Source organism: Cellulomonas septica (assembly GCF_012396155.1).
Classification (GTDB): domain Bacteria; phylum Actinomycetota; class Actinomycetes; order Actinomycetales; family Cellulomonadaceae; genus Cellulomonas; species Cellulomonas septica.
This window is the reverse complement of sequence record NZ_JAAXOY010000002.1, coordinates 1-57,671: the sequence shown is the minus strand read 5'-3', so window position 1 is coordinate 57,671 and position 57,671 is coordinate 1. Positions and strand designations below refer to the sequence as shown.

The window sequence follows — 57,671 nt, the reverse complement described above, 5'->3', positions numbered from 1 at the left end:
CTGGGCGTGCCTCGAGCACCGTCTCGCCTACCGTCACCACGGCGCCCGACCCGTCAGGGTCGCGGCGACCCTCCGTCGGGCGGTGGCCCTCACCCGCGCGCTCGACGGGTCGATGGACCGGGTCCGCGACCACTGCAGGACGGGCGGTGACCAGGCCCGCACGCGGCTGGCCGCGTGACGGGAGCCCGGCCCGTCACGGTGGGCACGCCGCGCACCCCCGACACGCGCGCGACCCGCGCGTCACCGCCCTAGCATCGGCCCCATGGTGGTGACACCCATCACCCGGGTCGGCATCGTCGAGGACGAGGCGCTGATGCGCTCCATGCTCGAGCAGACGCTCTCGGCGCACGAGTCGATCCGGGTCGTGCACGCGGTGCCGGGCGTGTCCGAGGCCAGGCTCGTGTTCACACCCGGGTCGTGCGACGTCGCACTGCTGGACGTCAACCTCCCCGACGGCAACGGGGTCGCGCTCGGCGTCACGCTGCAGCGCGCGGACCCGCGCCTCGCGATCATGCTGCTCTCCAGCGAGGACGTCATGGGCCTGTTCACGACGGTCCAGGAGCAGGCGAGCCGTCCCTGGAGCTACCTGTCCAAGCGGTCGAGCTTCGCGCGCGACGTCCTCGTGCGCGCCGTGGTCGCGACCGCGCACGGGCAGGTGGTGCTCGACCCGTACCTCGTCCAGCGCTCGACCCCGCGCCCCGGGACGGCGGTCTCCGAGCTGACGCCCGCGCAGTTCGGGGTGCTCCGGCTCGTCGCGGAGGGGCTGTCGAACAGCGCCGCCGGCGAGCGGCTCGGCATCAACGAGCGCTCCGTCGAGAGCCACCTCAAGACCGTCTACCAGCGGCTCGGCATCGACGGCGCGGGCCACAACCGTCGCGTGGCCGCCGTCCTCGCGTTCCTCGAGCAGACGGGGCGGTCGTGGCGGGCGTGACGGACGCACCCGCCCCCGGTCCCGAGCGGGCGGACCGCGAGCAGCGCCAGGTGACGATCGTGGTCGGCGCCACCAACTTCACGCTGTACGCCCTCATGGCGCTCGGCGCGTGGGCGGCGTGGGGCGGCCTCCGCGAGGCGGTCGAGCACGAGCGCAGCGCGGTCGGTGTGGTCGCCGACGGCGTCGGCATCCTGCTCATCAACCTGGCGTTCGGCGTCATGGTCCTCGCCGGGTCCCTCGCGCTCGGAGTGCTGCGGCGCGGCTGGGTGGGCCGTGTGCTCGTGTCGGCCGCCGTCGCCGCCGTCGCGTCGGTCCCCCGCATGGCGGCGCTCGTGGCCGTCGGCAGCACCCCGGTCGACACCACGTACGTCGTCGGCATCGGGCTCCTGGGGTTCTGCTCCGGTGTCGTGGGCATCGTCGCCGCGCTCTTCGCGGCCACGCTCGTCGGGCGCGCCCGGACGGAGGCGCGCCGACGGGAGCGGGAGGCGAGCCGGGCGCAGCAGGCCGTGGACGCGCTGCAGGACGAGGAGATCCGCGTGCGGCGGCTGGTGTTCGACCAGCTGCACGGGACCCTGCAGTACCACCTGGTCGCCGTGACGGCCGGGCTCGACCGGCTCGCCGAGCAGCTCGACGCGGAGGGGGCGAGCGCCCGGGCCGCCGACGTCCGCGGCTGGGCAGAGGCGCTCGAGGAGATCCGTGAGCAGGACGTGCGGTCGCTCAGCCACGCGGTGTTCCCGTCGGGCGCGGACCTCGGCACCGAGGAGGCGATCCAGCTCCTCCTCCAGCGCCTGCCGCCGCAGGTGCGGACGTCGATCGAGCTCGGTCCCGCGTACCGGCGGCTGGCCGCACGTGGAGCGCCACCCATGCCGATGGCGGAGCGGCTCGTCGTGATCTACACCGTCGAGGAAGCCGTCACGAACGCGCTCAAGCACGGCCACGCCCGCACCGTCCGGGTCCGCGCGGACGCCGAGCCCACCGACGACCCTCAGCGCTGGGTGTTCACGACCGTCGTGGACGACGACGGGACGGGGCCCGCGCAGCCCGACCCGCCGCTGCACGGCCTGCACCGCCACCGCGAGCGCCTGGAGCACCGCGGCGGCTCCCTGGCGCTCGGTCCCGGTCCTGACGGCGGGGGCCGGCTGACCTTCCACCGCCCGTTCACGCTCACCCCGGACCGGTGAGGTCGTCGCCGGCCGGGGTCGCACCGGCCGGCGCACGTGCGCGGGACGTCCGAGCACCACCCTCACGCGGGGTACCCCGGCCGGACGTGCGGGTTTCCACGCAGACGTCGCACGCCGCGCCGTGGCACGCAGGCAGGGTCGATGGCGGGCCCGCGAAGGTCGGGCCGTCCCGCCCGATCCTCGGAGTGCCCCATGACCTCGACCGCCACCGCGCCGGGACAGGCGTCACCGACCGACGCCGCACGACGACCCTCGAGGGCCGCGTCCCTCTCGCTCCCCGCGCTGACCGCGATGGTCGTCGGGTCGATGGTCGGCGCCGGCGTCTTCCAGCTCCCGTCACGCTTCGCCTCCCAGACGGGCGTCTACGGCGCCGCCATCGCGTGGACGATCGCGGGCCTCGGGATGCTGTCGCTCGCGTTCGTGTTCCAGAAGCTCGCGATCCGCAAGCCGACGCTCGACAACGGGGTCTACGTCTACGCCCGGGAGGGGTTCGGCGACTACCCCGGGTTCCTGTCCGCGTTCGGGTTCTGGGCGTCCGCCTGTGCGGGCAACGCCTTCTACTGGGTCCTCATCATGACGACGCTGTCCCAGCTGTTCCCGGGGCTGGCGCCGTACCTGGGTGAGGGCGACACGTGGCCCGCGTTCGCCCTGTCCACCGCGGCGATCTGGGGCTTCTTCCTCCTCGTCCGTCGCGGCGTCGAGCAGGCGACCGGCATCAACGCCGTCGTCACCGTCGCCAAGCTGGTGCCGCTCGCGCTGTTCCTCGTGCTCGCCGTCGTCTACTTCGACATGGACGTGTTCGTCGGGAACCTGACCGGCGGCTACGACCTGCCGGGCGGCCCGTCCCTGTTCGCGCAGGTCCAGGGCACCATGCTCGTCACGGTGTTCGTCTTCCTCGGCATCGAGGGGGCGAGCGTCTACTCGCGGTACGCCCGTCGCCGCCGCGACGTCGGCCGGGCCACCGTCCTCGGGTTCACCTCGGTGCTCGCGCTGTTCGCGAGCATCTCGATCCTCGCGTACGGGATCCTGCCCCGCGCCGAGATCGCGGCGCTCGCGCAGCCCTCCATCGGCGGCGTCCTCGAGGCGGCCGTCGGGCCGTGGGGTGGCACGTTCATCCGGATCGGGCTCATCGTCTCCGTGCTCGGCGCGTACCTGGCGTGGCAGCTGCTCGCGGCGGACGTCCTCTTCGCCGCCGCGAAGGACCGGGACATGCCGCGGCACCTGGCGCGCACCAACGGCCGCGGCGTCCCGCAGAACGCCGTGCTGTGGACCTCGGCCCTGGTCACGGCGATCCTCTTCGCGGTCCAGTTCGTCGACGACGCGCTCGACTTCAGCCTGGACCTCACCGCCGCGCTCGCGCTCGCACCCTTCGCCCTGGCCAGCGCGTACGCGCTGAAGATCGCGGTGCGCCGCGACGGGTACGACGACGTCGCCCCCCGGACGCGGGTCGTCGAGATCGTCGTCGCAGCCGTCTCGACCGTCTACACCCTGTTCCTCGTCTGGGCCGCCGGCTACGTGTTCGTGCTCCTCGCGTGCCTGCTGCTCGCCCCCGGCACGCTCCTGTACCTGCGCGCCCGCCGCGAGCGCGGCGAGCCCGCGCTCACGCGCTCCGGCCGAGCGACGTTCCTGGTCGTGGTCGCCCTCGCGCTCGTCGGCGCCGGGCTGCTCGCGACCGGCGCCGTGCAGGTCTGACCCGTCCGTCCCCCTCACCCCGTCCCACCACCAAAGGAGATCCCCCCATGACCACCACGTCCGCCCCGGCCGCGGCCGACACCCGCGTCCCCACCCCCGCACCGTCGGCGTCCTACGGCGTCCACTCCGAGGTCGGCCGCCTGCGCAAGGTCCTCGTCTGTCGGCCGGGGCTCGCGCACCGCCGCCTGACCCCGACGAACTCCGACGCCCTGCTCTTCGACGACGTGCTCTGGGTCGACCGGGCCATCGAGGACCACGCCGCGTTCACCGCGGAGCTCACGGCACGCGGCGTCGACGTCGTCGAGCTGCACGACGTCCTCGCGGGGACGATGGCGGTGCCGGGCGCCCGTGACTGGCTGCTGGACCGCAAGATCAGGCCCGAGACCGTCGGTGCGGGGCTGGTCGACGCCACCCGCGCGTACCTCGACGACCTCGCGCCCGAGCGGCTCGCGGAGCACCTCCTCGGCGGTCTCGCGACGTCCGACGTGCCGGACCTGCCCGCCGGGTACCGGACCCTCGCGGAGTACTCGCCGGACCTGCGCGAGTACCTGCTCAAGCCCGTGCCGAACGCGCTGTTCACCCGGGACACCACGAGCTGGTTGTACGGCGGTGTCACCCTCAACCCGCTGTACTGGCCCGCCCGGCACGACGAGACGCTCCTCATGAAGTCCGTCTACGCGTTCCACCCGGACTTCGTCGGCTCGACCGTCTGGTGGGGCGACCCGGAGTCCGACCACGGCGACGCCACGTTCGAGGGCGGCGACATCATGCCCGTGGGCAACGGCACCGTGCTCATGGGCATGAGCGAGCGGACGTCCCGCCAGGCGGTCACCCAGGTGGCGCAGGCGCTCTTCGCCGCGGGGGCGGCTACGTCGGTGGTCGTGGCCGGGATGCCTCGGCTCCGGGCGGCCATGCACCTGGACACGGTCATGACGTTCGTCGACGTCGACACCGTGCTGGTGCACCCGCCGATCGTCGACGCCATCCACGCGTTCGTCCTGCGGCCCGGCGACGGCGCGGCGGGCCTCCACATCACCGACATGGGCGCGACCCCGTTCCTCGACGTGGTCGCCGCCGCGATGGGGCTGCCGTACCTGTGCGAGATCCAGACCGGCGGGGACCGCTACGAGTCGGAGCGCCAGCAGTGGGACGCCGGGAACAACGCCGTGGCCCTCGAGCCGGGGGTCGTCTTCACCTACGACCGCAACACGGCGACCAACGCCCTGCTGCGCTCCGCGGGCGTCGAGGTGATCGAGATCGCCGGCGGCGAGCTGGGCCGTGGACGCGGCGGTGGCCACTGCATGACCTCGCCGATCATCCGCGACGCCGTGCTCTGACGGTCGTCCTCCTCGGAGCGTCGCCACCGCGTGCGGTCGTGAGGTCGTCGTCTCCCGGTTAGCGTCGCTCCATGTCGGACGACCCTCCCCTCGCGCCGCCGAGGACCTCGTGGTTCGCCGCGCTCCGCGCCCGACCCGTGCTCTGGGCGCTGCTGCCGGGGATCGTCCTCGTCGTCGCCGGGCTCTGGGTGTTCCTCGCGGTGCTCGACGGCGTCCAGGAGAAGGACGACCTGTGGGACCTCGACCAGCCCGTCCTGGAGTGGCTGGTCGTCCACCGCAGCGCCGGGTGGACGTCCGTCCTGGCCGCCATCACGTTCGTCACCGGCCCGACGATCCTGCCGATCATCGTGCTGGTCGCCTGCGTGGTGTGGGGCCTGGTGCGCCGCGAGTGGTGGCGGCCCCTGCTCCTCGCCGGGGCGATGATCGCCTCGACGATCATCAGCCTCGCGGTCAAGGGCCTGGTCGGACGCGAACGACCGCCCGCGGAGACCATGTTCGTGCCCGGTGCGGAGACGACGGCGTCGTTCCCGTCCGGGCACACCATCGGGACGGCGACGTTCCTCCTGGTCGCCGGCTACCTCGTGTGCAGCCGCAACCCGACGGTCCCGCGGCTCGTGGCCTGGAGCCTGCTGACCGTCCTCGGCACCTCGGTGGTGGCGCTCAGCCGCCTCTACCTCGGGTACCACTTCCTCACGGACGTCGTCGCCGCCGTCGCGCTCGCGATCGCCGTGCTCGGTGGTGTCCTGATCGTGGACCGGTTGCACACGCTCCACCGGCAACCCGAGGCGCTCCCCGTCCCGTGAGGCGAGGCGGCACGCGCCCGTCTCCGATGGACACCAGACTTCGATGAAGGCGCCGCCGTCGGCGTCCCGCGCAGCACGAACCGAGGAGCCGCCCCATGTCCGTCGCCGACCCGCCGCGCGACCTGCGTGAGTACATCGAGTACCTGCGCGACAGCGGCTACACCGTCCGGGACGGCCACACGCCGGACCCCGACCTCATCGACCCGCAGGGCAACCCCGTCTACACGTGGCGCGAGGGCTACCCGTATCCGGAGCTCATGGACCGCGACGACTACGAGCTCGAGAAGTACCGCCTGCAGGTCGAGCTGCTGAAGTTCCAGTACTGGCTCGAGGACAACGACAAGCGCGCGATCATCCTGTTCGAGGGCCGCGACGCCGCCGGGAAGGGCGGCACCATCAAGCGCTTCACCGAGCACCTCAACCCGCGCACGTCGCGCGTCGTCGCGCTCGGCAAGCCGAGTGACCGCGAGCGCGGCCAGTGGTACTTCCAGCGCTACACGCAGCACCTGCCGACCGCCGGCGAGATCGTCATGTTCGACCGGTCCTGGTACAACCGCGCGGGCGTCGAACGCGTGATGGGCTTCTGCACCGAGGACGAGTACCAGACGTTCATGGGTCAGGCGCCGTGGTTCGAGAAGGCGCTCGTCGACTCCGGCACCCACGTCACGAAGCTGTGGTTCTCGGTGTCGCGGACCGAGCAGCGGACCCGGTTCGCGATCCGCCAGCTCGACCCGGTCCGGCGCTGGAAGCTCTCCCCCATGGACCTGGCGTCGCTGGACCGGTGGGACGACTACACGGCAGCCAAGGAGGAGATGTTCCGCCGCACGGACAAGCGGCACGCGCGGTGGACGATCATCCGCTCGAACGACAAGAAGCGGGCGCGGATCAACGCGATGCGGTTCTTCCTCAACCAGTTCGACTACGACGGGAAGGACGCCGAGGTCGTCGGACGGCCTGACCCGCTGCTCGTGATCCGACGCAAGGACGAGCCGACGGGCGAGTGACGCCGCCGTCGGGCGACGTCCGACGACCCGCCGGCGACCGTGACGGCTGGAGGCCGCTGACGAACGTGACGGCGGCCGCGGAGATCTGCTGCCGGGCGTCGTCGTGGGAGATCGACTCCGCGCACGACCTCGGAGAACCGGGCCGACCGCCTGGACGGCTCGATGTCAGGCCCGCGGCGCACCTGACGACTCACGGACCACGAGGACGGGGGCGGGTGGTTCCTGGATACCGGTCGGGTCCTCGTCCAGCACCTGCAGCAGCCTGCGCAGCGCGGCGCGCCCGGCGGCGGCGAAGTCGAGCCGCACGGTCGTGAGCGCGGGCAGGTAGTACGGGGCCTCGGGTGCGTCGTCGAAGCTCACGACGGACACGTCGTCGGGGACCCGCCGCCCGGCCTCCTCCAGTGCGCGGTAGACGCCCAGGCACATCGAGTCGGAGGAGACGAGGATCGCGGTGACCTCGGGGTCCGCGGCGAGCCGCTGCGCGGCGCGGTACCCGGACTCGGCGCTCCAGTCGGCGGTCGTCGCCGGTGGCGGCACGGTGCGGCCGGCGACGGTCAGCTCACGCCGCCACCCCGCCTCGCGGGACTCGGTCGCCATCCAGCCGTCAGGGCCGCGGACGAGCCAGACCGTGCGGTGGCCGAGGTCCAGGAGATGGCGGGTGGCGAGGTGCCCGGCGAGCACCTCGTCGAGCGTCACCGAACGGTTCTGGCCCGCGGTCGACCCCTGCTCGAAAGACACCACGGGCATCGGCAGGTCGAGGCCCTCGAGGGCGGTCGCCGCCTCGACCATCGGGGCCAGCATGACGACGCCGTCGACCGCGTCGCGCTCGAGGTGTGCGAGCGCGTTCCGGATGCTCTGCGCGCTCACGTCGTCGAGCGTCACGAGGTTGGTCGAGTAGCCGTAGGTGCGCGCCTCCTCCGAGATGCCGAACAGCGCGAGGGAGGGCGACGTCACCGACATCGCGTACGTGATGACGCCGATGTGCCGCGACTTGTTGGTCACCAGCGCGCGGGCCGCCGCGTTGGGGCGGTAGCGCAGCTGCGCCATGGCCTCCTCGACGCGCGTACGCACGTGCGGGGTGACGTGCGTGTACCCGTTGACGACGCGGGAGACGGTCGGGACGGACACTCCGGCCAGCCGCGCGACGTCGGCCATGCGCGCCGGCCGCGCCTCGTCAACCACGGGACGACTCTAGCCGGGCGCACCGACCTTCCCCGGCGTCGACGCGGCGCCGCCGGGGAAGGTCGGAGGTGGTCATCGGCGCCCGTACCGGAGCACCGCGGGATGGCGCTCGTACGGCCAGGTGGCCTCGGGGATCATGTACTGCGTCGTGGTGTAGGAGCCGTCCGTCGTGCTCTTGAGGTCCGGAGGGCCGTCGAAGCCGATGACGCCCCAGCCGATCCGCCCGACGTTGCCGCCGTAGACGGGGTCGCCGTAGAAGCCCTGGCGCGTGTTGAGGACGAGCAGCGGGAAGAACTCGAGGAAGTCCTCGTTGACCGGCTGGTTGCCCGCAGGTGCGCCTCCCGTGCCGGTCGCCTCGGCGCTGAGCCGGAACGGACCCGGCTTCGGCTCCCCCGACAACCGCTCGAGGACGGCGTCCTGCTGGTCCTCGCCCAAGTCGACGAACTCGGCCCCGCCGATCTCCTTGGCCAGCCGGTCGAGCTCGAGGACCCCCTCCCGGTACAGCTCGCCGCGGCGGCGGATCCGTGCGGCCCACGACTCCTCGTCCTTGCCGGTCATCTGCAGGAAGCCCGAGCCGTCGGCGGAGGCGAACACGAACGTCGTGCCGCACAGCATCCGGTCGATGAACCGCACGACGTTCGCCTCACGGGCGCCCGGGTGCCGGTCGGTCGGGATGATCCGCGCGGTGGCGGCCTCGACCGTGTCCCACTCGTGCTCGGTGAAGAACAGCGGCGCGTCGTCCGCCGCAGCGCTGATGGGCAGCGTCGCCCATTCGGCCTGTCCCATGGTGTGTCTCCGTTCCGGGGTGTCGTTCAGGACCAGCCGCGGCGGTCCTCGGTGAGCAGGTGGTCGGCGCAGCGCCAGGTGTTGGCCATGATCGTCAGCGCGGGGTTGATGCCGGTCGCGGTCGGGAAGAAGCTCGCGTCGAAGATGTAGAGGTTCGGCACGTCGTGCGTGCGGCACCACTTGTCGACCACCGAGGTCGCCGGGTCGTTCCCCATCCGGGCGGTGCCGAGCTCGTGCGACGTGTTCCCTTTGATGCGCTCCATGTTCACCGGGATGACGCGGCTCGCACCGGCGGCCTCGAGGATCTCCCCGTTCTTGGCCACCTGCCAGCGCTCCTGGGCGAAGTCGTTGGCGTGCGGGGTGTGCGTGATGCGCGCGGCCGGCATCCCCCACGCGTCCTTGACGTCGGGGTCGAGGTCGACGCGGTTGGACTCGACCGGCAGGTCGTGCAGCAGCACGCCGATCTTCATCGAGTGGTTGAAGAAGTCGCGGTCCGCGTCCTTGGCCGCCGCCCCCCACGTCGGCCGGCCCGGGAAGGTCCAGTTGACGGGGTGACCGAGCATCGACGGGAAGATGAGCGACCCGAGGATGTGCCCGCGGCTCTCGTCGGTCTCGTAGAAGTCGAACGAGCAGCCGTTCATGTAGTGCCCGGACCACCCGAACAACGGGTCGTGCAGCTCCTGGTCGAAGAGCCCGACCGCGAACGAGTACTGGTGGAAGGTCGCGTTGCGGCCGACCTGCCCGCTGGAGTTCGCGAGCCCGTCGGGGAACCGGTTCGACGTCGACATGAGCAGCAGCCGCGGGGTCTCGATGCCGCCGGCGCTCAGGATGACGGCCTTGGCCTCCTGGACGTACTCGGTGCCGTCCTCGTCCTCGTACAGGACGCCGGTCGCCCGGCCGTCCTTGCCGATGAGGATCTCCCGCACGAGGCAGTCGGACCGCAGGTCGTACCTCCCGGTCGCGATCGCGTCCGGGATGAACGAGATGAGGGTCGACGACTTGCCGGTGCCCGGGTCCGGGTACTGCTGCCAGAAGCCGTTCTCGCTGTACGGCTGCCGGCCCCGGTACGGCTCGGTGACCATGCCCTGCGGCATGGGGAACGAGCTGTGGCCCAGGCGGTCCATCCCGGTCGCGAACTTGCGGCCGATCTGGCTGAGCGGCGCGGGCTTGGTCGGGTAGCCGCGGCTGCGCCAGGCCTCCCACTTGTTCGCACCGGCCAGCCCGGAGGTGCCGAACTCCCACTCGACCTTCGTGTAGTACGGCTCGAGGTCGGCGTAGGTGATCGGCCAGTCGACGAGGCTCGCCCCCTCGACGTCGCCATGCAGCGACCGCAGCTTGAAGTCGCTCTCCGCCATGCGGGGCACCATCCCGCCCCAGTGCGTGGTGCCACCGCCCACGACCTGCGGCGTCGCCGAGAAGTTCTTGATGACCGCCTTCTCGTTCTCGTTCGCGCGGACGGTGCGCGGCTTGAGCGTCGGGTCCTGCCAGATGTAGTTGCGGTTGAGGATCTTGAGCTCGTCGCCGGACGCGTGCTCGGGCTTGAGCCACGGGCCGCGCTCGAGGCCCACGACCTTCAGGCCGGCCTCGGTGAGCACCTTCGCGGCGGTCGCGCCGCCGGCGCCCGCACCGATGATGACGACGTCGACGGGCTCGGGGTTGGTCTTGCGGATCACAGTCAGACCTCCAGGGGAAGTGCGGGGGCGAAGCCCGCGCGGCCCTCGCGGACGAGAGGCTCCAACGCCTCCCACAGCGAGTCGGGCACGGGGTGCTCGAGCAGGCGACGGGTCTGCTCGAGGCGGTCGGGGCTGGACATCCCGACGACGGTCGACGCGACCCGGGAGTCGCGCGTCGAGAACTGCAGGGCGGCGGCGGCGAGCGGCACCTCGTGCTCGGCGCACAGGGCCTGCATGCGTCGCACCCGGTCGAGCACGTCGGGGCCGGCCGGCGCGTAGCAGTAGGTGGGGACGGCGTCGGGTCCGCGCACGAGCATCCCGCCGCCGAAGGGCGCGGCGTTGACGAAGCCGACCCCGCGCCGTGCAGCCTCCTCGATCAGCGGCTCCGCCGACGAGTCGACGAGCGTGTACCGGTTGTGGCTGAGGACCACCTCGAACTCCCCGGTCCGCACGTACGCGAGCTCGAGGTCGATGGGGCCGCCGGCGACGCCGAGGTGGCGGATGACGCCCTGGTCCCTCAGCTCGCAGAGCGCCTCGACCGGGCCGCCCGGCGCCGTCGCCTCGTCGAACGTGATCTTCTCCGGGTCGTGCAGGTAGACCAGCGGCAGCACGTCGAGGCCGAGGCGTTCGCGGCTCTCCTCCACCGAGCGGCGCACGCGGTCGCCGGAGAAGTCGGTCGTCCCCGGGACGGGGTCCACCTTCGTCGCGACGAGCGCGTCCGCCGGCAGCCCGCCCCGGGCCGCGACGGCCGCTCCGATGCGGCGCTCGCTCGCGCCGCCGCCGTACTCGTTCGACGTGTCGATGAACCGGAACGGGCTGTCGAGCGCGGCGAGCACGGTCGCGACCGCGGTCTGCTCGTCCACCTCGTAGCCGTACTGCGCCGGGAAGCTGCCCAGTGCGCTCGTGCCCACGCACACGGACGGCACGCGCAGTCCCGTGGTGCCCAGCTCGCGGATGTCCATGGTCTTCACCTCTGTGTCGGGGTCGTGCTCAGGTCGGGTGGTGCTCAGGTCAGGGGGTGCTCGCGCGGTCGCGCGGGCGGGGGTCCGCAGCTCTCCCGGACGAGGAGCTCGGGGACGACGGGGGCGTCGGCGGGGAGCCCGGCGGCGGTGCCGCCGGCGACGAGGGCCAGCACCTTCGTCACCGCGAGCCGCCCGAGGGCGGGGAAGTCGACCCGGACGGTCGTCAGCGCCGGGTGGAAGTAGGCGGACTGGGGGTGGTCGTCGAACCCGACCACCGCGACGTCGGCCGGCACCCGCACACCGTGGTCGTGCAGGCCACGCACGAGGCCGAGCGCGGTCTGGTCGTTGGCGACGAACACGGCCGTGACGTCGGCGCGCGTCGCGACGGTGCCCGCGGCCGCGAACCCGGACGCGGCGTCCCACCGGGTGGGGATCGGGTCCGCGGCCGGCGCACCCGCCGTGTCCAGCGCCTCACGCCACCCGCGGGCCCGCGCCTCCGTCGCGAGCCAGCCGACGGGTCCGGACAGGTGCAGCACGCTCGTGTGCCCGAGACGCAGCAGGTGCTCGGTCGCCATGCGCGCACCGAGCGCCTCGTCGGCGGCGAACGTCGTGGGTCCGGGGGTGCCGCCGGGCTCGAAGACGACGACCGGGACGTCGGAGGGCAGGCCGCGGGTGGCGCGTGCGGCCGCCTCGACCGGCGCGAGCAGGACGATGCCGTCGACGCGGTCGTCGGCGAGGTACGCCAGGGCCGCGCGCAGCGAGGCGGCGTCGAGCGTGCCGACGGCGACCAGGTTCGTCGTGTAGCCGGCCTCGCGCGCCGAGGCCACGATGCCGGTGAGCGCCTCCGAGGGGCCGTGCTGTGCGAGGCCGTAGCAGACGACCCCGATGCTCATGCTGCGCTGGGTCGCGAGCGACCGTGCCGCGCGGTTGCGCCGGTACCGGAGCTGGTGCATCGCCGTCCGGACGCGCTCGCGCACCTGCGGCGCGACGTTCGGGTGGTCGTTGACGACGCGCGACACGGTCTGCACGGAGACACCGGCCAGTCGCGCGACGTCCGTCATGCGTGCCGGCCGCGTGGCGCCGCCACCCGCGGCCATCAGCGCACCGCCACGTCGACGACGTCGTGGTCGCGACCGAGGACCAGCCGGGCGTGGTCCCCGCGGCCGAGGACGGCGTCGTTGAGCAGAGAACGGTCGGACACGGGGATCACCTCGCTCGAGGTCGGAGGGTGGGGAGGCGCCGTGGGCCCGGAGAGTGCCCGGGCCCACGGCTGCGCTGTGCGTCAGCGCTGGGTCGACACGCGGTCGTAGCCGGACGGCGGCGTCAGGACGCCGCGCTCGATCAGCGTCTCGATGTTGCGCGCGCGCGTCGCGTCCTCGCGCGCGAGCCACGCCTCGGCCGGCGGGGCGTCGAGGTACTGGTTCTTCGGGTAGATGGGCAGGTCGTAGATCGCCCGGTACTGCTCGGTGCGCAGGTCCTTGAACTGGTTGTAGAGACCGTTCGCGACGCGAGCCTTGCGCAGCGCCTCGATGTCGAGGGTGGTGGTGACGAACGAGTCGCCCGTGGTCCACCCGCGCTGCTGCGTGAGGATCTGCCCACGCGGGCCGACGATCATCGACTGCCCGCCGAAGAGGTCCTGCACCCCGCCGTCCTCGCGGTACTCGGGGCCCAGGTTCGGGGCCACGACGTACGCGGAGTTGAACATCGCGTGGGCGCGGTTCTGCAGCTCCCACATGCCGTTCTGCACCGCGGGCTCGATGAGCGTCGGGCGGATGATGATCTCCGCACCGTTCATCGCGAGGCCGCGGGCGATCTCCGGGTAGACGCCCTCGTGGCAGATCGCGATCCCGATGTTCCCGATCTCCGTCTTCGCGACCGGGAAGATCGCGTCCATCACGTTGCCGTTCGCCTTCTTCGCGACGAACTCGTCCCACACGTCGTGCGGGTTCATGTTCCCGAGCATCCCGCCCTCGTAGGCGTCGCTCGTGGCCTTGTAGCGCTTGTACACGATCTCGCCGGACGGGTCGATGATGAACGCGACGTTGAAGTAGCGGTCGGGGAAGTCCGGGTCGGACACCATGTAGAGCTCGGCGGCGATGTAGGTGTCGAGCTGCTGCGCCTTCTTGGCGAGCTCGTCCGTCTCCGGACCGGGGATGGTGACCGCGAACTCCTTCTCCTTCGCGCGGTTGCCCGGGGTGTTCGCGATCATGCCCTGGATGGCCATCTCCGGGATGACGACCAGGCGGACCCGCGCCCCCTCCCAGTTGCCGACCATGACGGCGGTGTCGATGAACTCGTTGATGCGGCGGACGTTCTTCACTCCGTCCCCCGCCTCCTTGACCGCGAACGTGCGCGGGGAGACGGCGACGACGGCGTAGGGCTCGATCATGAGGTGACTCCTTGGTGTGGTGCGGTGTGCGGTGTGCGAAGACGCGGCGTCAGGGAGACGCGGCATCAGAAGGTGCGGGCCGGGTCGTAGAGCTCGGACGCGTTCTGGGGTGTGGCCAGGAAGGTGTCGATCCAGTGGTTGCCGCCGGGGCAGACCTCGTCCTGGGTCTTGCCCTGGGCGGCCTCGATCGCCTTCTCGACGGCGACCTGGCCCTGCTGGTACGGCTCGTTGGAGGCGTCGGCCTGCACGGGCCCGTCGGGGTCGTCGATCATCGACTTGAGCACGGCCATCTGGCCGTCGTAGGTGCCGATGACGACCTGGTCGAGGATCCCGGCGTCCTTGAGCCCCTGCTCGATGCCCGGGAGCATGACGTCGCTGAGGCTGAACACGATGTCGAGGTCGGGGTTCGCGGTGGCGATGTCCCGCATGGGCGGCAGCGCCCGGTCGGGCAGCCACTCGCCGTAGCGCATCGGCAGGTACTCGATCTCGGGTGCGCCCTCGACGCTGGCGTAGCCGTCGACGACGCCCCCGCCCCGCTGCTCGGTGATCGTCTCGCCGGAGTACCCGCCGATGACGACGGCCTTGACGGTCTCCTGGTCGGCGAACCGGGTCTTCGCGACCTCGGCGATCGCGGAGCCCATCCGTGCGGCGACCTCGGGCTGGTTCTCGGCGACGTAGCAGAACTGCTGCTGCGCGAGCTCGTCGGAGAGGTTGCCGTTGACGACCACGAGGGGGACGCGGGCCTGCGTGGTCGCGGCGACCGCCGGGGCGACGCCGGTGGGGTCCTGCGGGTTGAGGATGACGACGTCGGCACCCTTGGTGAGCAGCGTCTGGACGTCGGAGTTCTGCTTGACGGTGTCGCCGCCGGCGTCCGTGACGATCACCGTCGCACCCATCTCGGCGGCCTTGTCCTTCGCCCCCTGGAGCAGGGTCGCCCACCAGTCGCTGCCGGCGAGCCGGCGCTGGGAGAAGCCGATCGTGATGGTGTCGCCGTCGGCGGCGGCGCCTGCGGGTCCGGCGGCCGTGCTGCCGCCGGGGCCCGTGCAGGCGGTGCCGACGAGGAGGGCGCCGAGGCTCATGGCGGCGAGTCGCACCGTTGCGTGCTGCTGCATGGTCCGTCCTTTTCGGGGTCGCCCGAGCAGCGCTCGGGGCGTGGAGGGTCGTGCTTCTGCTGCCCGCGCGGAGCGGGCGTCGTGGGGAGCGCGAGACGCTGGAGGCGGCTCGAGGGGAGCGGCGGGCGTCAGGCCTTCGGGGGCGTCGGCACCGTGGGCGAGTCCTCACCCGAACCGGCGGTGCCGTCGGTGACCGGCGCGACGCGGCGACGGCGGATCCGGCCGAGGCCGTGACGGATCCGCTGGATCCCGGCACCGGAGGTGAGGAAGACCGCGAGGAGGATGACGAGACCGCGGATGACCAGCTGCGGCTCCGACTGGATGCCGACCAGGTTCATGATGTTGCCGATCATCCCGATGATCAGGGCACCCAGGACGGTGCTGATGGGGTCGCCGGTGCCGCCGAAGAGCGACGTCCCGCCGACGACCGCCGCGGCGATCGAGTCCAGCTCGTAGCCCTGGCCGACGAGCGAGCTGCCCTGCTGCAGGCGTCCGGCCAGCATGAGCCCGGCGAGCCCGGCGAGCAGACCCGAGGTCACGTACGCCATCACCGTGTCGCGCTCGACGGGCAGCCCCGACAGGCGCGCGGCTTCCGGGTTGCCACCCAGCGCGTACAGCCGGCGGCCCAGCGGGCTGAACTTCATCACGAACGCCGCGACGAGCGTGACCACCACGGCGATGACGACCGCGTTCGGCACGCGTCCCGTGTAGCCGCCGAAGAGCTGGAGGAACTGCTGGTTGCTGATGACGATCAGGGTGCCCACCTGGACGATGAACGCGACACCGCGGGCGATCGACATCATGGCGAGCGTCGTGACGAACGGGGTGATGCGGGCGTAGACGACCAGCAGGCCGTTGATCAGGCCGGCGGCGGCGCAGCTGAGCAGCGCCAGCAGGATCGTCGGCACGACGCCTGCGCCCTGCCGCAGCAGCACGGCCGCGATGACCGTGGACAGCGCCGCGATCGACCCGACCGACAGGTCGATGCCCCGCGTGACGACGACGATGAACTGCGCGACCCCGAGGACGGCGACCACCGAGGCGGCGACCACGATGTTCTCGAGGTTGCGGGCGGTGAAGAAGTACGGCGAGGTCAGGGCGCCCACGGCCGCGACGGCCACGAACACGAGCACCAGGTAGAGCTGCGGGCCCGGCTTGAACCGCCGTCGGGCGGGCGCCGGCCGCTCGCGCTGGGTGGTCCCGGACTGGGGGCTGAGCGTTGTCGACATCGTTGTCTCCGGATCGGTGTGCGGCGCTCAGCGCAGGTGCGCGAGGAAGCCGTCGTGGTCGGACTGGATCTGCGAGTGGTCGAGCTCGGCCACGACGCGACCGCTCGACAGGACGAGGACGCGGTCGCACAGCGCGGCCTCGGACACCTCGGACGTGACGACGACCGCGCCACCACCGCGGCGCAGGTGCCCGCGGATCAGTCGGTAGATCTCCTCCTTGGCGGCGACGTCGACGCCGCGCGTCGGCTCCGCGAGGAGGAGGACCTTGCTCTGCCGCGTGAGCCAGCGCGCGAGCAGCACCTTCTGCTGGTTGCCGCCGCTCATCGTCCGCACGGTCTGGTGGACCGAGCTGCACTTGATGCGCAGCTCGTCGACGTAGTGCTGCGCGTGCTGGGCCTCGGCCCTCCCCCGCAGCACGCTCAGCCGGCTGAACTTCCGGATCGACGCGAGCGTGATGTTCTTCATCGCGCTCATGTCGAGCACCAGACCCTGGGTCTTGCGGTCCTCGGGGATGAGCCCCAGGCCGAGCGCGATGGCGCGCCGCGGGCTGCCCGGCGGCACGAGCCGTCCCCCCACCCTCGTGGAGCCGCCGGTCACGGGACGCGTGCCGAAGATGCACTCCGCGAGCTCGTTCTGCCCCGCCCCGAGCAACCCGGTGATCCCCACGACCTCGCCTGACCTCACGCGGAAGGAGACCGGCAGGAGCCGCGAGCCGTCGGTCAGCCCGTCCACCTCGAGCAGGACCTCGTCCTGCGCGAGGCCGCCGATCCTGCCCTCGGCACCGTCCGCGGCCGCGGCGGCGAGCGAGTGCTCGTAGCGCTCCCCCACCATCGCCCGGACGATGTCGTGGTGCGGCGGCACGTGGTCGAAGCGCGCGACGCTCTGCCCGTCCCGCAGCACCCGGACCGAGTCGCACACCGCGGTGACCTCGTCGAGGCGGTGCGAGACGAAGATCAGCCCCACGCCCTGGCTCGCGAGGTCGCGCATGACGTCGAGCAACGCGTCGACGTCGTTCGGCGGCAGCGTGGTCGTCGGCTCGTCGAGCAGGAGCACCGCCGGCTCGCTCTTGAGGGCCTTCGCGATCTCGACGAGCTGCTGCTCCGCCATCGTCAGGGTCGCCACCGTCGCGTGGACGTCGATGTCGGCACCCAGCCGGTCCAGCAGCCGCCGCGCCTTCTCCTCGAGCCCCTTGCGCGTGACCACGAGCCCCGAACGGAAGTCGTCGAGGAAGATGTTGTCGAGCACCGTCATCTGCGGCACCAGGCTCATCTCCTGGTAGATCGTGCAGATCCCGGCCTCCCGCGCGGCGTGCGGGCTGGGCAGCCGCTGCTCGGCGCCGCGGACGACGACGCGGCCGCCGTCCGGCTGCTCCGCACCGGAGAGGATCTTCACGAGCGTCGACTTGCCCGCTCCGTTCGCGCCGCAGAGCGCGACGATCTCGCCCTTGGCGACCTGCAGGTCCACCCCGCGCAGCGCCTGGACACCCGGGTAGCTCTTGACGAGCCCGGTGACATCGAGGGCGATCGCGCCACTGTGCGCCATGTCGGTTCTCCCACCCCGGGCGTCGCTGCCCGTCGGTCGTTGATAGCGCTATCAACGTAAGCGATCGTGAGCTCTCAAACAAGCGGCTTCGGCGCCCGTCCGCCGACAGCGGTGCGTATCCGCAGATCAGCCAGAGTAAATTCGTCGGCAAAGAGCGCCGCACACGTGGCCGCCGACCGCCCGTGGCAGCACCGGCCGGTCGTGACGATCGTGCGTCCGTTCGGCTTGGAAGCGCTATCAGGGCGGTGCCATCGACCGCACGGCGTGGGCGGCGGAGTCATCGCGCACCGCACTCGACGCCCGTATGGGCATGTCTGCCGATACCGCGCGGCTCCCGCGCGTGGGTGCAATGACGGTCTGGGCCGCACCCGCCCGCGCGGGCGCGTCATGACGAGGAGGCATCATGAAGGCAGTCGTCTACGAGGGTCCCCGGCAGGTCAGCGTCAAGGACGTGCCCGACGCGCGGATCGAACGTCCGACCGACGTCCTGGTGCGGATCACCTCGGCGAACATCTGCGGCTCCGACCTGCACATGTACGAGGGCAGGACGGACTTCGAACCGGGCCGCTGGTTCGGGCACGAGAACATGGGACAGGTGGTCGAGGTCGGCGACGGCGTCGACAAGGTCCAGGTGGGCGACTGGGTCGTGCTGCCGTTCAACATCGCGTGCGGGCACTGCAAGAACTGCGAGCAGCAGCTGACGAACTACTGCCTCAAGGCGCAGCCCGAGCCGCAGATGGCCGGGGCGGCGTACGGCTTCGCGGACATGGGACCGTACGGCGGCGGGCAGGCGGAACTGCTGCGGGTGCCGTGGGGCGACTTCAACTGTCTGCGGCTCGGCGAGGACGCCGAGGAACGCCAGACCGACTACGTGATGCTCGCCGACATCTTCCCCACCGGGTACCACGCGACCGAGCTCGCGGGCGTCAAGCCCGGCGACCAGACGGTCATCTACGGCGCCGGCCCTGTCGGCCTGATGGCGGCGCTCTCGGCGACGATCCGCGGCGCGGGCAAGGTCATGGTCGTCGACCGGCAGCCGGACCGGCTGCGGCTGGCCGAGTCCATCGGGGCGATCGCGATCGACGACTCCAAGGTCGACCCGGTGCATGCCGTCCTCGACGAGACGATGGGGCTGGGCGCCGACAACGGGTGCGAGTGCGTGGGGTACCAGGCGCACGAGCCCGACGGTGACGAGGTCGCCAGCCTCACGATGAACCGGCTGGTCGCGTCCGTGCGGTTCACGGGCCGGATCGGGAACGTCGGCGTCTTCGTGCCGCAGGACCCGGGCGCCGCGGACGACCTCGCGAAGCAGGGCAAGCTCGCGCTCGACTACGGGCTCCTCTGGTTCAAGGGCCAGCACATCGGGACCGGCCAGGCACCCGTCAAGAAGTACAACCGCCAGCTGCGGGACCTCATCGCCGGCGGCAAGGCCGAGCCGTCGTTCATCGTGAGCCACGAGCTGCCGCTCGACCAGGCGCCGGAGGCGTACGAGCACTTCGACAAGCGGGACGACGGCTGGACCAAGGTCGTGCTGCACCCCGGCGAGGCGGCCTGACATGGCCGGCGCGCTGGACGGACGTCGGGTCGCCATCCTGGCGGCCGACGGGGTGGAGCGGGTCGAGCTCGAGCAGCCACGGCAGGCGCTCGACGACGCCGGCGCGGAGACGGTCGTCGTCTCGCTCGCGGCCGGGGAGATCCAGGCCCGCGAGAACGACCTGAAGGACGCGGGCACCTTCCCGGTCGACGAGCTCGTCGGACAGGTGTCGGTCGACGACTTCGACGCGCTACTCCTGCCCGGAGGGACGGTGAACCCGGACAAGCTGCGGATGGAACCCGCGGCCGTGCGGTTCGTCCGGGACTTCGTCACGTCGGGCTAGCCCGTCGCGTCGATCTGCCACGGACCGTGGAACCTCGTCGAGGCGGACGTCGCGCGCGGCCGCCGCCTGACGTCGTGGCCGAGCGTGCGCACCGACCTGCGCAACGCCGGTGCCGAGGTGGTCGACGAGGAGGTCGTCACGGACGGCAACCTCACGACCAGCCGGTCGCCCGACGACCTGCCGGCCTTCTGCGAGCGCATCGTGCAGGAGTTCGCCCGCGCCGCCCAGCCGGCCGGTGCCGGAGGGGCGTCATGAGCTCCGTCGTCGGCAGCATCGCGTCCCTCGCGGCACGCGGCGTCGGCGGGGTGGTGCGGCTCGTGCGGTCGGCCTTCGACCGGTCGACCCGCCGCCCGTCCGGTACGGGCGGCGGGTCGGGCTGGCTGGTGGTCACCGTCTACCGCGACGCGTCCGACGTCGACGTCGAGGTCCTTCCGGCCCCGCTGGCCGAGCTCGACGGGACGGTCGAGGTGCGCGTCCGTCCGGCCGCGGGCGGCAAGGGCACGGAGCTGGCGGCGCGTCAGCGCGGTCGGCAGTCGTCGACCAGCGGCCTCAGCCGGCTCGCCGGGAGCGACCCGCAAGCCGACCTTCGCTCGGCCCTGCGCAGGACGAAGCAGCTCATCGAGGTCGGGGAGGTGCTGACGGTGGATCCGGTACCGCACGGCAAGCGGAAGGCGACGCCCGGAGGCGCGCTGCTCGAGGCCTGGACGAAGGTCGCGCCGAAGGCAGGTGTGCGATGAAGGCCGTGACGTGGCGCGGGGTCAACGAGATCGGCGTCGAGGACGTCCCCGAGCCGAGGATCCTCAACGACCACGACCTCATCCTCGAGGTCGGGCTCAGCGCGACCTGCGGCTCGGACCTGCACCTCGTCGGCGGCTACATCCCGGCGATGCGGTCGGGCGACGTGCTCGGGCACGAGTTCATGGGCACGGTCGCCGAGGTCGGCCCCGCGGTGACCAAGCACCGGGTGGGCGACCGGGTCGTCGTCGTCTCCTTCACGAGCTGCGGGCAGTGCTGGTACTGCCGGCAGGGGCTGTGGTCGCTGTGCGACAACGGCAACCCCAACCCGGGGATCACCGAGGCGCTGTGGGGCCAGTCCATCGGCGGGTGCTACGGGTACTCGCACGCGATGGGCGGCTGGGCCGGCAGCCACGCGCCCTACATCCGCGTGCCGTACGCCGACCAGGGCGCCTTCGCGATCCCGGACGGCATCTCCGACGAGCGGGCGCTGTTCGCCTCCGACGCCGCGCCGACGGGCTGGACCGGTGCGCACCAGGCGGGCGTCCAGCCGGGCGACGTCGTGGCCGTGTGGGGTGCGGGCGGCGTCGGCCAGATGGCGGCGCGCGCCTCCATGCTCATGGGCGCGGAGCAGGTCGTCGTCATCGACCGCTTCGAGAACCGGCTCGGGCAGGCCCGCACGCACGTCGGCGCGGAGACGCTGAACTACGAGAAGGTCGAGGTCCCGGCCGCGCTCCGCGAGATGACCGGCGGGCGCGGGCCGGACGTCTGCATCGAGGCGGTCGGGATGGAGGCCCACACGCCGGGCCCGCAGTACGTCTACGACCAGATCAAGCAGCAGATGCGGCTGCAGACCGACCGTCCGGCCGCGGTACGGGAGGCGGTCTACGCGTGCCGCAAGGGCGGGACGGTGTTCACGCTCGGCGTCTTCGCCGGGCTGGTAGACAAGTTCCCCCTCGGCGCCGTGATGAACAAGGCGCTGACGCTCAAGGGCGCGCAGCAGCACGGTCACCGGTACATCCCCGAGATCCTCGAGCGCATGAGCCGCGACGAGGTCAGGACCGAGCACCTCGCGACGCACGTGATGTCGCTCGACGACGGACCCAAGGGGTACCGGATGTTCAAGGAGAAGGAGGACGGGTGCGTCCGCGCCGTGTTCCGGCCGGGCGCGTGAGGAGTCGAGCGACCGGCCGCCGTCCGTCCCGACGCGGAGCTCGACCTCTCCCCCGCGCCCGGCACCGGACGTCCGCCCGCGGGGGTCGCCGATGAGCACCGCGCACGCGAGCGCCGCAGCCGACGCGGGACGACCGTCGCCGACGATCCTGTCCTGGCGCCGGGTCCTGGTCTGCCTCGGCGCGGGGATCGTCGCGACCGCGACGACCGCGGTCCTCGGCGTCCCGGGCATCGCGGTGCTGACCGGCTGGGCCGTCGCGTCCGGCGCCCTGCTCGTCTGGGTGTGGCGGATCAGCTGGCCGCGCGACGCGCAGGGGACGAAGCGTCTCGCGGAGGAGGAAGGCCGGACCCGGGTCACGGACGCGGCCGTGCTGGGCGCGGCCGTCGTCAGTCTGGGAGCCGTGGTGGAGGGCCTCGCCCGCGCCGATTCCCAGGACCCTGCCGGGGTCGCGACCGTGCTGCTGTGCGTCCTTGTCGTGGTCCTCTCGTGGGCCCTCGTGAACACGGTCTTCGCGCTGAAGTACGCGCGCGAGTACTACGCGGGTGGAGACGGTGGGATCGACTTCGGCCGGGATGCGCCGCCCGCCTACAGCGACTTCGCGTACCTCGCGTTCTCCGTCGGGATGACGTTCGCGGTGGCGGACAACCAGCTCCTGACCACGCGGATCCGCAAGGTCGGCCTCGGTCACGCGCTGCTGTCCTACCTCTTCGGGACCGTCGTCATCGCCGTCGCGGTCAACCTCGTCACGAATCTCGGGCAGAGCGGCGGGTAGGCGTCGCGCGCGACACGTCGGGTGCGCGGCCGTCCAGCACGACGGCCGTCGTCACGTCAGGGCCCGACCCGATGCCCTCGTTGTCCGGCGTGAGCGCGGCGGCCACGTCCTCCTCGTCGTCGTAGGCGCGACGCACGCCTGCGGCGAGCAGCCGCACCTGCCGGTCGAGCGCGGCCTGACGCTCCGGCGGGGCGACGCGCTTGAGGTCCTGCAGCGCCGCGCACAGGCGTCTGGTCACCTGCGGGGACGAGACACCGGCGAGCCGGATCTCGTCGAACGCGAGCCGCACGTAGCCGTCCCAGGACAGCGTCCGCTCGACGAGCCGGACCACCCCGTCCGCGTCGCGGTGCACGCCGGACGGCAGCGGGCGCGCGGCGACCTGGCGCAGCAGGTCGTGCAGCCGGTGCAGCGCCTGCAGGGTCGTCGTCGGATCGCTGAACGGCTGCGCGATCGAGCGTTCGGCGACGTCCACCAGCTTCCGCAGCCCGTAGGACGCGTCCTCCGAGTGCACGCGTTCGGGACCGACCACGACCATCCGGGCGACGTCCAGGGCGCGGAGGCGACGCCCGGGAGGCTCGACGCTCGTCGCCGACCCCGGCTCGTCGTGCACGCGGAACAGCGGAGCCCCGCCCGGGACGAAGTCGCCGACCACGGGAACGAGCTCGAGCACGCAGCGCGCGTCACGCGCGGCGGCGACGAGCCCGGCACGGTCGACCCGGACGACATTGCCCGGCTCCGGCGCCGCCACGACGTCCGCGTCGAGGTCGGCTCGGGTCAGCGCGCGGGGCGGCGCAGGGAACGTCGACGTGATCAGGTCACGCGTGCGGTCCCCGACGAGGTCGATCAGTCCCGTCGCCCGCATCGACTGCCCCGAGCGGTGCACGAACAGGATGAGCACGACCAGGCTGGCGACCATCAGGGCGTGTGCCACCACGACCGACAGCCCAGGGACGGCACCCGAGTCCGAGCCGCGGATCCCGCGGATCGTCAGCACCGCGACGACGAACGTCGCCGCGAACAGGCCGATGGCGAGCTGGCTGAACCGGTCCGATAGCAGCGCCGCGACGATCCGGGGCGAGAACTGCCCCATCGCGAGCTGGACGACCACCAGCGTGACGGTCAGGACGAGGGTGGTGAGCGAGGCGGCCACGGTGGCGAACAGCGACAACGTCGTCTGCGCGTCGCTGGGCGTGCCCGTCACCGTCTGCGAGATCAGCGAGTAGCCGGACCGGACGTCGAGCCACAGGGTGCCGAGGGCGATCAGCACACCCACCAGGACGCACAGCAGCGGGATCAGCCACAGGCTGTTCTTCACGGCGTAGACGAAGCGAGCAAAACGCATCGTGCCCTCCCTACCGGCGCCCTGACGCGAGCGCGACGCGCTCGACGGTCGGCGAGGGCGCCGCAGGGACGTAGGTGCCGTCTCGCTCGGCGCGGACCGCCGCGAGCGTCCGGGTCGGCGTCCCGAGTTTGACGAGGAGGTGCTCCAGGTGGGCGGCCACCGTCCGGGGGGCGACGACGAGCGTGCGCGCGATCTCCCGGTTCGAGCAGCCCTCGACGAGAAGTCCCAGGACCTCCAGCTCGCGAGGCGTCAGGCCGTGCAGGTCGCCGGGTGGCGACAGCGTCGCAACGGCAGTCGGTCCTGGCAGCGTCTCGTCCGGTGCTGCCATGACCGTCACGCGGACGTGCCCGTCAGGGGCGTGCGCACCACCCAGCGGCCAGAGGAACGACGCGTAGACCTGTCCCGCGCCGATCCGCGCCCTCGCGATCGCGTTCACCGCGGAACCGGGAAGCAGGAGAGCGTGCGCGGGCAGACCAGGGAGCGCCTGGCATCCGCCGTCGGCCCGGAGCACCACGCCAGCCGTGGCACCGCGGACGAGTCGCGCGCCGGCCAGCAGGGAGCGCATCGGGTCGAGGGCGGCCGCGAGCATCGGCGCGAGCTCGACGAGCCGACGTCGGGTCGCTCGCGGCGGCGGCTTTCGGCTCTCGAACAGCACCGCGAGGTGGCCGACGTGCCGCCCGCCAGGGGCGAAGAGCGCGAGACCCAGTCCCTCGTGCAGCCCGGCAGGGATCAGGCACTCGGCCCACGTCGGAAGCTCCTCGGCGGCGTACGGGAGGTCGGACGGTCCGACAGGCGGACCCTGGCGGTCCGTGCCGGTGGCCTGGATGTCGAGCGCGATCTGCGGACCCGAGAGAAACTGCACCGCGGTGTCGTCGAGGTCGAGGCTGACGAGAGAGTAGTACGAGTCCTCGGGCGGGTCGGCGAAGGCCAGGAACGCCGCGTCGAACGGCAGCACCCCGCGGACCGCCTCGAGCAGCTGCTGCGCACGTTCGGAGCTCGTCCCGTCGGAGACGAGGTCGGACGGCACCGGCCTGTCGGCCTGCTGTGAGCGCATGTGAGCCCCCGAGGTTCAGCGGCAGCGGGATGTTCCAGCTCCGAGGAGCTGGTCCGCTGCTCGACCGAACGGGAGGACGCCGACCAGACAGTCCTACCGCACAACGCCCCGGAGCACCCTTCGGGGCGCCCTCGATCCCGATCGCTCCTGACCACCGACCGCGTGCCGCCGCCCGACCCTCCCACGACATCGGCAGATCATGGGCGGGCAGCAACTGACGATGGGGTTTCGCCCAGGGCGGGGCGAGAGCATCCGAGCGTGGGGCTGCCAGGCTGATGCCGGACATGTCCAAAAAGACCGGTGGCCGCGTCCGGCTCCCTGTCCTCAGGATCCCGACGCGGCCTCTGACCTGCTACTTCGGTGGAGCTGAGGGGACTCGAACCCCTGACCCCCTGAAGTACCGCAGTGCATGCGGAAGGCCGTGCGGGTCTCGGCGTTTCTCCGAGACCTTCGGCCTGACCTGGGCTGACGCCGGGATCTAGGGGCGTCGTAGAACCATCCTATGGCCCCGGATCGGCCACTCTCGGGGCCTCTCGGTGCCGCAAAGTGTCCATTAAGTGTCCAGGCTCAGCGAAGCCCAGGAGAACCTCATCGCCCAGTCCGACAACGCCAGCGACCCCGATGACGTTCATCCGACACAAACTCGTGGTTGTCGTCGGCGCCGTGGGGCTCGTTCCCCGACGCCTTCCGCGCTCGTCGACTCGCCGGACGCCAACATGACGATCGTGTGACAGAACCGCGCCGCGGTCGGCACCGCTTGGCCGCCAGGCACCCCTCGTCGCAGGGTGTAGGAACGAGCCGACGAGAGCGGCCTCTCGCAGCCGCCGTGTCGCGCAGCACGGCAGTCGGGCCTGCGGTGCGTCGCGGGCGTCGCAGGCGCCCCGGTGACGGTCGAGCGCCGGGACTCGTGCAGCACAGCGGTGCCCTCGACCCGGAGGCAGGCCGGCGGGATGGGTGCCAGGACACGAAGGAGCTTTCCGTGACCACCGACGTCGGCCCCACGGGCGGCCAGCCACAGCACATCGAGCACGACCATGGCACTCGGAACACCTACCTGCGCTTCGCCGCGATGATCTGGACCGGGATGGTCGTCATGTACGCCGCGATGTACGTCGCCACGTATCAGTGGGACCACGTGCGGTTCAGCGAAAGCCGTGTCTTCATGGCGATGACCATGGGGGGCGCGATGGGGCTCGTCATGCTGGCGTGGATGCGCCAGATGTACACGAGCCCGCGAGGCAACGTCGCGGTCGTCGTGGTGAGCACACTGCTGCTCGGCGGCGGGATCTACCTCGACCGCAGCCAGGTCACCGTGCAGGACACCGGCTGGATGTCGTCGATGATCCCGCACCACTCCCTCGCGATCACCCGGTCCGAGCGCGCGGGGATCAGCGACGTCCGGGTGTGCCGCCTCGCTGCGTCGATCAGCGAGGCACAACGCCGCGAGATCGCGGAGATGGACTGGTTGATCGCGGACATCCGGCGCAACGGGCTCGCCACGACGCCGGAAGAGGCCGAGGGACGCCCGGTGCCTGACTTCGCGGCTGCGGCGGAACGCCAGTGCAGCGAGGGGTAGGGCTCGCGTCGAAGCCGCGCGAAGGAAGGGGGTCGGAGATCGGTGCCCGCGGCAAGTCCTGTACGGTGTTTGACCGTCTCTTGACGACCGACGAAGGGCAAGCTCCGTGACGAGCGACCATCGCACCGGTTCCAGCAGAGGATCGGTCGCCACCAGCACGGCTGCGCAGCGGGCTCGCGCGGCTCGGATCCTCGAGGAGGTGACCTCCCCCGACACCGTCGGGACGCCGCACCCGGCGCTGCTGCCCGGGATCGGTGTCGAGAGGACGCATCGCACCTTCGGCGTCGACCGCGCGGTCTTCGCCACCGCCGCGGCGCTCGTCGTCGGCGTCATCGCCTGGGGAGTGCTCTCACCGGCCGGCCTGGCCCGCGTGGCCGACGCCGGGTTCGTCGTCGTCACCCACGACTTCGGGTGGTTCTTCGGGGTCCTGACGGTGACAGTCTTCCTGTTCATGATGTGGCTGGGCTTCGGCCGCCACCGTGCGGTCCGGCTCGGCCAGGACGGCGAGAAGCCGACGTTCTCCACCGTCTCGTGGGTCGCCATGCTCTTCTCGGCGGGCATCGGCATCGGCCTGCTCTTCTACGGTCCGCTGGAGCCGATGGCGTTCTTCCTCGACCTGCCGCCCGCGTTCGCGCGGACCGAGGCGGGCAGCGACCGGGCCATGCACCTCGCACTCGCGCAGACGCTCTTCCACTGGGGTCCGGTCGCGTGGGCGTACTACGCGCTGGTCGGCGGAGCGGTCGCGTACGCGGCGTACCGCAAGGGACGCACGCCGCTGATGTCAGCACTGCTGGAGCCGATCTTCGGGAAGCGCAGCGAGGGCCCGCTCGGCAAGGTCGTCGACGTCTTCGCCATCGTCGTGACCCTCTTCGGGACGGCGGTGTCCCTCGGGATCGGCGCCCTGCAGATCGGCCGGGGCGTCGAGATCGTCGGCGGCGTGGGTCCCCTGGGGAACGGCGTCATCGTGGGCATCATCGCGGTGCTCGCGGTGGCGTTCATCCTCTCGGCCGTCTCCGGGCTCAAGCGGGGCATCCGCGCGCTGTCCAACGTCAACATGGCGCTCGCCGGGCTGCTCGGGATCTTCGTCCTCGTCGTCGGTCCCACCGTCCTCATCCTCAACCTCGTCCCCGGCGTTCTCATGACGTTCATCGGTGAGCTGCCCACCCTCATGGCGCAGTCCGCCGCGACGTCGCCCGAGGCGCAGACGTTCATGAGCTCGTGGACCACGTACTACTGGACGTGGTGGGTGTCATGGACGCCGTTCGTCGGCCTGTTCGTCGCGAAGATCAGTCGCGGGCGGACGCTGCGCGAGTTCGTGACGACGGTCATCGTCGTGCCGAGCGCCGTGTGCCTCGTGTGGTTCACGATCCTCGGCGGCACCACGATGTGGCTCGAGCAGACCGGCGCAGCGATCAGCGACGCGGCGTCCGGCCAGGACATGCTGTTCGCCGTCCTGCACGAGCTGCCGCTGGGCGCCGTCACCTCGGTGCTCGCCATGGTCTCGATCGTGATCTTCTTCGTCACGAGCGCCGATTCGGCGTCGATCGTCATGGCGAGCCTCTCCGAGCAGGGCAACCCGGCGCCGCGACGATCCACGACCGTCGTGTGGGGCGTCGCGCTGGCGACGATCGCTGCGGTCCTCCTGGTCGGCGGAGGTCAGCTGGCGCTCTCGAGCCTGCAGAACCTCATGATGGTCTCGGCCCTTCCGTTCGCGGTGGTGGTCATCCTCGTGATGGTCGCCTGGGCGAAGGATCTCGCGCGCGACCCGCTGACCCTTCGCCGGCGCTACGCCCGCGAGGCGCTCGACCAGGGGGTGCGCGCCGGGATCGAGGAGCACGGCGACGACTTCGTCATCGGCGTCGTCGCGACCGAGCCGAACGAGGGAGCCGGCGCGTGGCTCGACACGGACGACCCCGTCCTCACGGACTGGTACCCGGTCGACGCGGGCGACGCGACAGCGGGCGCGGCCCCGTGGGGCGACGGGGAGGCCCCGACGGGCAGGCGGAGCGACCCGGCCGAGGACCGTGAGCGGCGCTCACCGGTCGAGGTCGGCGTGGACGGCGCCGTCACCTAGGAGGCGAGGGCCCGACCGCCGGATGACGGCGGTCGCGGCCAGACCCGCAGCAGAGTCGTCCGACTGCAGGGAGAGAACGATGTCAGAGCCGGCCGCGGAGTTCGGCGTGCTCTTCCTCCCCCCGGCCGGGGCGCGCTCGCGCGTGACCCTCGAGGTCGCCGGACCGTTCTCGACGAAGACCGAGGCGCACGTCGTCGCGATCGCTCGGTGCACGGAGCGGGGCGGCGACTACGAGCTCATGGTCCGTGCGGCAGGTGGGCGGACGTGGCACTCCGAGCGAGGCGAGACGCCGAGGGACGTCCTTCGCCGCCGTCGCGCCCCCAGCGTCGAGGCGACACCCGCCAGACCGACCTGGACCTCGAGCGGACGGGGCGTCGCGTGGGACTGGTGGCGACACGGGCCGCAGCGCTGAGCTCGGGGCTGGTGGCGCCCGTGACGGCCGACAGCGGCACCTGGCATCGGTGAGGCGTGCGCAGCGCCGCCACCACGCCTATGTTCGGCGACATGGATGCGGTCGGCCTGCAGGAACACGGCCCGTCGCCCACGGCCGCGCCACACCGTGGCCTCCGCGGCGGGCTGCTGTGGGAGCGCGACGCTCTGGAGCGGCGACACGCGTGAGCACCGTGATGGATCGAGCGCTCCTGCGGAGCCGCCGCGTCGCCGCCCGGCTCCGCCGGACGTCCTCCGGTGCGCTGATCGAGCGGGTCTACGTCGGCTTCGTCGCGATCGAACCGTTCGACCGTGCGATGACCCTCGCCGCACAGGCGTTCGTGTCGCTCGTCCCGGTGATGATCGTGACCGCGGCCCTCAAGCCCGATCGAGAGGGCTTCGGGTCGTTCATGGCCGACAGCCTGGGGCTCTCCGACGCGACCCGCGAGTCGCTGGCCGGCAGCGTCTCCACCGACGCGTCGGTGGGCTCCAGCGTTGGCGTGCTCGGCCTTCTCGTGGCGCTGATCGGTGCGACGTCGTACTCCCGGGCGCTCGAACGCATGTATGCCAAGGTGTGGCAGGTCAAGCGCCCCGGCTTGCGTTCCGCGTGGCGCTGGCCGGCCACCGTCCTCGCGGTGATCGTGGCGATCGGGTTGCTCGAGCTGACACGTCAGGCGACGGAGGGCGTCCCGCTGCCGGCGCTCTGGGACTTCCTCGTCCGCCTCGTGATCTGGGGGGTCGTCTGGACGTTCGTCCCCTGGGCGCTGCTCCGGGCGCAGGTCTCCGTCCGGGTCCTGGCCTTCTCCGGTCTGATGAGCGCGTTCCTGCTGGGCGTCCTCAGCATCGCGGGCACCCTCTACCTGCCGATCGTCCTGGTCTCCGGCGCGAGGCAGTTCGGCGTGCTCGGCCTCGTCTTCGCCTACATCGGCTGGCTGTTCGCGGTCAGCTTCGCGCTCGTGCTCGCGTGCGTCGTCGGTCGGGCGTGCGCCGAGGAGGACGGGGTGCTCGGACGCGTCGTCCGAGGTCGCGACGACGTGAGGTCATGGAAGGCGGTCTAGCGCCCTGCGCACCGCCGGTCAGCTCGAGCGTCACCACACTCCTGGCCCGGGCCCACGACGTGGACGGTTCCGGCGGCGCAGCGCGAGCAGGAGCAGCCCGCTGACCAGCAGCACGGCAGCGACGACCGCGACCCGCCCGCTGTCGTCGCCCGTCGTCGCCAGGACGTCGCTCCAGGTGTTGGTGACCGTGAGCGTGACGCTCACGGAGGCGCCGCTGGGGACGAGGAACGTCGCGGACGGGCCGGTCCTGCCGGCGACGCTGTAGGTCACGTCGTCGGCGCCGCCGTCGTCGACCTCCGTCAGGGTGCACTGCGCCCCCTGCGGGACCGTGGGGTAGACCGCGGTCCAGCCGCCGGCGGCCGACAGGAGACGAGTCGATCCTCCGACGAGCGTCACGGAGGTCGGCCCTGCCGCCGTCGCGAGGGTGCATGCGAGGTCGACGACGTAGGTGTCGCCCTGGTGAGCGCCCGCCCCTTCGCCGACGAGGCGCTTGTCGACGACGACCTGCCCGACGTCGAACGTGTTCGTCACGGTGACGAGAGTCTCGCCGTCCTGGCCGATGACCACCGGGCTGGGTTCGATGGACGTCGAGGTCGCCCCGCCGTCGTCCGTCTCGGACACGGTGCACTCGGCACCGACAGGCAGGCCGCGGAAGACGACGGGTGTCCCCGGCACGACCTCGCGGACGTCGCGGCCGGGCACGGTGATCGACCGCCCCTGGAACTGGCAGGACAGCTCGACGCTGAAGGGCCCGGTGCCGTAAGCGGACCCGGCGCCGTCGACGACCTTCTCGACGGTGAGCGGGGCGACCGCGAACGTGTTCGTGACGGTGAAGATGGCGTCGGCGTCCTCGCCGACCACGAGGGCATCGGGCGAGACGACCGCCTCGGTCGCCCCCTGGGCGTCGGTCTCGGTCAGGCTGCACTCCGCGCCGACCGGGAGCCCGTCGTAGGTCACCGCGGCGAAGCGCGTGACGAGGCGGTCGGCACCGCCGGGGACCGTCACGTCCTCGCCCTCGAACGTGCACTCGAGGTGGACCGTGAACGGCCCCAGCGCGTAGACGATCCCGACGCCGGCGATCTCCTTGACCACGCGCACGGGGGCGAGGTCGAACGTGTTCGTCGCGGTCACCGCGACGGTCGTGCCGTCGCCGATCGTCACCTGGCCCGACGGCGGTTCGAGCACCGTCGACGTGGCCCCGCCGTCGTCCGTCTCGGTCACGGTGCACAGCGCGCCGGTCGGGAGGTTCGCGATCTGCGCCGTGAGAGGCCCGCCGTCACCGAGGGTCACGGTGCTGTCGTAGACCGTGCGAGGCGCGCTGGGTCCGTCTCCGTCGTCGTCGAACGTGCACGTCACGGCCAGCGTGAACGGTCCGTCGCCGTACGCCTGCGCCCCGGCTCCGTCGACGACCTTCGTGAGGTCGAGCGCGCCGACCCCGAAGGTGTTGGTGGCGACCACGTCGTTGGCGGCCTCGCCCGTCACCTCGCCGCCGAGGACGACGTCGGTCGACGTGCCGTCCGTGACGACCGGGTCACCGCCCGCCTGCTGGACCGACAGTGCGACCGAGGTGGCGCCGCCGGTGCCAGTCTCGGCGACCGTGCAGGTCGCGCCGACCGGGAGGCCGGTCAGCGCGACGGTGTCGCCGTCGTCGAGCTCGAGGACCATCGGGTCGTCGGCGTCGTAGCCGTCGGCGAAGACGTCCTGGCCGAGGAAGCGGCACTCGACGGTGACCTCGAACGGGCCGAACGGCACGGGGTCGCCGTCCTGGTCGAGCGCTTCGCTCTCGACCGCCTTGGACAGCTGGAGGCTCGTGAGGTCGTAGCGGTTGACGGCCGTGATGAGGGTCGGCGCCGTCTCGCTCTCGATCGTCACCGTGCCGACGAGCAGCTCGGTCTGCCCGTCGCTGCCGTCCTCGGTGATCGTGCACTGCGCGCCGTACGGGAGGTTCAGCACGGTGAGCGGGGTGCCGGGTGTCACGGTGACCGGGATCGGGTCGAGGACGGTCTCCTGCCACGTGCCCACCGCCGACGTGCACTGGACGAACAGGTCGAACGCGTCCGGGGCGTACGCTGCGCCGTCGCCCGTGACCTCCTTGGTGACCTCGAGCGGGCCGCTGGCGGTGGCGACGCCGACCTTCGTACCCTCCGTCGGCAGGAGGTTGAGGTCCCCCAGCGGCGTCACGACGACGCCGGAGGCGGCCGCCGAGTTCCACGCGATGGACCGGCCGCCCGTGTCGGGCACCTCGGCGGGTGTCGTCGTGGCACCCTCGAGCGCGATGGACTCGCCCGGGGTGAACGGGTCACTCTCCGGGAAGCTGATGACGGCCTTCAACGCCACGATCGACTCGTAGACGGCGTCGGTCTCCGAGCCCGTGAGCTGCACCCAGCCCGTCGTCGCGTCGTCGGTCGGGCACGACGGCTCGTTGAGGGGGTCCGTGAGGTCCGTCATGCAGTAGTTCTGCGTCGTGGAGTACCAGAAAGTCACGGTCGCGTCCGAGGGGACGTTGACCGCGAGGGGCGGCACGTTCGGGTCGAGGATCGGGCGGAACTGCGAGCCGCGGGCGGAGCTCGCGTACGAGCCCGTGTCGCCCGGGATCGGGAGACGGTCGTAGATGACGACCTTGTTCAGCGGCAGGTTGCCGACGTTGTTCACGACGATCCGCCACGTCTCGTCGTGACCGGGCGCGATCACGGGCGTGCACGGGTAGGCGTAGAAGCCGTCCGCGTCCGGGACGCAGCCGCCGGCGGGCGGCGTCGGTGCGTCGGGGTCGACGAGGACGTCGAGCTCGTCGTCGGCTGTCGCCTTGACGAGCTTCGCCTGGCTGAGGACCGCTGCCGGGATCGGGGTCACGTCGGCGTCCGCCTGGCACTGCCCTGTCGCGGGGTCGAGGCGCGTGGCGCAGCCGTCCCACGGCCGGTCTCCGGTCACGCCGGTCGTATTGAGCACGACCGTGCCCGCGGGCAGCCCGACCCGGAACTGGACGAGCACGGTGATCGTGTAGGTCTGGCCGACCTCGAGCACGGCGTCGTCGGGGATCGTGAACTCGAGGCTCTCGAGGTCGCCGCCCTGCGTCACGGTGACGTCGCCGTCCGTGCCGGCGTCGGTCGTGGGCAGCGGGTCTCCGTTCGGCGGTGTGGGCGCCGCCCCGGTCAGCGCGTAGCTGAAGGGGTCGTCGACGCCCTCCGCGAGCCGGAGCTGTGCTCCGTCGGCGTCGGCAGGCATGGGGTCGTCGACCACGTCGAGGTCGAAGATCGGCCGGTTGCCGGTGTTCGTCACGGCGATCGCCATCGGGAACACCGCGTCGGGCGGCTGAGTCCCGCCCGTCACGACGCCTGCGAAGGTCTTGACGACCTGCACGGCGTTGGTGGCGTGCGCGTAGGTGATCGTCGCCTGCGCCGTCTCGTCGGCGCTGACCGGCACGAGCGGGCCCGTCGGGTCGTCCGGGTTCACGACCAGGTCCGCCCCGGTCACGGTGCCGTCGACGTCGTTCGTCGCGAGGCCGGCCGCGGTCTCCCCCGGCGCCGCGAGGTTGCCCGCGAGGTCCGTCGGCACCGGCGTCGCGGGGTCCGAGCGCAGGGTGTCACGCACCTGCACCTCGAGGTTCACGGCCTGGGTCGGGTTGGCGGGGTTCTCCCAGATCGCCCCGTCGGACCGCGTGAAGGTGAACCGCACGCCGGTCACGTCGGCGGCGGCGACCCCGGCCGGGAGCGAGAACGTGGTCCCGGGCGTGCCGTTCGTCCAGGTGCCGCCGACGAACGTGTCCGTGCCCGGGTCGTACGTGCCGCCCGTGTACGCGTCGACCCGCACCCGGTCGATCGGCGCCGTCAGCGTCGAGGCGTCGAAGCCGACGAGGTCGTACTGGTTCCAGAAGCTGCCGTCGACGTCGACCAGCGTCATGCTCACCGCACGCGACGGCCCGGTCGGCTGGCCGGTGAGGGCCAGGACGGAGGTCGGGTTGTCCTCCGCGTCCGAGCCCGGCTCGACGACCGTCGCCGGGGTGAACGACTTGCCGACGACCATGCTGATCTCCGCGTCGTCGAGCTCCATCGTGGCGTCGTCCCACGCTTGCGGGTCCTGGCTGCCGGGCGTGCCGCCGGGGTCGGCCACCTCGGCACCGGCGCTGTTCGGCACCGGCGAGTAGTCCGCGACGTTCACGCGGGTGGTCGGGTCGTAGCGGTCGAACTCGCGGAGCAGCAGCGTCAGGTCGAGCACGCCCTGCGCCCCCGACGTGATCCGGCCGTCGAACCGGGCCTCGACGCCGACGACGTCCGCGAGCTCGGCAGCCGTCAGGGCCTCCGCCTCAGCTTCGGTGAGCTCGGCGGTCGTTCCCCCGACGGACGTCAGGACGACGGTGACTCCCCCGTCCGGGAAGTCGGGGTCCCCCACGGGGGCGGTCCCCGCCGGGGGGACGACGGAGATGCCCGTCAGCGTGAACACGTCGAACGGGGACGTACCGGGCGCCGCCCCGACCTCGACGACCCCGCCGGGGTCCGGCGCGGAAGGCTCCGCGATCCGCATGGTGTCGACGCGCGCGACGGAGTTGTTCGTGGCCGTGACCTGGACAGTCGTCGACGGGTAGGCGTCGGCCGGGGTGCCCTCGGGCGGCACCGACAGAGGGCCGCCGGTCCAGGTCTTGTCGATCCCGACGTTGATCGGCTGGTCGAGGATCAGCACGTCGTCCGCATCGGTGTCGGTGTACTCGTTGTCACCGAACGTCGCCGTGCCGCGCGCGGTGTCGTCAACGAGCCCGGGGTCCGTCGGGACGTTGTAGATCGTCCCGTTGGTCGACCCGAGCACGGGTGAGCCGTCGCTGCGCCGCTCGTCGCGCACCTGGAACGTCAGGTTCAGGTGCCGGCCGTCGGCCTGGGTCGAGCGCGCGACGCCCTCGCCCGGCTGCGGTGCGGTCGGGTCCACCGTGCCGCGGGTCGGCGACTCGACGTACGTGAGCCTGACCGCGGTCGCGTCCTCCCGCTCGTCGGCCGTGAGGGTGTACCCGGGGAAGGACCCGTCGCAGGGCGCGGCGACGCTGCACGGGTCGCCCGCCGCGTCCACCCACGCGCCGCCGACGAACAGCTCCACCCCCGTGATGGCGTCGTACGGGATCAGGGGGTCGACGGCGGGGTCGACCGCCTCGACGCGGACCAGGTCGAACGCGTCGTAGAACGACTGGGCGATCGTCGTCGTCGCGGGGTCGGCGATGTCGCTGAGCACCATCGACTGCACCCCGACGAACCCGTTCGTCGACCAGGTGAGCTGCGCGGTGACCTGGTCCTCGGTGCGCGCGCGGACGGTGACGGGATCGGCGCCGAGGAACGTCTTGTCGATGAAGTCGAGGTCACCCGGATCGGGGTCGACGGGGAACGGGTCGACGGCCGCGCAACCCTCGGCGGGTGGCGTGGCGCCGACGGCTGCCGTCGACGCGCTCGAGGCGCCGCAGTTCGTCAGCGGGGCGTCCTGGTCGGGAGGGCCGTCGTACGTCGCCAAGAAGTTCGGCTGGAAGTTCTCGCCCGGGGGGAACCCGGCGTCCGAGTGGTACGCGAACTGCACGCCCTGCGCGTCAGGAGGCAGGTCGCAGCTGACGGTGGTCGGGCCGGTGAACGTGCCGCAGTCGGGATCGGTGACCCATGCGGTGCCGTCCCAGTAGCTGATGGTCAGCGTCGCGCCCGGGGGGACGTCGGTCGAGCGCACCGCGGTGGCCGTGAAGTCGCCCCAGAAGGGGCCCGGGTTCGTGGGGTCCGTCGGGTCCTGGATGACGACGTCCTCGGCGTCGGTCGTCGAGCCGTCCGGTCCGAACGGCAGGAGCTGGCTGGGCAGCTGGACGAGGACGGTCTGCCCGGGGAAGGCCGGGATGATCGACGGCGAGATGTTCTTGGTCGTCTGCGTGGCGAGGCGGTCGGTGAGCGTCACCAGGTCCGCCGACGCGGTGCCGGTCGCGTTCGGGATGTCCGCGGTGATCTCGTTCGGGTGGGTGACGTCCTCGACGACCTGGTCCGGGTCGGTGTCGGCCACGAACGGGACCGACGCGTCGCCGCCCGTCACGATGTCGCCCGTGAACTCGACCGTGAACCCGACAATTGTGCAGCCGGGCGGCGGGTTCGGGAGCGTGTCCGGCGCCGTCGCGTCGAGCGTCAGGGTCGGGCCCTCGGCGCAAGTGAACGTCACGCTGGCCGCGTCCGCGTCCGCCGGCCACTGCACGCCGGTGCCGTCCCCGGACGGTCCGAACCCGACGAACGTCAGCGGGTTGTCGCCCTCGAACGGGCTCGGCGTGCCGGGGGACGGCTCGGTGATCGACATCGACGTCGTCGGGTCGCCGTCGTTGGTCGCCCCGATCGTCACGGTCGTCGGCTCCCCCGCGCTGACGGTCGACGGGTCGAAGCTCTTGCGGGCCGTGACACTGTTGTTCGGCGGCGTGATGACGTAGGTGTCGTCCGCGGTGGTCGGCGTCGAGGTGCCGCCGGTCGGATGGGTGACGACCGATGACGTGTCGTTGGCGACCGTCGTCTGCGCCGTGAGCTCGGTGACCGCATCGCTCTGCACCACGTTGACAGGCACGCTCGCCGTGGCGCCGGGCTGGATGTCGCCGCTGAACGTGTAGCGCACCCCCTGCACGTCGGCGGGGTCGACGGCCGCGTCGAGCGGGAGCCACTCCGCGCCGTCCCAGTACTCCTCGATCACGTTGTCGGCGTTCGGCGGGAGCACGACGGTGCCGATGCTGTCGTACTCGAGGTACGTGAACGGGTTCGGGTCCGCCGTCGGGTCGACGGGGTCCTGGATCACGAGGGTGTCGACGGCGTCGTTCGACGTGTTCGTGCTGCCCAGCGTGATCGTCGCCGGTGTCCCCGGCCTCGCGACCGCACCCGGCGGCGCGATCTCCTTGGTCGTGCTCGAGCTGATCTGCAGCGGCACCGTCGGGGTGACGGCGTCGCTCGCCGACTGCTGCGCCGCGTTGTCCGCGGTGACCGTGGCCGTGTTCGTGATCGGCACGCCGCTCTGGTCGAACGAGATGTCGTCGGCGATCTGCGCCGTGATCACGATCTGCGCCTGTGCGCCGTTCGGCACGCTCGGGTTGGTGTAGGTCACGGTATCGGTGCCGGTGTCCGCCGTGATCGTGCCGCCCGGCGGCCCGCTCTGGATCGAGGCGCTCACCAGCTCGATGCCGTCCGGCAACGGGTCGGTCAGCACCGCGTTCGTGCACGGCGACGCGTTCGGGTCCGAGCACGACACCGTCACGACCCACTGGACCTGGTCGCCCGGCTGGTACGGCCCGGAGCTCACCTCGACCTTCTGAATCCCCCAGTCGGCTGCCGCCGCGGGGAGCGCCGCGACGACGAGGGTCGGGAGCACGAGCGCGAGCGCGGCCAGGACCGCCCAGCGTCGACGCCCCCGGACGTCGCGCCGCGGGCCGTGACCCGTTCGTCTGTCGCCCATCCGCGCTCCGCCCCCGAGTCGGTGCACTCCTGGAGGCCACGACGACGTGGCCGTCCACGGTCGAGGTTGCCAGACGTTTTCTCGACGAGCACGCCGGCTCCGTCCCGTTCGTCCGGGAAGTCAGCCGCGGCGCAGGTCGAGCGCGGGCGCGACACGCGCCCGCTCCGGATCACGCGCTGTGACCTCGATCATGTGCGAGTGTCATGCTCGCGACACCGGGACGACGTCGGCGGACCGAGCGGAGAGGGCCATGGAGCCACGGGGAGAGGGGTCCAGGACGGGCGTCCGGCGTCTTGCCCAGGCGCTGCTCCCGACGAACCAGCGCCGCACGCTCGGCGAGGTCGCCGAACGGCTCGACCTCGACAGCGGCGACACCGCCGCCAAGCGCTCCGGGTTCTGGTCGATGCTCGTCCTCTCGGGCCTCATCGCCGTCGCGGGTGTCGTCACCGACTCCACCGCGACCGTCATCGGCGCCATGATCGTCGCGCCTCTGGCTACGCCGATCCTGGGCATCGGTCTCGGCATCGTGACTCTTGCACCGCGCCGGGTCTGGCGTTCGGTGGTCTACGTGCTCGGCGGGACGGCGGTGGTGGTCGCCCTCGGGTTGGCCGCCACCCTCGCGCTGCCGTCGACGACCGACGTGCTCACCAACTCCCAGGTCACGGGCCGGACGTCGCCAGGGCTCGGCGACCTCGTCGCTGCGTTCGCCACCGGCCTCGCCGGCGCGCTCGCGATCACGCGCCGCGACCTCGGCGACGTGCTGCCGGGCATCGCCATCGCGATCTCGCTGGTCCCACCGCTCGGCGTCGTCGGCGTCTGCCTCGGCGAAGGGTCCCCCTCGCTGGCCGCCGGTGCGCTGCTGCTGTTCGGGTCGAACGCGGTCGCGCTGGTCACCGCCACGACGATCGTCCTCACCACTGCCGGATACGTGCGCGCCGCCCGACGGGAGCGCAGCCGACTGGGGCTGGCGCGCCCCCGGCGGGCGTACGTGGTGCTCGTCGTCGCCGTCGTGCTGGTGACGCTGCCGATGGCGGCGAACACCGTCCAGGCGACGCTCGCCCAGCTCTGGCTGAGCCAGACCGCGGCCGCCGCGGAGGAGTGGGCGAGCACCGGCGAGGACGTCGACGTCGAGGGCGTCTTCTGGCAAGGCACCGACCTGGTCGTCGAGGTCCGCAGCCCGGGAGCGCTGCCCCCCGTCGGCGAGCTCCAGGACCGGGTCGACGACCTCGTCCCTTGGGGGCCCGACGTCGTCGTCGTCCACACGCTCGGCGAACGCGTCGAGTCCTCCTCCACGCTCTCGCGGGTTCCCTCGGAGCCCACGAATGGCTGGTCGCCCGCGCGCGACGCACAGTGGTGGCGGTGAGGAGAGGAGACGCCGATGTGGTTCGACACGTGGGGCGACGTGCTGCGCGTGGTCGTCGTCGGCGCCGCTTCCTACCTCGCGCTCGTCCTCGTGCTGCGGGTGTCGGGCAAGCGCACGCTGGCCAAGCTCAACGCCTTCGACCTGGTGGTCACCGTCGCGCTCGGGTCGACCCTCGCCACGATCCTGCTGAGCTCCGACGTCTCCTGGACCGAGGGCGTCACGGCGTTCCTCGTGCTGGTGGTCCTGCAGCTCACCGTCTCATGGACGACGTCGCACGTCGGGCCGGGTCGTTCGGTGGTGACGGCCGGGCCTACGACCGTCCTGCGCGACGGAACGCTCGACCGGGACGCGATGTCCGCCCAGCGGCTCACCGTCGCCGAAGTCCGGCAGGCGGTGCGCGGCAGCGGCGTCGGCGGGTTCGACCAGGTCGCTCGCGTCGTCCTGGAGACGGACGGCACGCTGAGCGTGATCCCGACGAGCGCGGTCGGCGACGGGGAGGCGCTCGAGCCCGACGACCGCTGAGCGCGCACGACCGAGCGGCAGGGCACGCTCACCGGCGCGCGGTGTCGAGGGCGACGCGGAACCAGACGGTCTTCACGCCCGCGTCGTGCGTCACGCCCCACGCGTCGGCGAGCCGGTCCACCAGGAGGACACCGCGTCCGCCGGCGGTGGTGGGCGGTGGGTCGACGACGTGCGGCGGCGTGGGGTTCGCGTCGCTCACGGCCACGGTGATCGCTCGATGCTCCCGCTCCATCACGAGTCGCAGGCCCTCGGGCGCGCGTCCGTACTTCACCGCGTTGGTGACGACTTCGCTGACGAGAAGCTCGATCACCTGGACCGCGTGCACGTCTGTGCCCGCGGGCAGGCGCTCGAGGACCCACCGACGCCCCAGCCGCGCAGCCCGGGGCTGCGACGGCAGGTGAAGCTCCATCGCGGTGTCCCTCGTGTTGTCCGGCCCGGTTCCGCGGGCGAGGCTACCCCTGCGACCGCTCAGCCGCCGGTTCACGTCGCCCGTCCGGGTGCGCCTGGCCCGTGGTGCCATGGAGCCGTCTCGCGCTTCACGTCGTCCGGCCCCGGAGGTTCCGATGTCCGCCGTCGTCGTCGCCGTGCTGCTGGCCGGCGTGGTGGCGCTCACGCCGCTCGCCGACCGCCTGCGCGTCCCGCTGCCCGTCCTGCTCACCGTCTTCGGGCTCCTCGTGCCGCTGGTGCCGGCCGTGCCCTCGCCGCGCATCGAGCCCGACGTCATCCTCCCACTCGTGCTGCCACCGCTGCTGTTCGCGGCGACGCAGCGGGCGACCGCTCGCGACTTCCGGCAGAACGTCCGTCCGATCGCCTTCCTCGCCGTCGGCCTGACAGTCGTGACGGCAGCGGTGGTCGCCCTCGTGGCGCACGCGGCGGGCCTCCCGTGGGGTCCGGCTGCGGTGCTCGGGGCGGTGGTGGCCCCGCCCGACCCGGTCGCGGCGACGGCTGTCGCGCGGCGGCTGCGGCTGCCGGGACGCCTCGTCACCGTCCTCGAGGGTGAGGGCATGTTCAACGACGCGACCGCGCTGGTGATGTACAACGTGGCGGTCGCGGCCGTCGTCGCCGGTGAGTTCTCCGCGTCCGGTCTCGGGGTCGACCTGCTCCTCGCCGTCGGGCTCGGCGTCGCTCTCGGGCTCGCGTTCGGGGTGGTCACCCGCGCTGCCCTCGCCCGCCTGCACCTCGCGGCACCGGAGACGACCGTGACGCTCGCTGCGCCATTCGTCGTCTACCTGCTCGCGGAGCATCTCGGAGGCTCGGGCGTCCTCGCGGTCCTGGCGCTCGGGCTGTACCTGCGCACCTACGGGCACCGGGCGATCACGTCCGGCGGTTGGCTGCTCGGACGCGCCGTGTGGCGTTACGCCGACTACATCGTCACCAGCCTCGTGTTCGTCTTCATCGGCTTCGAGCTCACGGCGGTGCTGGAGGAGGAGCAGATCGACGGCGCGACCGTCGGGCTCGCCGCGCTCGTCGTCGTCGTGCTCGTGGCCGTGCGATTCGTGTGGATCATGCCCACGACGAGGTTCACGCGACTGTGGCCCGACCCGACGGACGCGTCGGCGCTCGGCCCGCGCGAGGGCGTGGTCGCGTCGTGGGCGGGGATGCGTGGCGTCGTGACGGTCGCGACCGCGCTCGCCGTCCCGGCTTCGACGGCGGCCGGTGCGGACTTCCCCGACCGGCACACGATCGTGTTCGTGGGGCTGGTCGCGGTGCTCGCCACCCTCGTCGTGCAGGGACTGACACTTGCGCCGCTCGTGACGTGGCTGCGCGTCGGCACCGAGGCGGACGTCGCCGCGGAGGCTCGCGCGCTGCGTCGTCGTGCGACCGACGCCGCTCTCACCGCCCTGCGCGACGGCTCGCTCTCGGCCGACGTGCCGGACGCCGCGCGGCGCGCGGTGACGGTGCAGTACGAGGGCTATCTGGCAGCACAGGACGCGCTGGTGGACGCCCGCGCCGCTGTTCCTGACGGTTCCCGCGACGAGAATACGCTCGACGACCTCCTGCGCCGTGCCGCCGAGGTCGAGCGTGACCTGGTGGTCGACGCTCGGAGTGCGGGCGACGTGAGCCCGGAGGCGGCCGACGAGGTCCTCGACGACATCGAGTCGCGCGCGGTCCGCGACTCGGACTGAGCCACCCCAGGCCTCCTGTCGTTCGTCGCACCTCCGTCATCAGCGGGGGCGCCGACGTGTCGTGAGCATGACGAACACGTGACGCCGGACGTTGGCGTCGCCTTCTGCGGTGGAAGCTCGACACCCGCGCCACTCACGGTGGGACCGCAGTCCACGTGCGTACCGTCCGGCCGCACCCCGCGGCCGCCGGCGCCGATCGGAGGTCCTCATGCGCCACGACCAGCCCGTCCGTCCGCCGCACCGTGAGCGGGGCGTACAGCTCCTCACGGCTGCCCTTGCGGTCACCGCGATCCTCGGCGGCTGCACGCCGCCGGATGCCGACCCGCTCGAGCCGGAGAGGCGCGGCACGCTGGTCTCGACGCAGACCTCGCCCTCCGCACCCGCGCCGGCGCCGGCCTCGGACGCCACGTCGTCTCTCGCCCCGCCCGCGACAGGAGCACGTGCGCCCAGCGCTCCGGCCCTGTCGGCTCCCACGGCACCGGGGACCGCGACCAGCGTTCCCCTCGGGCGTGCGACCCTCGAGCCCTCCGCGCCAGCGACCGGCTCGTCGGCCGTGGGCGTCGTCGTCGACGCTCCTCGACCCGGTGCGGTCGTCGCCGGCCCGGACGTCGACGTGCGCGGGTCGGGTACCGCGTTCGAGGGGACGCTGCGGTGGCGCGTCACGTCAGGCGACGCTGTGGTGGACGAGGGGTACACCACGGCCGGCGCGAACGGACTCGTGGGCCCGTTCGGCTTCACGCTCGCGCTGGACACCGGGATCTACACGCTCGAGGTGTGGGAGCCGGGGATGTCCGAGGACGGTGCGGCGACCGGCGCGGTGCCGGGCGGGCAGACCGCCGTGCGGACGACCTTCGCGGTGGTCCGCGCGTGCACCGACCTCGCGTGAGATCCGAAGCTCCTGCTGACGACGCGCGGGGCCGTCGACGTGACCGAGGGCCGGCCGACGGTCAGACTGCCGGGATGAGACGCACGGTGCTGCTGATCGAGGACGACGCCCGGATCCGCCGCGTCGTCGAGCTCGCGCTCACCGCCGACGGCTTCGCGTTCGCCGCGGCCGCCAGCGGCGAGGAGGGCCTCGACCTGCTGAGCCGCCGCGTGTTCGACGTCGTGCTCCTGGACCTCATGCTGCCCGGCCGCGACGGGCTGGACGTGTGCCGGGAGATCCGCCGGACGAGCGACGCGCCGATCATCATGGTGACCGCCCGAGCCGACAGCCACGACGTGGTCGGTGGGCTGGAGGCGGGAGCCGACGACTACGTCACCAAGCCGTTCGTGGCCAAGGAGCTCTCAGCTCGGATCCGGGCGCTCCTGCGGCGCTCGGCAGGCACCGCGGCCCGCGAGCCCGTGCAGGTGGGCGACCTGACGATCGACACGAGCGCGGGACTCGTCCATCGCGACGGCGTGCCCGTCGAGCTGACCAAGACGGAGTTCGGGCTGCTGTGCGAGCTCGCGGCCGTTCCCGGCCGGGTGGTGAGCCGGGAGGAGCTCCTGGAACGGCTCTGGGGCTACGACTACTTCGGCGACGCCCGCCTCGTGGACGTGCACGTCGGGCGGCTGCGCAAGAAGGTCGAGCCCGACCCCAGCGCCCCCGCCGTCGTCCTGACCGTGCGCGGCATGGGCTACCGGCTGGGCGCATGACGGATCTCGGCACGGGCACCGCCGTCGACGACTCGTCGTCGCCGCGGCTGGCGCGGTGGCGCAGCATGCGAGGACGCGCCGCCCTGGCGTTCAGCGCGCTCGCGTTCCTGCTGTCAGCCGCCATGGCGGTGGCTGTGTGGCTCGCGGTGTCGGGGTTCCTGCTCCTCGAGCGTGAGCGGTCGGGGCAGGTGCAGGCGGCGGCGAACGCGGCGACGGTGCAGCGCGCGCTCGAGACCGACGGCCTGGCGCCCGCCGACGCCCTGGCCCGTGCGCCGCGCGAGAGCGGCGCGACCGCGTTGCTCGCGCACGACGGTGGCTGGTTCACCACGTCGCTCGACGTGGGGCGCACCCTGCTCCCCGCCGGGCTCCGGCGAGCGGTCCTGGACGACGGCCAGCCGTCGCGCCAGCGCATCTCCGTGAGCGGCCGCACGGTGCTGGTGATCGGGGTCCCTCTGCCGCGCGGTGCCTACTTCACCGTGCTGCCGCTCGACGAGCTCTCGCGCACCCTTCGCGTCCTGGGCACCGTGCTCGTCACGGCCGTCGCCCTGACCCCGTTGGTCGCGCTCGCGCCCGGCTGGTGGCTGACCCGGCCCGCGCTTCGCCCGTTGTCCCGGCTCTCCGACGCGGCGGCACGGGTCGCCTCCGGCGACACGCGTGCCCGCATCGACCCGGGTGGCGACCCCGAGCTCGTCCGCATCGCGCGGTCCTTCAACACGACGGCCGCCGCTCTCGAGCGTCGCGTCCGGGCGGATGCCAGGTTCGCCACCGACGTCGCGCACGAGCTGCGCAGCCCGTTGACCACCATGCTGACCGCGGTGTCGCTCGTGGAGGCCGAGCGGGACCGCCTGGATGAAGACGGGCGGGAGGCGCTCGCCCTGCTGCAGGCGGAGGTCGAGCGGTTCTCGCGCCTCGTCCAGGACCTGCTGGAGATGTCGCGCTCCGACGCCGGGGACGCCGATGCGACGTTCGTCCCGGTCGTGCTCGCGGAGCTGGTCCGCAAGGCGCTGCCACCCGACGTGCGCGACCGGCTCGTGGTCGAACCGGAAGCGTCGCGAGCGACGGTCATGGTCGACAAGCGACGCCTCGAGCGCGTGATCGCCAACCTGGTCGACAACGCGGAGCATCACGGCCGAGGGCTGCGGTCGGTCACCGTGACCCGGTCCGGGGACGACGCCGTGGTCTGGGTCGACGATGCGGGGCCCGGCGTCGCAGCCGAGGACCGCGAACGGATCTTCGAGCGGTTCACCCGTGGACCGGGGACCGACCGCGGGCACGTGCACGGTGTCGGCCTGGGACTTGCTCTCGTCGTCCGGCACGTGCGCCTCCTCGGGGGCCGGGTGTGGGTCGAGGACAGCCCGCACGGCGGCGCCCGGTTCGCCCTCGTCCTGCCGACGAGGGAGGACACGTGATCCGCCGAAGCGCGCTCGTCACCGTCGTCGTCGCGGCTCTTCTCGCCGCGTGCGGCGTGTCGCCCCAGCGTGCGCCCGTCGCGATCGACGTCCCGGTGCCCACGCAGGCGAGCCCCGCTTCGCCCAGCACCAGCGGACCCGGTGCGACCACCCTCTATCTGGTGCGGGACGACCGTCTTGAAGCCGTCCGGCGGCCGTCGACGAGCGCCACCCTGGAGGACGCCGTCGAGGCGCTCAGCGCGGGACCGTCGCGGGACGAGACCCGTGCGGGGCTCCGCAGCGCGGTCGCGGTGGACTCCGTGCGCTCGGCCGAGACCGACGACGAGGTCGTCGTCGTCGACGTGAGCCACGACTTCGTCGAGACCTCGGGCAGCGACCAGCTGCTGGCCGTCGCGCAGCTGGTGTGGACGGTCACGGAGGCGTCGGGCAGACCCGAGGTCCGCCTGACCAGCGGTGGCGACCCGGTCGAGGTGCCGACCGACCGGGGCCTTTCGTCGGGCGACGTCGCGCGCGACGACTACGCCAGCGTCGCCCCCACCGCAGATCCGTGACGCCGACATGACAAACGTGTGACGGATCGCCCCACGGGGCGCCCATGAGTGGATCCGTTGCCACCCGAGGTCGCACCCTGGCGGAGTCCCAGCAGCGGGCCGGCACACGTCGGCCAGACGCGAGGCGAGGCGAGGAGCACGGCGATGGACACGGACACGACGGCGGGCCGGCGATCGGTCGCCCCACGGCACCGCCGGCGCGGCGGCGTCGCATGAGCGCCCTGCGCTCTGGTGCGCACGGCTCGATCAGCGCGACGTGCCTCGCCGACGTCACCGTGGTCCGGCTCAGCGGTGAGATCGACCAGGGCCTGCGGCCTCAGGCGAGCTCTGCTCTCGCCGCGTCCCTTCGCCGCCATGTGCCCGTGGTCCTCGATGCCGAGGACGTGACGTTCATCGACGCGTCCGGGCTGTCGTTCGTCATCCAGTGCAGCCGGATCGGCCACGAGCAGGGGCTGAGCGTGCGGATGGCCACGTGCTCTCCGTGCGTGCACGACATGCTCGAGATGGTCGGCGCGGACAGCCTGTTCGACGGCGAGCCCGACGGTGCCGAGCCGAGGAGCGACCGTGGTTGACGGCCGGCGGGCCCGCCGCTTCCCGCGTACCGCCGCGGGCGCCGCAGCCCGTGCCACCCTCGTCGTCGTCCTTGCGCTCGTCGGCTGCGCGCCGGTCCACGGCGAGCACGCGGCGACGACGTCCGGCCCGCAGCAGCGGCTCGGCCGTCTCGTCTTCTCCGACGTCCGCGTGCTCGTGCCAGGCGAGGGCCAGCCCGGGATCGTCCTGGGCACCGTCCGCAACGAGAGCGACGTCAGCGACGTCGTGTTCCTCTCCCTGCCCGGCGGCTCCGTCACGGCGGTCGTCGTCGAGGGCGGACGCACCGTGGTCCTCGGCGGCGAGCCGCAGGCGGCCGCGGTCTTCAGCCTCAGTGCGTCCTCCGACGCTTCTGTCGAGCTGCTCGTGCAGTCCGCGACGTACGGGAGCAGAACACTCGTCACCGCGGTGACCGACGACCCTGCGACGTCCGTGCGTCCGATCGCCGGGTGACGCGGGACGGCGACCGCTCCGCCCCTCCGCGGTGTCGGAGGAGTAGACGACGCACCTGAGCGGGGCCGGTCGTCACTCCCGTCGGCACGCCTCCTACGCGCCGGCGGCGCGTGAGGACACCGCGATCACCGCGGCGACGACGGCCAGGACGAGCACGGCAAGTCCCACCGTTGCCGCCGGTCCTCGTCGGTCGGTCGCCAGCGGGCTCAGGAGCCGGGTCGCGCGACCGAGCAGCGCCAGGGGCGGTGCGGCCTTCCAGACGTCCCGCTCGGCCTTGGAGCCGGCGCGGCGGACCACGTCGGGCAGGTGCCCGACGGCCGCCAGCAGCGGGAGCACCGACCGGCCGCGGCGGACGCGCACGCCGGGCCCGCCGAGGGCGTCCTCGATGCTCGCGCGCACCGCGGCGGTGTCGTTGGCCCAGTGCACGCGCGCGGTGACGACCCCATCGGGACGCAGCACGTAGGCGGAGTTGGGCTTCGGGCCGACGGACCGGTGCAGGGTGCCGTCGATGTCGTCGACCGCGACCTCGTAGGTCACGCGCAGGTCGTCGCGCATGGATGCCGCGTGCGCCGCCTTCTCCGCGTCGGAGCGGGGCTGCGGCAGGAGCTCTCCTGGGTGCGCCTCGCGGGTCTGCACCAGGACGAACCGCACCCGGTCGCCGTAGCGCTCGTGCAGGTCGTTGAGCGGCGGCAACGCGCTGCGGGTGACCGGACAGGTCTGCGACCCGAAGACCAGGAGCACGGGCTTGTCGCCGAGGTCGTGGCTGTCGAACCGGTGACCGTCGAGCGTCGGCAGGTCGAACCGCGGGATGACGTCGCCCGGTGCCGGGTCGGTCGGCAGGTAGCGCATGTCGGCGACGATGTCTCTCGTGCGCAGGTCGTCAAACCGGTAGCGGGAGAGCGAGTGCTGCGTGTCGGTGGTCACGGTCGTTCCTCTCGTGGAGTTGACTGAACGGTCAAGTGCGGGTGCGCACGAGCATGCACGGCCGCGCGTCCGGGCGTCAGCGGGGCGCGGGCAGCAACCGCCGCATCAGGGGCGGCAGGGCGTCGAGCACGTCCGCGTCGTCCGCGGATTTCGCGAGCACGCTGAAGCCCTGGATGCTCGCGACCACGCTTCTCGCGGCCGCCGTCGGGTCCAGGTCGCGATCGATGTCGCCGCGCGCCTGACCATCACGAACGAGGGACTCGATGCGCACCGTCCAGGTGTCCATCAGCTCGGCGATTCGCGTGCGCATCTCCGGGTCGAGCGCGGAGAGCTCGACCGCGAGGTTGCCGATCGGGCACCCCGGGACGGCGCCGAGCCGGCCCTCCATCGTGCGCATCATCGACGTGTAGGCCGACAGGAAGCGGTCCAGCCGCTCGAGCGGCGGAACTTCGAGCGCGAAGGCCTCGTCGAGGAGGGCGTCCATCAGGCTCCAGTTGCGTTCCAGGACGGCGAGCCCCAGCGCGCGCTTCGAGGGGAAGAAGTGGTAGAGGCTCCCCTTGTTGACTCCTGCCGCTCTGCACACGTCTTCGACGCCCACGTCGGCATAGGTCGACCGGTGCACGAGGTCCCGCGCGATGGTGACCAGTCGCCCCCGAGTGTCTGCCGGCATGCGTCCACCGTACGGAGGAATTGACCGATCGGTCAATTGCCATCGTCGTGCGCTGTTTCTCGGCCACCGGTCAGCGAGCGCGTTCGCTGCTTCCGGGCGAGCGAGGCCAGGAGTAGCGTCACCAACAGGTGCGCCGGGAAGCCTGGTCGGCAGTGGTGTCCGTGCTGTCGAACCGTGGAGGTCCCGATGGGCGTGCCTGCCCTGCGCACCGAGAGCTTGTCCAAGCGATACGGCCGGCTGCTGGCCGTCGACGACCTCACCCTGGAGGTCGCACCCGGCGAGGTGTTCGGGTTCCTCGGCCCGAACGGCGCCGGGAAGTCCACGACGATCCGGATGGTCCTGGGCCTGGCGCGTCCCACATCGGGGCAGGCTCGCGTCTTCGATCTCGACGCGCGGGATGTCGCCGCGGCGCACCGCCTCCTCGCTCACGTGCCGGCAGACGTCGCGCTGTGGCCACGGATGTCGGGCGCTGAGGTGCTCGACCTGCTCGGGCGGCTCGGTCCCGGCGTCGACGTCGCGTACCGCGCAGAGCTCGTCGAACGGTTCGCCCTGGACGTGTCGAAGCCCGCGGGGACGTACTCGACCGGCAACCGGCAGAAGGTGGCTCTCGTCGCCGCGTTCGCGACGCGCGCGCCGCTGCTGGTCCTCGACGAGCCGACCAGCGGACTGGACCCGCTGATGGAACGTGAGTTCCGCCAGGCCGTGTCGGCCGCGCGCGAACGCGGTCAGGCGGTGTTCCTCAGCTCCCACCAGCTCGCCGAGGTCGAGGCGGTCTGCGACCGGGTGGGCATCCTGCGCGCGGGCGTCCTCGTCGAGGTCGCCTCCGTCGGCGAGCTGCGCCGCCTGCACCGCACCGAGGTCAGCGCGACCTTCGCCGGCCCGCCGCCGGACCTCAGCGGAACCGTCGGGATCTGCGACGTGTCCAGCCAGCAGCACGACGGGGCGGCGGGTGTCCGGTTCACCTTGAACGGCCCACCCGGCGCGGCTCTGCGGATGCTCGCCGACGCCGAGGTCCAGACGCTCGCGGTGAGTGAGCCGAGCCTCGAGGAGATCTTCCTCGCGTACTACGGACAGGACGTGACGCGGTGAGCACGCCGACCGTCGCGATCACGCGACGTGCCGCCCTCGGGGCAGAGCCGCGGCCCTGGGGTGTGCTGACGCGCCACGCCGCCCACCAGGTCTACCGCGGCGGCCTGGTCGTCAGCGGCATCTGCGCGGGGATGTCCGCCGTCGTCGTCGGCACGTACACGAGCCAAGGCCTGGACCTGGCGGCGCTGGAAGCCCTCGCGTCCAACCCCGCGATCCGCACCCTCTTCGGTGAGCCCGTGGCGCTGGACGAAGCAGGCGGGTTCACCGTGTGGCGCACGGGGACCGCCCTGGCCGTCCTGCTGGGACTCTGGTCGCTGCTGGCCGCGACCAGGACCACGCGCGGCGAGGAGGACGCGGGCCGCTGGAACCTGCTGCTGGCGGGGCGGGCGACCTTGCGCGAGGCGGTGCTGAGCCACCTCGCTGTGCTGAGCGTGGTCCCGCTCGTCGCCGGCACCGCGACCGCCCTCGCGATGGTGGCCGCGGGCGCGGACGTCACGGGTTCGCTGCTGCACGGCGGCGGCCTGACGGCTGTCGGCGTCTTCTTCGTGGCGCTCGGCGGCCTGACCGCCCAGGTGTACCCGAGCCGCTCAGCGGCGGCGGGCGCCGCCACGGCGGTGCTGCTCGTGACGTTCGGCGCGCGCATGGTCGGCGACGGCGTGGACGTGCTGGCCGGCCTGCGGTGGTTCTCCCCGTTCGGGCTGATGGGGCTGAGCAGGCCCTTCGACGCCGACCGCGCTGCACCCCTGGCCGTGCTGATCGTCACAGCGGCCGTCCTGCTGGCCGCCGCCGCCCGGGCCTCGGGCCGTCGCGACGTCCAGGGCGCGCTCCTTCGGTCGGCGACTGTCCGCACCCCGCGCACCGCCCTGCTCGGCTCGGTGACGACCTTCGCCGTCCGTCGCGCCCTGCGCGCTCTCGTCGGCTGGAGCCTCGGGGTCGGGGCCTACTTCCTGCTCGTCGGGCTGATCGCCCGATCGATGACCGACTTCCTGGCGGAGAACCCGCAGTTCGCGCAGATGGCCGCACAGGCCGGCTTCACGCTCGGGACGGTCGAGGGCTACGCCGCGACGCTGTTCGCGCTGCTCGCGGTCCCGGCGGGCGCGTTCGCCGCGATCCGCCTCGCGACTCTCGCCGCCGACGAGGAGGCGCGCCGCCTGACCCCGCTGCTCGCCGCACCGGTCACGCGGACCCACCTGCTGGCCGCGGAGACAGCCGTCGCGGCCGGCGGCGCCCTCGTCCTGACCCTGGTCGCGGGCCTCAGCACCTGGTGGGGCTGCGCGGCGGTCGGCGCCGACCTCAGCCTCTCCGACTCGGTGGGCGGCGCGCTCAACGTGCTCCCGATCGTGCTGCTGTCCGCCGGCTTCGCGGTCCTCGCCCTCGGCTGGCTGCCGCGGGCGGTCGCGCTCATCGGCGCTCTGCCCGCCGCCGGCGGCTTCCTGTGGCTGGTGCTCGCGGACAGCGTCGGCGCCCCCGCGTGGGTCGGGAACCTGTCCCCGTTCGCCCACCTGGCCCCCGTGCCCGTCACCGAGCCGGGGTGGCTCGCGTCCACTGTGATGGTGGCCGTCGCGGCGACCGCATCGATGGTGGGCGTCGCGGGATACCGCCGCCGCGACATCCGCGCGTGACCTCCGACAGGCGGCGGGTGGTCGACGGCTCGGCGAGGCAGGTCAGGCCGGACCCGTCACTGTCGGGTCCGTCCGCCCTCGTGACTCATGCGGCGAACTTCTTCTTCCCCGTCGCGTGGGCGCGGTTGCGGAGGAAGATCAACGGGAGGATCGCGGTGCAGATCGCGGTGACGAGCCACACGATGAGCGTGGCGAGGATCCACGTCGAGACGCCCTGGATGGTGAGGCCGTCACCGACGAGCGTCGCGACCCACAGCGCGACGAACGTCGAGACGAGGCCGACACCGCCGACGAAGGCGTCTGCGTACCGCACGGCCAGCTTGAGGATGAGCGGAGACAGGATCCACTGAGCGACGACGAAGACCAGCAGCGCCACGAGGAACCCCGAGACGGTGAGGGCGAAGTCGTCCAGCAGCAGGGATGCGGCCCACAGCCCGAGGGCTGCAGAGCCGAGGAAGATTGCCGTCCTGATGAGGAAGACCACCATGACCAGATGCTGAGGACTGTGCACCCGAACCTGCACGGGCAACCGGTGACCCCGCGTCTGCGACGCGACGATCGCTGACCGGGAGGTGGCGAAGCCGCCGGCTCACGAGCGCGAGCAGGATGCCCAGAAGTTCGACGACGGCGTAGCCGAGGGCGAGCCGTGCGGCCGTCACGTGGCGGGGGTCCCTCCGCGCCGGGCACGACCCGCGCGACCGCGCAGGATCACCTGATGCTGGCGTCCCCCGGTGGTGAGCACCCACGCCCAGTGCGCCAGGGTGGCCGCCCGGTTGGGCCAGCCGACGAGGAAGGCGATGTGCACCCCCGCCCACGCCAGCTTGCCGAGCACTCCGGTCAGGTGCATCCCCCGGATGTCGGCGACCGCGTCGAGCGGGCTGATGGTCGCCATCGTCCCCAGGTCGCGGTACCGGAACCGTCCCGGGTCCGACCCTTCGCCAAGCCGGTGCCGGATCACGCGTGCGACGTACTTGCCCTCCTGGATCGCGGGTTCGGCGATGCCGGGCAGGTCGTCGAGGTCGACCATGTCGCCAATCGCGAAGATCTCGGGGTGCCCCGGGAGCGTGCAGTCGGACTCGACCTTCAGGCGGCCACCCCGATCGCTCGAGGTGCCCGTGTCGCGCGCGACCTGCACAGCGAGAGGAACGGGACGGACGCCCGCGGCCCACACGACGGTTCGCGCCTCGATCCGTGCCGGGCCGTCGGAGTCGGCGCCCGCGCCGAACGTCACCCCGGTCTCGTCGACGCCGGAAGCCCGACGCCCGAGCTGGACCTCGACGCCCAGCTCGGCCATCGCGCGGGCGGTGTGCTCGCGCAGCGGCTGCGCGAACGGTGAGAGCACGGCGTCACCGCCGTCGGCGAGCACGATCCGCACGTCGTCGGTGTCGAGCTCGTGGAACTCACGGCGCAGCGTGCGCCGAGCGAGCGCTGACAGCTGTCCCGCGAGCTCGACACCCGTCGGACCGGCACCGACCACCACGAACGTCATCCACGCCCGGCGCTCGTCGCCGTGGGTGACGGCTGCTGCCTCGAACGCGCGCAGGAGGCGGTCGCGCAGCGACAGGGCGTCCTGGAGCGTCTTCATCGGCGGAGCGGTCCCCCGCCAGTCGTCGTGGCCGAAGTAGCTCGGCGTCGTGCCCGCCGCCAGGACGAGGTGGTCGTAGCCGATCCGTCGGTTCGTGCCGTCCGCGGTCGTGACCTCGACCGCACGGCCGTCCGCGTCGACCGCCGTGACCTCGCCGAGCACGATGCGGGCGTTGCGCTGGTCCGCCAGGACGTCACGCAGCGCTGGTGCGATGTCGCCGCCGGGCAGGAGACCTGTCGCCACCTGATAGAGCAACGGCTGGAAGAGGTGGTGGTTGCGGCGGTCCACCACGACGACCTGGGCGGCGACGCCTCGCAGGCCGCGTGCGACCCGCAGGCCTCCGAAGCCGCCGCCGACGATCACCACGCGCGCCGGACGGCCCGCGGCCGCCTGTGGGTGCTGCCCTGTCACGGTGCGCCGCCGTCGAACGTGAGGACCACCTTGACGTCGTCGTCGCGACGTTCGAACGCCTCGGCGTAGCGCTCGAGCGGGACGCGTCGGGTGACGAGCCGGGCGAGCCAGTCGTGGTCCGCGCGCGCGAGCGCGTCGGCCGCCGCCCGGTAGTGGTCGAGGTTGGCGTTCACGGAACCCACCACGGCGTCGTTCTCGAGCACGAGCTCGCGGTTGAGCTGGCCGGCGTCGATCGTCAGCCGTCGTCCTGCGGGCGAGACGCCGGTGAGGCACGTGATGCCGAAGGAGGCGGTCGCGGCGATGGCACCGAAGACGAGTGCACCGACGCCGGTGGCCTCGATGACAATGTCCGGCTGCGCTGCGGCCACGGCGTCCTCGAGGCCGTCGTGGTGGTAGGTCGCATCGAGGTCCGCCACCAGCTGCGGTTTGGGCCCGTCGGTGACGCGGTCGAGGACGTGGACCTCGAGGCCGCGCTGGACACCCAGGAGTGCCGCGAGCAGCCCGATCGGGCCTGCGCCCGTGACCAGCGCCGTCCGGGGCTCGAACCAGGCGCGCTCGCCGACGCGCTGCACCTGGTCCCACGCCTTCGCGACCACGGTGGTGGGTTCCATCAGCACGCCGACGTCGCGCAAACCGCGGTCGAGCCGCACCGCGTACTGCGTCTCGACGGTCCACCGCTCGCTCGCGTAGCCGTCGATCTGCTTGATCCCTCGCTCGGTGTAGCGGCCGTTGCGGCACATGTCGAACTGCCCGTGGGCACACGCACCGCACGGCACCGGGTCGGGCCGACGCACGACGCCGACCACGAGGTCTCCCGCCGCGAAGTCGCTCCCGTCGGGCGCGTACCGGACCTCCCCCAGGGACTCGTGGCCGATCACGAGGCGGTCGCGTCCGGGTGGTGCCCACCCGTAGTCCCCCGTCGCGATCTCGCGGTCGGTGCCACACACGCCCACGGCGACGGCGTCCACCAGCAACTCGTCGGGGCCGGGTTCGACGTCGTCGACGTCGGTGACCTCGAGGCTGTGCGCCTGCCGGGGTACGACGGTGAGAGCACGCACCCCCTTCACCTCCCTCTCGTCCCGCCGCGGGGCCTGGTCGCCGGATGCGCCTGGCTGAGATGCCGTGCCGTGTTGATGAGTCCCACGTGCGAGTAGGCCTGCGGTGTGTTGCCGACCTGCCGCCCGGCCCGGGTGTCGTACTCCTCGCTGAGGAGGCCGAGGTCGCTCCGCAGGTCGAGCAGGCGTTGGAAGACCTCCCGCGCATCGCGCCGGCGACCGATGCCGTGCAACGCGTCGGCGAACCAGAAGGTGCAGGCGACGAAGGCGCCCTCGTCGCCGGGCAGACCGTCGACCGAGCCGTCGGCGCCCGGGTCGTAGCGCAGCACGAAGCCGTCCTTGAAGAGGTCCTGCTCGACCGCCCGCACGGTCCCGACCACGCGGGGGTCGTCCCACGGCAGGAAGCCGGTCTGCGGGATCAGGAGGAGCGAGGCGTCGACGACGTCGGCGCCGTAGTACTGCGTGAAGGTGCCGCGCTCCGCGTCGTAGCCGCGGGCGCAGATGTCGGCGTGGATGTCGTGCCGCAGCGCGCGCCACCGGTCCACAGGTCCGGCGAGACCGTGGTCCTGCACGGCCCGCACCGCGCGGTCCAGGCCCGCCCACGCCAGGACCTTCGAGTGCACGAAGTGCCGGCGCGGGCCGCGCATCTCCCACAGACCGTTGTCCGGCGTGTCCCAGTGCCCCTCGAGGAAGTCGAGCAGGGCGCGCTGCAGCTCCCAGGCGCTCTCGACGCTCTCGATGCCCGCGTCCCTGGCGAGGTGCAGCGAGTCGAGGACCTCTCCCCACACGTCGAGCTGGAGCTGGCCTGCCGCTGCGTTGCCGATCCGGACCGGACGGGACTCCTCGTACCCGCCCAACCAGTCGAGGGTGAGCTCGGGGAGGCGGCGCGCACCGTCGAGGCCGTACATGATCTGGAGGTCGGCAGGGTCGCCCGCGACTGCCCGCAGGAGCCACTCGCGCCACGCCTTCGCCTCGGCGACGAACCCGGTGCCGAGCAGCGCCTGCAGCACGAACGTCGCGTCCCGCAGCCAGCAGAACCGGTAGTCCCAGTTGCGGGGTCCGCCGAGCTGCTCCGGCAGCGAGGTCGTCGCCGCCGCGGCGATGCCCCCCGTCGGGGCGTAGGTCAGCGCCTTGACCGTCAGCAGCGAGCGGACGACCGCGTCGCGCCAGCCGCCCTCGTACCGCACCTGACCGACCCACTCGCGCCAGAAGCGGACGGTCTCGTCGAGGGCGCGCTCCGGGTCCACCGGCTCGGGACGCCGCTCGTGCGACGGCTTGTACGTGAGGACGAACGGCACCCGCTCACCCGCGGCGACCGTGAACTCGGCGTAAGTCGTGAGGTTCCGGCCCTCGAGCCGCGCAGGCGTGCGCAGCCAGGCGGCGTCCGGTCCCGCCATCGCGGCGAGGTCCCCGCCGAGCTGCTGGACCCACGGGACGACCCGGCCGTAGTCGAACCGCAGTCGCAGCGCCATGGTCATCGGGACGCGCCCCCGCACACCCTCGACCACTCGGACGACGTCGGCCGCGTCGCCTCGGGGGGGCATCGCGTCCGTCACGCGGACGGTGCCCTCGGGGGTGTCCCACTCGGACTCCAGCACGAGCGTGTCCGGCAGGTACCGCCGGCGGGTCGCGAGACCCCCTCCGGTGGGCGCCACCCGCCAGAACCCGGCGTCCTCGTTGCCGAGGAGGGACGCGAAGCACGCGGGTGAGTCGAACCGTGGCAGGCACATCCAGTCGACCGAGCCGTCGCGTCCCACCAGCGCAGCGGTGTGCAGGTCCCCGATCAGGCCGTAGTCCTCGATCAGCTGAGCCATGGCTTTCCGGAGAGGTCGCATCGGGCGCGCCACCCGCTCGACACGCCCGTCCACAGTGGCACGCGCCGTCTCGTTCCGCAGCCTCACCGGTGGGTGCTCGTGCATGCGTCCGGCCCCGCCCCGCCCACCGCGTCGCCCAGCGAGCGGGTCAGACTGCCGGACCGGGCGCACCCGTACCACCGGTCGACTCGATGACGCGTTCATGACGAACGTGTGACAGATCGCCGGTCGGGACCCGCGCGACTGGATCCCGACGCTCTCCTCGTCGCACGCTGTGGCGACCTGGAGGACAGCGTCGCGTACGCCGACGCCACCCACGAGGTGAGGAGTGATCGGACATGGACGACTCAGTAGTCGAGCGACGTGAGGCGCGCACCGCGGTCGGGCCAGTTCGACGACGATCAAGTCACGGGACGACGGACGTGCGAAGCTCCGGTTCCGGCGCGGAGGGCGTCGACCCGGGGGCGTTCGCCGCGTGGAGGGCACCATGTGTGACGCCCCACGCGGCGAACGCGGGGAACGGGCCGCGGTGGTCGCGCTGCGCATCATCGGCGCTGCGCTCGCGACCACCGCGTGCTCACCCGCCAGCGCGGACGACGTCGGGCCGAGCTGAAGGACGCGAACCTGGCCTTGTCCGTCGTCCACGGGCAAGGCACCCCCACGGGTGAGCCTGCTACCGAGCTCGGCCCTCTCGTCAGACGCCCTGGCGTCCCGGCGCGCCAGCGCGCGGATGGTGAGGGTCCGCTCGGCCATGGACGTCACCGTGATGTCCCTGCGACCAGGTCTGCGCCACTGCTCCGATGCGCGACGGGAGCGAGCATGGGGGCGGTCCGGCCGGTGCCGAACCGATCAGTGTCCGTGAATGAGCCAGAGGCCGCGTCCGGCTCCTGTTTCCAGGATCCCGACGTGGCCTCTGACCTGCTACTTCGGTGGAGCTGAGGGGACTCGAACCCCTGACCCCCTGCATGCCATGCAGGTGCGCTACCAGCTGCGCCACAGCCCCGTTCCGAACCCACCGAAGCGGGTCCCACACCCTTGCGGGCGCTCGGAGAGTCTAGGACGAACCCCGGGCGATCTCCTAATCGGGGTCGCGGGTCTCGGCGTCGGCACCGGACTCGCGGCGGTCCGGGCCGGAGTTCCAGTCGGTCGACGCGTCGGTCGGTCCGAGGTTGTAGCCGGTGAGCCGCCAGCCCGGCACGCCGTCCAGCGTGGTCGCGACGAGCTCGGTCCAGTGCGCGTTGAGCATCCCGGCGAAGGCGTGCAGCCGGTCCCCCAGGCCGAGCAGGCGGCCGACGGTCGAGCTGATCGCGGAGCCGTGGGACACGATCACGAGCGTGTCCGCAGGGCCGAGCGCGGCGGCGTGCTCGGCGACGGCGACGGCGACCCGGTCGGCGACCTCGGCGCGCGTCTCGGCGCCGACGCCCTCGGGCTCTCCCCCGGCCCGCCAGACGGCGAACTCCTGGGGCCAGGACGCGACGATCTCGTCGCCCGTGAGGCCCTCCCAGATGCCGAATCCGCGCTCGCGCAGGCGCGGGTCCACGAGGAGCTCGAGGCCCGCGGAGCGCGCGAGGAAGGCGGCGGTGTCGTGCGCACGGCTGAGGTCCGACGTGACGATGCGCGTCGGCTCGTGCCGGGCGATCATCCGGGCGGCGGCGGTGCGGGCCTGCCAACGGCCGACCTCGTCGAGCGGGATGTCGACCTGGCCCTGCAGGCGCGCGGAGGCGTTGTGGGCGGTGCGCCCGTGCCGCCACAGCAGCACGCGTCCGGCGGTCACGCCTCGCTGCCCTCGCCGTGCACGTCGGCGGGGAGCTCGATGAGCGGGCAGTCCTTCCAGAGCCGCTCGAGGGCGTAGTAGACGCGGTCCTCGGCGTGCTGGACGTGCACGACGACGTCGCCGAAGTCGATCAGGACCCAGCGGCCCTGGCCCTTGCCCTCGCGGCGCACGGGCTTGCTGCCGAGGTGGAACATCGCCTCCTCGACGGCGTCGACGATCGCGCCGACCTGCCGCTCGTTGGTGCCGGACGCGATCAGGAACACGTCGGTCAGCACGAGCTGCTCGCTGACGTCGAGCGCGATGATCTCCTGCGCCTTGAGGTCGGAGGCGGCGCGGGCCGCCGCCACGGCGAGCTCGACGGCTCGTTCGGTCGCGGGCACGGAACTCCTCGGGTGGTGCGGTCAGGTGGTGAGCGGGGCGCTCACGTGGGCGGCGTCCGCCGGCGCGGCCGCGTTCGCAGCGGGCTCCTCGCCGCGGGCGTTGTTGAGCAGCAGCACGATGAGGAAGCCGAGCACGAACGCGACGAGCGCGAGCACGATCAGGTGCAGCCACGTGTACGGGTGGCGGGGGCGCTCGTCGTCGTCCTCGTCGTCCTCGTCGTCGTCCTCGTCCAGGTCGTCGAGGCGCGTCGCGCCGGCGGCCGGTGCGTCGGTGCGCTTGCCGAAGGGGGCGCCCGCGCCCGGACCTGCGGGTGCGCCGGTGGCGGCACCGCCCGCGGTGCCCCACGAGCCGGGG

At 72.4% G+C, this 57,671-nt stretch carries 46 protein-coding genes, 1 tRNA gene and 2 pseudogenes (1 of these 49 running past the window's edge); 26 read left to right on the top strand and 23 right to left on the bottom strand.

The features are described 5' to 3' along the window. The 7 genes from HGA02_RS00745 to ppk2 all read left to right on the top strand — a co-directional run. Positions 1-178, top strand: the final stretch of a protein-coding gene (locus HGA02_RS00745) for a GTP pyrophosphokinase (protein ID WP_168676486.1). Its footprint begins 491 nt before the window's first position; only the last 178 of its 669 coding nucleotides appear in the window; the start codon falls outside the window, past its left edge; its stop codon occupies positions 176-178. Between the two features lie 84 nt (positions 179-262). Beyond that, positions 263-931, top strand: coding sequence for a response regulator transcription factor (locus HGA02_RS00740; protein ID WP_210727986.1), 669 nt, complete (start codon positions 263-265; stop codon positions 929-931). After that, positions 928-2,112, top strand: a complete 1,185-nt coding sequence (locus tag HGA02_RS00735) for a sensor histidine kinase (protein ID WP_168676484.1) — start codon at positions 928-930, stop codon at positions 2,110-2,112. Before HGA02_RS00740 ends, HGA02_RS00735 begins: the two co-directional genes overlap by 4 nt. A 192-nt stretch (positions 2,113-2,304) precedes the next feature. Further along, entirely contained in the window at positions 2,305-3,804 is a 1,500-nt protein-coding gene (locus tag HGA02_RS00730; RefSeq protein WP_168676482.1) for a basic amino acid/polyamine antiporter, read from the top strand. A gap of 47 nt (positions 3,805-3,851) precedes the next feature. Next, positions 3,852-5,141, top strand: coding sequence for an arginine deiminase (locus HGA02_RS00725; protein WP_168676479.1), 1,290 nt, complete (start codon positions 3,852-3,854; stop codon positions 5,139-5,141). 71 nt (positions 5,142-5,212) lie between these two features. Continuing rightward, positions 5,213-5,944, top strand: coding sequence for a phosphatase PAP2 family protein (locus HGA02_RS00720; protein ID WP_168676476.1), 732 nt, complete (start codon positions 5,213-5,215; stop codon positions 5,942-5,944). Between the two features lie 95 nt (positions 5,945-6,039). Further along, positions 6,040-6,948 (top strand): polyphosphate kinase 2, encoded by a 909-nt coding sequence (gene ppk2, locus HGA02_RS00715; protein ID WP_168676473.1) that lies wholly within the window; start codon positions 6,040-6,042, stop codon positions 6,946-6,948. A 165-nt stretch (positions 6,949-7,113) separates the two neighbouring features. Here the strand turns inward: ppk2 and HGA02_RS00710 are convergent, their stop codons facing one another. The 9 genes from HGA02_RS00710 to HGA02_RS00670 form a co-directional block, all read right to left on the bottom strand. Continuing rightward, positions 7,114-8,130, bottom strand: coding sequence for a LacI family DNA-binding transcriptional regulator (locus HGA02_RS00710; protein WP_343035179.1), 1,017 nt, complete (start codon positions 8,128-8,130; stop codon positions 7,114-7,116). A gap of 72 nt (positions 8,131-8,202) precedes the next feature. Continuing rightward, positions 8,203-8,916, bottom strand: coding sequence for a gluconate 2-dehydrogenase subunit 3 family protein (locus tag HGA02_RS00705; protein ID WP_168676470.1), 714 nt, complete (start codon positions 8,914-8,916; stop codon positions 8,203-8,205). Positions 8,917-8,942: 26 nt separating this feature from the next. Next, complete coding sequence (locus HGA02_RS00700; protein WP_168676467.1) at positions 8,943-10,589, bottom strand: GMC oxidoreductase; 1,647 nt, start codon at positions 10,587-10,589, stop codon at positions 8,943-8,945. A gap of 2 nt (positions 10,590-10,591) precedes the next feature. After that, the gene (locus HGA02_RS00695) at positions 10,592-11,551 is read right to left on the bottom strand and encodes an aldo/keto reductase (protein WP_168676462.1); all 960 of its coding nucleotides are present in this window, start codon (positions 11,549-11,551) and stop codon (positions 10,592-10,594) included. Positions 11,552-11,595: 44 nt separating this feature from the next. Then, entirely contained in the window at positions 11,596-12,612 is a 1,017-nt protein-coding gene (locus HGA02_RS00690; protein WP_168676458.1) for a LacI family DNA-binding transcriptional regulator, read from the bottom strand. 221 nt (positions 12,613-12,833) lie between these two features. Beyond that, positions 12,834-13,940 (bottom strand): nitrilase-related carbon-nitrogen hydrolase, encoded by a 1,107-nt coding sequence (locus tag HGA02_RS00685; RefSeq protein WP_168676455.1) that lies wholly within the window; start codon positions 13,938-13,940, stop codon positions 12,834-12,836. A gap of 65 nt (positions 13,941-14,005) precedes the next feature. Then, entirely contained in the window at positions 14,006-15,052 is a 1,047-nt protein-coding gene (locus tag HGA02_RS00680) for a substrate-binding domain-containing protein (RefSeq protein WP_168676452.1), read from the bottom strand. Positions 15,053-15,180: 128 nt separating this feature from the next. Continuing rightward, positions 15,181-16,281, bottom strand: a complete 1,101-nt coding sequence (locus tag HGA02_RS00675) for an ABC transporter permease (RefSeq protein WP_168676450.1) — start codon at positions 16,279-16,281, stop codon at positions 15,181-15,183. 27 nt (positions 16,282-16,308) lie between these two features. After that, the gene (locus HGA02_RS00670) at positions 16,309-17,823 is read right to left on the bottom strand and encodes a sugar ABC transporter ATP-binding protein (RefSeq protein ID WP_168676448.1); all 1,515 of its coding nucleotides are present in this window, start codon (positions 17,821-17,823) and stop codon (positions 16,309-16,311) included. A gap of 403 nt (positions 17,824-18,226) precedes the next feature. Between HGA02_RS00670 and HGA02_RS00665 the strand changes: the two genes are divergently transcribed. The 5 genes and pseudogenes from HGA02_RS00665 to HGA02_RS00645 all read left to right on the top strand — a co-directional run bounded on the left by HGA02_RS00665 (position 18,227) and on the right by HGA02_RS00645 (position 22,381). After that, positions 18,227-19,378: a glutathione-independent formaldehyde dehydrogenase gene (locus HGA02_RS00665; protein WP_168676446.1), complete on the top strand. Its 1,152-nt coding sequence runs from the start codon at positions 18,227-18,229 to the stop codon at positions 19,376-19,378. Position 19,379: 1 nt separating this feature from the next. Continuing rightward, positions 19,380-19,955 (top strand): annotated as a pseudogene (locus tag HGA02_RS00660) (type 1 glutamine amidotransferase domain-containing protein). Continuing rightward, the gene (locus HGA02_RS00655; RefSeq protein WP_168676444.1) at positions 19,952-20,437 is read left to right on the top strand and encodes a hypothetical protein; all 486 of its coding nucleotides are present in this window, start codon (positions 19,952-19,954) and stop codon (positions 20,435-20,437) included. The pseudogene HGA02_RS00660 and the gene HGA02_RS00655 overlap by 4 nt, the downstream one beginning before the upstream one ends. Next, positions 20,434-21,609, top strand: a complete 1,176-nt coding sequence (locus HGA02_RS00650) for a zinc-dependent alcohol dehydrogenase (protein WP_168676442.1) — start codon at positions 20,434-20,436, stop codon at positions 21,607-21,609. Before HGA02_RS00655 ends, HGA02_RS00650 begins: the two co-directional genes overlap by 4 nt. 91 nt (positions 21,610-21,700) lie before the next feature. Beyond that, the gene (locus HGA02_RS00645; RefSeq protein ID WP_168676440.1) at positions 21,701-22,381 is read left to right on the top strand and encodes a DUF1345 domain-containing protein; all 681 of its coding nucleotides are present in this window, start codon (positions 21,701-21,703) and stop codon (positions 22,379-22,381) included. Here HGA02_RS00645 and HGA02_RS00640 read toward each other — a convergent pair. Together HGA02_RS00640 and HGA02_RS00635 are read right to left on the bottom strand one after the other, a co-directional pair. Next, complete coding sequence (locus tag HGA02_RS00640) at positions 22,353-23,723, bottom strand: DUF2254 domain-containing protein (RefSeq protein WP_168676438.1); 1,371 nt, start codon at positions 23,721-23,723, stop codon at positions 22,353-22,355. The two genes, HGA02_RS00645 and HGA02_RS00640, sit on opposite strands and share 29 nt — an antisense overlap. Positions 23,724-23,733: 10 nt before the next feature. Then, positions 23,734-24,777, bottom strand: a complete 1,044-nt coding sequence (locus HGA02_RS00635; RefSeq protein ID WP_168676436.1) for a response regulator transcription factor — start codon at positions 24,775-24,777, stop codon at positions 23,734-23,736. Positions 24,778-25,756: 979 nt separating this feature from the next. Here HGA02_RS00635 and HGA02_RS00630 point away from each other — a divergent pair. The 3 genes from HGA02_RS00630 to HGA02_RS00620 all read left to right on the top strand — a co-directional run bounded on the left by HGA02_RS00630 (position 25,757) and on the right by HGA02_RS00620 (position 29,914). After that, the gene (locus HGA02_RS00630) at positions 25,757-26,353 is read left to right on the top strand and encodes a DUF305 domain-containing protein (protein ID WP_343035178.1); all 597 of its coding nucleotides are present in this window, start codon (positions 25,757-25,759) and stop codon (positions 26,351-26,353) included. A gap of 199 nt (positions 26,354-26,552) precedes the next feature. Continuing rightward, entirely contained in the window at positions 26,553-28,427 is a 1,875-nt protein-coding gene (locus HGA02_RS00625; RefSeq protein ID WP_343035177.1) for a BCCT family transporter, read from the top strand. Positions 28,428-29,041: 614 nt separating this feature from the next. Further along, entirely contained in the window at positions 29,042-29,914 is an 873-nt protein-coding gene (locus tag HGA02_RS00620) for a hypothetical protein (protein ID WP_168676434.1), read from the top strand. A 30-nt stretch (positions 29,915-29,944) separates the two neighbouring features. Here HGA02_RS00620 and HGA02_RS00615 read toward each other — a convergent pair whose 3' ends face one another. After that, positions 29,945-37,342, bottom strand: a complete 7,398-nt coding sequence (locus HGA02_RS00615) for a DUF5979 domain-containing protein (RefSeq protein ID WP_168676432.1) — start codon at positions 37,340-37,342, stop codon at positions 29,945-29,947. A gap of 250 nt (positions 37,343-37,592) precedes the next feature. Between HGA02_RS00615 and HGA02_RS00610 the strand changes: the two genes are divergently transcribed. Together HGA02_RS00610 and HGA02_RS00605 are read left to right on the top strand one after the other, a co-directional pair. Beyond that, complete coding sequence (locus tag HGA02_RS00610; protein ID WP_168676430.1) at positions 37,593-38,705, top strand: DUF389 domain-containing protein; 1,113 nt, start codon at positions 37,593-37,595, stop codon at positions 38,703-38,705. 15 nt (positions 38,706-38,720) lie between these two features. Then, a complete protein-coding gene (locus HGA02_RS00605) occupies positions 38,721-39,227 on the top strand; it encodes a DUF421 domain-containing protein (protein ID WP_168676428.1) in 507 nt (168 codons plus the stop codon). Between the two features lie 28 nt (positions 39,228-39,255). On the opposite strand, the gene HGA02_RS00600 is transcribed toward HGA02_RS00605, so the two are convergent. Further along, positions 39,256-39,636 (bottom strand): ATP-binding protein, encoded by a 381-nt coding sequence (locus HGA02_RS00600; RefSeq protein ID WP_168676426.1) that lies wholly within the window; start codon positions 39,634-39,636, stop codon positions 39,256-39,258. Positions 39,637-39,790: 154 nt separating this feature from the next. Here HGA02_RS00600 and HGA02_RS00595 point away from each other — a divergent pair, with 154 nt between their 5' ends. The 7 genes from HGA02_RS00595 to HGA02_RS00565 all read left to right on the top strand — a co-directional run bounded on the left by HGA02_RS00595 (position 39,791) and on the right by HGA02_RS00565 (position 45,992). After that, complete coding sequence (locus HGA02_RS00595) at positions 39,791-41,353, top strand: Na+/H+ antiporter (protein ID WP_168676424.1); 1,563 nt, start codon at positions 39,791-39,793, stop codon at positions 41,351-41,353. Between the two features lie 553 nt (positions 41,354-41,906). Next, positions 41,907-42,239, top strand: coding sequence for a Gmad2 immunoglobulin-like domain-containing protein (locus HGA02_RS21540; protein WP_168676422.1), 333 nt, complete (start codon positions 41,907-41,909; stop codon positions 42,237-42,239). A 74-nt stretch (positions 42,240-42,313) separates the two neighbouring features. Then, a complete protein-coding gene (locus HGA02_RS00585; protein ID WP_168676420.1) occupies positions 42,314-42,991 on the top strand; it encodes a response regulator transcription factor in 678 nt (225 codons plus the stop codon). Next, positions 42,988-44,400: a HAMP domain-containing sensor histidine kinase gene (locus tag HGA02_RS00580; RefSeq protein ID WP_168676418.1), complete on the top strand. Its 1,413-nt coding sequence runs from the start codon at positions 42,988-42,990 to the stop codon at positions 44,398-44,400. Before HGA02_RS00585 ends, HGA02_RS00580 begins: the two co-directional genes overlap by 4 nt. Next, positions 44,397-44,951: a GerMN domain-containing protein gene (locus HGA02_RS00575; RefSeq protein ID WP_168676416.1), complete on the top strand. Its 555-nt coding sequence runs from the start codon at positions 44,397-44,399 to the stop codon at positions 44,949-44,951. The genes HGA02_RS00580 and HGA02_RS00575 overlap by 4 nt, the downstream gene beginning before the upstream one ends. 212 nt (positions 44,952-45,163) lie before the next feature. Next, positions 45,164-45,523: an STAS domain-containing protein gene (locus HGA02_RS00570; protein ID WP_168676414.1), complete on the top strand. Its 360-nt coding sequence runs from the start codon at positions 45,164-45,166 to the stop codon at positions 45,521-45,523. Further along, positions 45,516-45,992 (top strand): hypothetical protein, encoded by a 477-nt coding sequence (locus HGA02_RS00565; protein WP_168676412.1) that lies wholly within the window; start codon positions 45,516-45,518, stop codon positions 45,990-45,992. The genes HGA02_RS00570 and HGA02_RS00565 overlap by 8 nt, the downstream gene beginning before the upstream one ends. A gap of 93 nt (positions 45,993-46,085) precedes the next feature. Here HGA02_RS00565 and HGA02_RS00560 read toward each other — a convergent pair whose 3' ends face one another. Then, positions 46,086-46,916, bottom strand: coding sequence for a redoxin domain-containing protein (locus HGA02_RS00560; protein WP_168676410.1), 831 nt, complete (start codon positions 46,914-46,916; stop codon positions 46,086-46,088). Positions 46,917-46,992: 76 nt separating this feature from the next. Next, positions 46,993-47,586 (bottom strand): TetR/AcrR family transcriptional regulator, encoded by a 594-nt coding sequence (locus HGA02_RS00555; RefSeq protein WP_168676408.1) that lies wholly within the window; start codon positions 47,584-47,586, stop codon positions 46,993-46,995. Between the two features lie 186 nt (positions 47,587-47,772). On the opposite strand from HGA02_RS00555, the gene HGA02_RS00550 reads away from it, so the two are divergent. After that, entirely contained in the window at positions 47,773-48,675 is a 903-nt protein-coding gene (locus HGA02_RS00550) for an ABC transporter ATP-binding protein (RefSeq protein ID WP_168676405.1), read from the top strand. After that, complete coding sequence (locus HGA02_RS00545; protein WP_168676402.1) at positions 48,672-50,297, top strand: ABC transporter permease; 1,626 nt, start codon at positions 48,672-48,674, stop codon at positions 50,295-50,297. The genes HGA02_RS00550 and HGA02_RS00545 overlap by 4 nt, the downstream gene beginning before the upstream one ends. A gap of 85 nt (positions 50,298-50,382) precedes the next feature. On the opposite strand, the gene HGA02_RS00540 is transcribed toward HGA02_RS00545, so the two are convergent. From HGA02_RS00540 to HGA02_RS00505, 8 genes and pseudogenes are all read right to left on the bottom strand, one after another. Beyond that, positions 50,383-50,784 carry a phage holin family protein gene (locus tag HGA02_RS00540; protein WP_168676399.1) on the bottom strand — a complete coding sequence of 134 codons (402 nt, stop codon included), beginning with the start codon at positions 50,782-50,784 and terminating at the stop codon, positions 50,383-50,385. A 168-nt stretch (positions 50,785-50,952) separates the two neighbouring features. Further along, a complete protein-coding gene (locus HGA02_RS00535) occupies positions 50,953-52,293 on the bottom strand; it encodes an FAD-dependent oxidoreductase (RefSeq protein WP_168676397.1) in 1,341 nt (446 codons plus the stop codon). Then, positions 52,290-53,351 carry an alcohol dehydrogenase catalytic domain-containing protein gene (locus tag HGA02_RS00530; protein ID WP_168676395.1) on the bottom strand — a complete coding sequence of 354 codons (1,062 nt, stop codon included), beginning with the start codon at positions 53,349-53,351 and terminating at the stop codon, positions 52,290-52,292. Before HGA02_RS00530 ends, HGA02_RS00535 begins: the two co-directional genes overlap by 4 nt. A 5-nt stretch (positions 53,352-53,356) precedes the next feature. Further along, positions 53,357-55,162 (bottom strand): glycoside hydrolase family 15 protein, encoded by a 1,806-nt coding sequence (locus tag HGA02_RS00525; protein ID WP_168676393.1) that lies wholly within the window; start codon positions 55,160-55,162, stop codon positions 53,357-53,359. Positions 55,163-56,092: 930 nt separating this feature from the next. Next, positions 56,093-56,165 (bottom strand) — tRNA-Ala (locus HGA02_RS00520). 75 nt (positions 56,166-56,240) lie between these two features. Further along, the gene (locus HGA02_RS00515; RefSeq protein WP_168676390.1) at positions 56,241-56,936 is read right to left on the bottom strand and encodes a histidine phosphatase family protein; all 696 of its coding nucleotides are present in this window, start codon (positions 56,934-56,936) and stop codon (positions 56,241-56,243) included. After that, positions 56,933-57,316: a ribosome silencing factor gene (gene rsfS / locus HGA02_RS00510; RefSeq protein ID WP_168676388.1), complete on the bottom strand. Its 384-nt coding sequence runs from the start codon at positions 57,314-57,316 to the stop codon at positions 56,933-56,935. Before rsfS ends, HGA02_RS00515 begins: the two co-directional genes overlap by 4 nt. 21 nt (positions 57,317-57,337) lie before the next feature. Next, positions 57,338-57,671: pseudogene (locus HGA02_RS00505) on the bottom strand (hypothetical protein); the annotation flags it as partial.

Bases quoted from the DNA above. Each gene is read 5' to 3' on its own strand.
- HGA02_RS00705 (WP_168676470.1), bottom strand. From the start codon at position 8,916: ATGGGACAGGCCGAATGGGCGACGCTGCCCATCAGCGCTGCGGCGGAC.
- HGA02_RS00650 (WP_168676442.1), top strand. From the start codon at position 20,434: ATGAAGGCCGTGACGTGGCGCGGGGTCAACGAGATCGGCGTCGAGGAC.
- HGA02_RS00670 (WP_168676448.1), bottom strand. From the start codon at position 17,823: ATGGCGCACAGTGGCGCGATCGCCCTCGATGTCACCGGGCTCGTCAAG.
- HGA02_RS00525 (WP_168676393.1), bottom strand. From the start codon at position 55,162: ATGGCTCAGCTGATCGAGGACTACGGCCTGATCGGGGACCTGCACACC.
- HGA02_RS00655 (WP_168676444.1), top strand. From the start codon at position 19,952: ATGAGCTCCGTCGTCGGCAGCATCGCGTCCCTCGCGGCACGCGGCGTC.
- ppk2 (WP_168676473.1), top strand. From the start codon at position 6,040: ATGTCCGTCGCCGACCCGCCGCGCGACCTGCGTGAGTACATCGAGTAC.
- HGA02_RS00640 (WP_168676438.1), bottom strand. From the start codon at position 23,723: ATGCGTTTTGCTCGCTTCGTCTACGCCGTGAAGAACAGCCTGTGGCTG.
- HGA02_RS00595 (WP_168676424.1), top strand. From the start codon at position 39,791: ATGTCCGCCGTCGTCGTCGCCGTGCTGCTGGCCGGCGTGGTGGCGCTC.
- HGA02_RS00645 (WP_168676440.1), top strand. From the start codon at position 21,701: ATGAGCACCGCGCACGCGAGCGCCGCAGCCGACGCGGGACGACCGTCG.
- HGA02_RS00570 (WP_168676414.1), top strand. From the start codon at position 45,164: ATGAGCGCCCTGCGCTCTGGTGCGCACGGCTCGATCAGCGCGACGTGC.
- HGA02_RS00685 (WP_168676455.1), bottom strand. From the start codon at position 13,940: ATGATCGAGCCCTACGCCGTCGTCGCCGTCTCCCCGCGCACGTTCGCG.
- HGA02_RS00635 (WP_168676436.1), bottom strand. From the start codon at position 24,777: ATGCGCTCACAGCAGGCCGACAGGCCGGTGCCGTCCGACCTCGTCTCC.
- HGA02_RS00725 (WP_168676479.1), top strand. From the start codon at position 3,852: ATGACCACCACGTCCGCCCCGGCCGCGGCCGACACCCGCGTCCCCACC.
- HGA02_RS00615 (WP_168676432.1), bottom strand. From the start codon at position 37,342: ATGGGCGACAGACGAACGGGTCACGGCCCGCGGCGCGACGTCCGGGGG.
- HGA02_RS00675 (WP_168676450.1), bottom strand. From the start codon at position 16,281: ATGTCGACAACGCTCAGCCCCCAGTCCGGGACCACCCAGCGCGAGCGG.
- HGA02_RS00695 (WP_168676462.1), bottom strand. From the start codon at position 11,551: ATGGACATCCGCGAGCTGGGCACCACGGGACTGCGCGTGCCGTCCGTG.
- HGA02_RS00680 (WP_168676452.1), bottom strand. From the start codon at position 15,052: ATGCAGCAGCACGCAACGGTGCGACTCGCCGCCATGAGCCTCGGCGCC.
- HGA02_RS00740 (WP_210727986.1), top strand. From the start codon at position 263: ATGGTGGTGACACCCATCACCCGGGTCGGCATCGTCGAGGACGAGGCG.
- HGA02_RS00600 (WP_168676426.1), bottom strand. From the start codon at position 39,636: ATGGAGCTTCACCTGCCGTCGCAGCCCCGGGCTGCGCGGCTGGGGCGT.
- HGA02_RS00580 (WP_168676418.1), top strand. From the start codon at position 42,988: ATGACGGATCTCGGCACGGGCACCGCCGTCGACGACTCGTCGTCGCCG.
- HGA02_RS00690 (WP_168676458.1), bottom strand. From the start codon at position 12,612: ATGACGGACGTCGCGCGACTGGCCGGTGTCTCCGTGCAGACCGTGTCG.
- HGA02_RS00720 (WP_168676476.1), top strand. From the start codon at position 5,213: ATGTCGGACGACCCTCCCCTCGCGCCGCCGAGGACCTCGTGGTTCGCC.
- HGA02_RS00730 (WP_168676482.1), top strand. From the start codon at position 2,305: ATGACCTCGACCGCCACCGCGCCGGGACAGGCGTCACCGACCGACGCC.
- HGA02_RS00605 (WP_168676428.1), top strand. From the start codon at position 38,721: ATGTGGTTCGACACGTGGGGCGACGTGCTGCGCGTGGTCGTCGTCGGC.
- HGA02_RS00610 (WP_168676430.1), top strand. From the start codon at position 37,593: ATGGAGCCACGGGGAGAGGGGTCCAGGACGGGCGTCCGGCGTCTTGCC.
- HGA02_RS00555 (WP_168676408.1), bottom strand. From the start codon at position 47,586: ATGCCGGCAGACACTCGGGGGCGACTGGTCACCATCGCGCGGGACCTC.
- HGA02_RS00540 (WP_168676399.1), bottom strand. From the start codon at position 50,784: ATGGTGGTCTTCCTCATCAGGACGGCAATCTTCCTCGGCTCTGCAGCC.
- HGA02_RS00550 (WP_168676405.1), top strand. From the start codon at position 47,773: ATGGGCGTGCCTGCCCTGCGCACCGAGAGCTTGTCCAAGCGATACGGC.
- HGA02_RS00585 (WP_168676420.1), top strand. From the start codon at position 42,314: ATGAGACGCACGGTGCTGCTGATCGAGGACGACGCCCGGATCCGCCGC.
- HGA02_RS00665 (WP_168676446.1), top strand. From the start codon at position 18,227: ATGAAGGCAGTCGTCTACGAGGGTCCCCGGCAGGTCAGCGTCAAGGAC.